Source organism: Embleya sp. NPDC050154 (genome assembly GCF_044460165.1).
GTDB lineage: Bacteria > Actinomycetota > Actinomycetes > Streptomycetales > Streptomycetaceae > Embleya.
Map to the genome: position 1 here is coordinate 1 of NZ_JBITJP010000010.1, position 54,765 is coordinate 54,765.

The window sequence follows — 54,765 nt, forward strand, 5'->3', positions numbered from 1 at the left end:
CGCTTTTTCTTTCCCCCGCTTCGCTCCTCCAAGAAAAAGCGGTGCCTCGCTCGGGACGGTGTGTCCCTCCGCTTCGCTCCGGGCCACACCGTCCATACCTGCGGCTCCGCCGCTCTCCGCGCTTCGCGCGTCGATCACGGGGGTGGGGCGGGGTCGGGGGCGCTGACGCGCCGGGGGGTGAGGCGGTCCGGCAGCCGAAGGACGCGGCGCGGGCCTGCTTCGGGGTGGTGCCGGGGCGTGTTTTCGATCTCTCGTCGGGCTTCGTGGCGTGAGCGGCGAGGGGTCCGAGGCGCGGTACCAGGCGGCGCGGACCCACCATGATCCGCCGGAGACGTCCTAGCCCGCCTCCGCGACGCCGGTGATGCGGTGCAGTGGGTAGGTGTGGATCTCGCCGGTGCCCTGTTCGTGGGCGGTGACGTAGCCGCCCTCCAGACGCAGCGGGACCACGATGTGCTGGGTGGCCCGGCCCTCCCGGGTGACGTGTCCGATCCACACCGCGCGCCGCTCGGCGTGTGCGGCCTGGAGCGCGAGCAGCGTCTCGGCGGCCGAGGTGCGCGGCAGTTCGACCGGCTCGCCGTCGCGCTCCGCGCCGTCGTCGGCGGCCCGGCCGGTGGCGGCCGCGTCGCCCGCGCGGATCGCGGTGACGGCCGCGCCGAGCAGCGCCTCGCTCGGGGCCGGCGGCTCGCCGGCGACCCTGGGCGGCGCCGAACGGGGCGGGGTGCGCTTGGTGTCCGGGCGGGTGAGCACCAGATCACCGGTGGCCGACTCGGCGACCGGCGCGAAGCCCATCGCGCGCAGCTTCTCCAGCACGCCGTCCGGTGCCGACTCGGCGGCCAGGACGGTCGGCGCCAACCGGCGCAGGCGCAACCCGGCGGCCCGGCGGTCGGCGAGCAGTTCGCCCAGCAGCGCGTCGTCGTCGCAGCGCAGGAAGGCCGCCGCGGTGCCGACCCGAATCCGGCCGTGCCGGCGGGCCACGTCGTCCACGAGGTAGCTGAGCGGCTGCGGCACCGGGGTCCGCGAGTGGGTGGCGAGCAGGTGGTGCAGGTCGCCGGCGGTGCGGCCGGCGTCCAGCGCGCGGCGTACCGACTCCTCGGTGAAGCGGTACACGGTGGCGCCGCCGGTGGACTCCACGTCGGCGGCCAGGTGCAGTTCGTGCGCGAGGTCCAGGACCAGCGGGCCCGGCGCCACCGCGGTGAGGTCGGCCTGGAGGAGTACGTGGTTCAACGGCTCCGGGAGCAGCGGGGTCAGCGCGTCGCCCGCCTCGTAGACCCGGCCCTCGACCAGTGTGCGGGCGTATCCGGCGAGCGCGCCCCGGCCGGTGATGCCCAGCAGTTCGGCCTCGACCAGCATCGCCCGGAACAACTCCCGCGGCAGTCGCGCCGCCCGGATCGGCTGATGCCAGGTCAGGTGCGCGAGCAGCGAGTCGGCGTCGGTGGCCGAGCCCGGCGGCAACGCGGCGAGGGTGGCCAGGATCCGGCGGCGCACCTCGGGGGCGGCGGTACGGTCCACCTGCAGCCCCAGCGCGCCGATCGGCCGGTCCTTGTCGTCGCGCGAGCCGACCAGGGCGGGCACCCGGGTGGTCTCGAGCCAGGTGCCGGCGAGTGCGGCCCAGCGGGTGCCCACCGGCGTCCGGCGCCAGGTGTCGTAGGCGGGCGTGGGCAGCCACTGCTCGTCCGGTTCGCCGTCGCCGGCGACCAGACCCATCGCGTAGGCCAGTTCCAGCCACAACGCGACCTCGGCCTCGGGCGCGTCCAACTGCACCGCCGCGCGCTTGAACTCGCGCATGCCCAGGCCGCCGGCCCGCAGCACCGAGGGACCGCCGGTGCTCCACGCCTCCAGCAGGTCCTCGACCCGGCGGACGGCGGTGAACGCGGATCCCGCCGCCAGGTTGTCCACAGCCTGTGGATCGTGCCCGCGCACCGGCAGCTCGGGAGGGGTCGGTTCCAACGTGCGATGCACCCGGCCGCCGCGCAGATGCAGCGCGATCTCGCGGGGCAGCACCACCGCGTCCGGGCCGGCCGGCACCAGCAGTGCCCTGGCCAGCAGCCACTCCACCGGGGTTCGGGCCGCGTCGGCGCGCACCGGCCGGTCGGCGCCGCGCACGCTGCCCGTGGGCGGGCCCCAGACCAGCTTGTCCAGCACCTCGCGGGCCGCCTCGGGCGCCTGCGCGAGCAGCGATTCCAGGCGGACCGGGTCGGTGCACAGGTCGGTGACGGCCGCGATCGCGGAGACCGCGTCGTGGGTGGAGCCCAGGTCCAGGTCGGCGAGCAGCTCCTGGAGCCGGGAGGGCGCGGTCGCGGCCAGCGCGCCGGCCAGCGTCGGGCCCAGTCCGGCCGGACTCGCGCCGACCAGGTCGCGCACCGTCCGCACCACCCGCAGCGCGCCGTCGGGCCCCCACAGCAGGGCCTGCTCGCGCAGGTTGGCCACCGCCCGCGCGAGCGCCTCGGGGGCCGCGCCCACCAGCGGGGACAATCGCGCCGCGGCGAACCCGTCCGGGAGCACCACCGCGGCGTCCACCACCTGGAGGGTGAACCGGTCCAGCCGCTCCAGGGCGCGGGCGATCGAGGCCCGCGTGGTGGCCCGGGTGGCGAGCTGGGTCAGGTCCACCGGGACCGGCGTGGTCAGGTCCGGCCGAGCCCGCAGCAAAGCGCCGAGGGCCGCGTCGGTACGTCCGCGCAGATCCTCGGCGAGCGTCCGGGGGCCGGAGTCGGCGGGCCGATCCGCCTCGGCACGGGTGGGCGACGCAGCTGTGGTCATCCCATCAACGTTAGACGGTTCGCCCGTCGACGATCACCGCTCCCGGGATCCCGATGCCCTCGAAGATCCGCGGAAGCTCCCGAAAGGACCCCGAGGAGCCTCGGCGGAAGCCGTCCGGAAGTCGCGGATCCGGGCCGCCGGCACCCGATTCACGCGATCGGGGCGATCACCATTTCGGTCAACCCCTCGCTCCGCCTCGCCCGCGCCCCTACGCTGAGTTGTCGCTTTACCGACGCAGGCGTTGTGCCGATTCGACGATCCCTCGGCGGGGGTGGGGTGGGGGCGTGAACTTCGAGAGCGATCACCTGGTTCTGCAGTACCTGGGCGAGGTCGGCGACGCCGCCCAGCGCAGGCTTCGTCCCGCCGATCGGGCCCGACTGGTGGAGCGCCTGCGCAGCCAGATCAACAGCGAACGCGAGCGGTTGAACGCGCACACCCCCGGCACCGTGCAGGTCGTCCTGGATCGGCTCGGCACCCCCGAGGCGGTGGTGGGCCACGAGTTGTACCGGCTCGGCGATCTGCGCAGCGTCGGGGCCGACGACGGTGTCGGCGCGATGTCGATGCGCGGTTCGCGCTACGCGACGGTGGCCCGGCAGATGGGCTTTCGCGCGGACGCGACGCCGATTCCCGCGGTGGTGGATCCGTCCCGACCGCAGCCGAGCACGCCCCCGCCCCGGACCTCGCCCGAGGCCGCGGCACCGGCCGGTCCGCCCACGCTCGCCGAGACCGCCGCCGGCGGCACCGCCGCGACCAAGCCGGTGCCGCTCGCGGATCCCGAGGAGGAGCCGCTGTGGTGGCGGACCCCGCCGGAGGGCGGGACGCCGGAGCGGCCCGGCCCCGACATGTACGGCGACGGTTCACTGCACGCGCCGGCGTACCCGATCGGCGTGGTCTCCGACACGTCGGCGACCTGGGACGACGAGGAGTCGCTGACCGAACCCACGCCGGCACTGGGCATGTTCGGGCCGGGCGCGCTGCGCACACAGGTCCGCGAGGTGTTCGCGATCGCGATGATGGCGATCGGCGCGATCGTCGCCTCGACCGTGGTGGTGGTGCTCGGCCTCCTGGTGGTCTTCACGGCGGGCGCGTGGTCGCTCAAGGAGCGGCGCTTCGCCGCGTTCTACGTCCCCGGCGCGACCGCGCTGGCGTTCGCGATCGGGATGTGGATGCGGGCCACCGGTCACATGGGCGTGGACCTGACCAGTGATCAGGCGTGGGACCGGTACGGCGAACTGCTCCCCGCGATGGTGCGGATCGCCGCGATCGCCGCGTCGCTGTATCTGCTGTGGCGGCTGAATCGGCGTCAGCTCGCGGCGTAGGCAGCCGAATTGCCGTATCGGATCACCGCGTAGGCGAGGGAACACCACGGGTACCCGGGCCCCGTCCGGGTGTGACGCACTCCGCTGTGGGAGCGCCGCACCCGCTCTTTACGATCCCATTAATTAGGTTAGCCTTACCTCCTCTGCGCAGGGCGGCGCCCGGACCTACCGCTAATAGGTCCGGGCGTCGCCCTGTGCACACTGCCAGATGGAGGAGCCAAGGATGACGAACGGAGCGCGGCCCCAGCCCGCGAACCGCTTGATCCGCTTCGGTGCGATAGGCGCGACCGCCGCGCTGGCGATGGCCGGCGTGAGCCTGGCCTCGCCCGCGCAGGCCGCCACAACCCCGTCCGTGACCGTGTCGCCCAACGTCGACGTCAACCCCGACGGCGCCACGATCACGGTCGACGGCACGGGCTTCGACAAGGTGCGCAACTCCGGCAACGGGGTCTACGTCCTGTTCGGTCCCAAGATCGACGACTACTTCACCAACGCGGGTGCCTACAGCGCCCAGGCGTGGGTCGCGGGCAGCAAGATGACCGCGGACGGGGCCTTCACGACCACGCTCGAGGTCAAGGCCAAGTACACCGACGGCAACGGCAAGGAGGTGGACTGCCTCAAGCAGGAGTGTCGGGTCGTCACCTTCGCCGCCCACGGCGCCAGCATGACCGACCGCAGCCAGGACACCTTCACGCCGGTCGCGTTCAAGAACAACACGCCGGTGCAGACGCCCAAGCTCGCGGTGACCCCGGCCGTCGGGGCCGACCCGGCCGGGCAGACGTTCACCGTCACCGGCACCGGGTTCGACCCGGTTCGCGACGGCGGCAACGGCATCTACGTCGCGTTCGGTCCCAAGGGCGCCGACTGGAACACCAACCCGGCGCCGTACCAGGCGACCAAGTGGGTGCGCACCAACCCGTCCGGGTCGTCGAGCCAGGCCAAGCTGAACGCCGACGGCAGCTTCTCGCTGACGCTGGACAACATGAAGGCCAAGTACAAGAACGCGAGCGGCGTCGAGTACGACTGCTCCGTCACCACGTGCAACGTGGTCACCTTCGCCGCGCACGGCTCGCCCGACCGCACCCAGGACACCTTCCTCCCGGTCGCGTTCAAGCCCGTGACGGTCCCGCCGGGTCCCGGCACCGGCTACCAGGTGATCACCACCGACGTGCAGGGCGGCCCGCTGACCCTGGGCGTCGGCGGCACCGACGTCGCGCTCCCGGGCGTCACCCTCAACGGCAAGGACGCCTTCACCGGCGGTGCGCTCAACCCGCTCACCGTCTCCGACGCGCGCGGCACCAACGCGGGCTGGACGCTGACCGGTCAGGCCAGTGACCTGACCGCCACCGGCGGCCGGATCGTCGGCGACAACCTCGGCTGGACGCCCACCGCGAAGTCGGTCACCGGTTCGCTGCCCACCGGCGGCGCCACGCCGCAGGTCACCGCGGGCGGCAAGGCCGAGCCCGGCGCCGGTCTGGGCCGGCCGCGCACGCTGTGCTCGTCGGCGGCCGGCGCCAGTGCCGGTTCGTTCGAGTGCGGCGGCGACCTCAAGCTCGGCGTCCCGGGCATCACCGTGCCCGGCACCTACACCGGCACCTTGACGCTGACGCTCATCTGACGCCGTTCCGAACCGGGGCTCCCCCACCCGCCGACGACGGCCGTCCCCCGACGCCGACGCGTCGGGGGATGGCCCCGGGCTCGCCACCCCGGGGGCCCGCAATCCCCCGCCGAGCCCCACAACGCCCGGCACCCGCCCCTCCCCGGCCACGCTCACCTCCCCGCCCCGGAGAACCACCCGCCCGAACCCAACGTGCGAGTGGTCCTCCGGCAAATCGGCGCCCGGCATCCGCCCATAGAACTCCCCACCACCCACCCGCCACAAAGCCCGACACGGGATCGAAGCCCCGCCCCGGCACCACCCCGAAGCAGGCCCGCATCGCTTCGACAGGCCGCCCCCCGGCGCGTCAGCGCCCCCGACCCCGCCCCACCCCCGTGATCGACGCGCGAAGCGCGGAGAGCGGCGGAGCCGCAGGTGTGGACGGTGTGGCCCGGAGCGAAGCGGAGGGACACACCGTCCCGAGCGAGGCGCCGCTTTTTCTTGGAGGAGCGAAGCGGGGGAAAGAAAAAGCGGTGCCTCGCGAGCCGGCGACGAAGTCGCCCAACAAACAGCAACGCCTCCCCCACGACTCCGGCCCGCCACCCCACGCCCTACCCACGACCCAGCCCCTCCCGAGCCGGCGACAAAGTCGCCCAACAAACAGCACCACCCCACCCACGACCCCGGCCCCCACCCCACACCCCCACCCACGACCCACCCCCTCCCGAGCCGGCGACGAAGTCGCCCAACAGGCCGAGTGTTTTTTGCCGGACGGCGCGTGGCATTGTTCGGGAATGCTTCCCCTGGTCCATGCCATTCGTTACGTCACGCCGATGCGGGAGGGCGGTTCGCTGCCCGGCCTCGTAGAGGCCGACGATCTGGGCACCTATGTCGTGAAGTTCCGCAGCGCCGGACAGGGCGTCAAGGTGCTGGTCGCCGAGGTCGTGGTGGGCGAGCTCGCCCGCCGGCTCGGGCTGCCGGTGCCGGCGCTGGTGCGGGTCGAGGTGGACCCGGTGATCGTGCGCGGCGAGCCGGACCAGGAGGTCCAGGAACTGGTCCAGGCGAGTGCCGGGCTGAACCTGGGGATGGACTTCCTGCCGGGCTCGGCCGACTTCACCCCGGCCACCTGGGAGCCGGACGCCGAACTGGCCGCGCGGGTGTTGTGGCTGGACGCGCTGACCTCGAACGTGGACCGTTCCTGGCGCAATCCGAACCTGCTCGTGTGGCACGGCCGGTTGTGGCTGATCGACCACGGCGCCGCGTTGTGGTTCCACCACGCGTGGCAGGCCGCCAAGGCGGCCGCGACGCGGCCGTTCGACGCCGCCGACCACGTGCTGGCCGCCCTCGGCGGTCCGGGCCTGCTCAAGGCGGACGCCGAGCTGGCCCCTCGGATCACCCGCGAGTTGCTCACCGAGGTGTTGGCCCTGGTCCCGGACGAGTGGCTGGATCCCGGTGACGCCGAGCGCGCGCTGGGCCTGGACAGCCCCGACGCGCTGCGTGAGGCGTACATCGGGCACCTGCTCGCCCGCGCCGCCGGTCCGCGCGCGTGGCTGCCGGAGATCGCGCCGGACGTGGTCGCGCGGCAGGGCGCGGCGCAGTCGTCGAACCGCCCGGATTGGCTCAAGTGATGACGATGAACGCGCAGCGGCAGTTCTTCGAGTACTCGATCATCCGCCTGGTGCCGCGCGTGGAGCGCGGGGAGTGTCTGAACGTCGGGGTCGCGCTGTACAGCCAGGCGTTCGGCTTCCTGGGCGCGCGCACCCATGTGGAGCAGTCCAGGTTGTGCGCCTTGGACCCGGACGCCGACGTGACCCAGGCGCGCGCGGTGCTCGCCGCGTGGGAGCTGGTGTGCGCGGGCAGCGAGGCGGCCGGCGCTCCGGGGGCCGAGCCGGTGGGTCGACGGTTCCGCTGGCTGACCGCCCCGCGCAGCACGATCGTCCAGCCCGGTCCGGTACACGGCGGCTTGACCGCGAATCCGGCGGCGGACCTGGACCGGCTCTTCGACCTGCTGGTGTTGTAGTGCGGCCGGCCGCCGCGCGCCGATCCGACGCGACGCGCGGTTGCCGGCGGCCGTTCTCTGTCCGTGCCGTGACCTGCTGCGCTACCGTGCCAAGCACCGGTTCGTTCCCGGGCTCCGAGGGTGGAGGCGACGATGATCAGTACGTACGGTCCACAAAGTCGGGGCATGGTGGTCTGCACACTCGTGCTGCTGACCATCCTGGGTTTGTACAGCGCTCTCTACGAAGCGGTCGCCTGGATGTGGCTGGTGTGGTCACTGATGGCGATCGTCACCGGTCTGCTGGTGGCCACCGACCGGGACGGGTGAAGCCCGGATCCGAACACTCGGGCGCCGGGTGCTCCGCGGCACCCGTGCCCGGCCGGCCCCTCAGGCAACCGTGAAGCCGTATTTCGCCCCCAGCCGCGTCAATGATCGCCGCCCCGGGATCCCGTCCGCGTCCGACCCGTTGTAGCCGAGCCGGCGCTGCCACTCCGCGTAGGCCCGCAGGGTCGCCGTCCCGTAGTGCCCGTCGGCCAGGTTCCGGGCGAGCAGCCCCTCCGCGACCAGGGCGTTCTCGACCATCCGGGTGCCCACGTAGGTGACCGGGGTGCCCTCGCGGCTCGGGTCGGACCGTGCCGCGGCGACCAGTTCGGCCAGGTCGACGGCCGGTCGCGGGGCGGGGATGTCGGGGACGGGGGTTCCGCCCGTGCCGGCCACGATGCCGGGGAAGACCCGGTCGTGGAACTGCCGCACGCGTGCGTCGCCGGGGCACGCGGTGCCGCTGATCGACCACTTGGCGAACAGCCGGTGATACCCGTAGCCCGGGTCGTCCCAGGCGCGGCAGATCCGCAGCGGCAGGTCGTGCCGCTCGTGCAGCCACACGCCCAGCCGGATCAGGCTGTCCATCTGGGCGTCGGTCCACGGGTCGGTGTGTTCCAGGTTGCTCGCGGTCTCCACGCTGACCGCGCCGGTGCCGTCGGATCGGCGGTTAGCCGACGCGTTGGCGTCCGCGCGGGTCTCGGTGCCGATGTACTGCCACAGGCCGCCGTCGTAGGCGCAGCCGAAGTGCGATTCGAGGTTGGTGGAATCGCGCCAGTACTCGTACATGCGCTGTCCCGACCACGGCGCGGCGATCGAGTGCAGGATGAACTGGGTGGGACGGATGGCGGGTTGCGCGTCGGATTCCGGCTGCAGCTCGCGCTTGGTGGCTCCGGGGTACCAGGCCATGGCGGTCTCCCTAAGTCGAGGTCGGGGGACGAAGTCGCGAATGACCATGGTCACGATGATTCGCCGGATTTTCCGTGATCTTCGGCAAACCCGGGCCAATCGCACCCAAGTCGGTGATAATGCCGCCCGACAACCCGCCGAACGTCACGGCGTCGGCCCGGCCCGGCCCACCCTCACGGCGCCACTCCGCCCATCGCCCGTCGGGCCGGTAGCACGCTCGCCGCGAGCGCGATCGCCAGGCATGTCACGATCGCGCAGGTCACCGGCGCCCACGGCACCACCAGGCGCACCGGCGTACCGAGCGCGCCCGCCAGTCCCGCCCGGATCCCGAGCAGCGACGGCACCGCGACCAGGCCGCCGAGCAGCACGCCCAGCACGACCACGAACGTGGTCTCCCCCGCGACCGTCCACAACACTTGGCGGCGGGTAGCCCCGGACAGGCGCAACACCCGGAAGTCGGCGACCCGGCCGGCGCCGGCCATGAGCAGCGTGTTGCCGACGGCCAGGGCGGTGTAGCCGGCGGTCGTCGCAACCAGCAGCAGGGTGAACACGTCGATCAGTCGGTCCTCTTCGGCATCGGCCCGCCGCGCGTACGCGGCGACCCCGATCTCCCGGACGCCCAGCGCGGTCGCCGCGGGGTCGCCGGGCACGATCGCCGGCCCGCCGGTGCGATGGACCACCTCGGTCAGCGCGTCCGGGTCGTGTGCGCGCAGCGTGTCCCGGGCGAGTAGCACGCCGTGCGAATCCGCGCGGTCGTCGAGCACCGCGACGATCCGCAACACCCGCGTACGCCCGTCCGCGAAGGTGAACTCCGCTTCTTGAGACGGGGGTTGCCCCAGTGCCGCCAGCGTCGAGGCGGTCACCGCGACGGTGTCGGGGCCGACCAGGTCGGCGAGTGTGCCCCGGACGGGGTCGAGCCGGTCGTGTGTGCGGGCGAAGGCGTGCGGGTCGATGCCGGCCGCGTCGACGGCAAGCCGGGCCGGGCCCGCGTACACGGTGCTCGCGAGCAGCGCGCTGCCGGTCACCCCCGCCACCGCGGCGTCGGACAGACCCGGCGTACCGCTCGCGACCACCGCGCCGCTCGCCCGCGTCGTCGCGCTCGCGTGGTCGGCGAACGCCTCGGCGCCGGTACGGGTGTTGCCGGTGATCAGCACCACGAAGGCGATCGTGGCCAGCACCGGCGCGACGGTGGAGGCGGTGCGGCCCACGGCGGCGCAGGCGCTCTCCCGCACCAGCAGCGCGCCCGCGCCCACTCGGCGGGCGAACGGGCGGGTGAGCGCGCGGGCCAGCGGGGCCACGAACACCGGGGCGAGCAGGGTCGCGCCGCTGATCGAGGCGACCGCGGTGGCCAAGGCCCAGGTGATCATCTCGGTCGGCGCCGCGAACGCGCTCGCGAGCGCGCAACCGCCGCCCAGGGCCACGCTCGCGATGCCCGCGATCCGGCGGACCCTGCCGATCGGCCGTTCGTCGACGACCGCCTCGCGCAGCGCCTCCAGCGGATCGATCCGCGCGGCCCGTCGGGACGCGGACCACACGGCGACCAGCGCCGTGCCCACTCCCACCGCGAACACCGCGGCCGGGATCCAGGTCCGGACCCGGATCGTGAACCCGGCCGGTTCGAAGCCGGTGTCCACCAGCATCCCGGTCACCGCGGGTGCGCCGAGCACACCGATCAGCACGCCGGTGGCCGAACCGAGCGCGCCGAGCAGGAGCGCCTCGGCGTACAGCGCGCGTCGCACCTGTCCGGGGTCGGCGCCGATGACCCGCAGCAGGGCGAGTTCGCGACGCCGCGTGTTCACGCCGAAGGCGAACGTGCCCGCGACCACCAGGATCGTGACGAAGCCCGCGAGCCCGGCCATCGTGATGATCACCTGGGCACCGATCCACGACGTGCGGCGGGCCGAGGCCGGCGCCAGGTCGCGCCGATCCGCGCCGGTGAGCACGCGCGCGTCGGTGCGCGCCAGGGCCCGCGCGGCGGCGGCCACCGCCCGCGGGTCGGCGCCGTCGGTCAGTTGCACGCCCAGCACCCGCACACCGGGGGCCAACTCCCGGGCGCGCTCGTCGGTGACGTAGTAGCCGGGCCCGCGCACCGTGCCGCTGACGGTGTACGCGGCGGGCCCGCTCGCGGTCAACACCGTGATCGACTCGCCCGGGCGCGGCCCCAGTTCGGCGTCCACGGCGATCTCGTCGGCGCGGCGCGGGGCGTGTCCGGCGACCAGCGGAGCCGGCGCGAGCGTCGTGCTCGACCATCCCCGGCCCATGCGTTCGTCCCCGTCCCGCCCGCCCACCGGTCGGCCGCCCGACACGGCCTGCGCGTAGAAGGGCCGGTCCGCGACCACCTCCCGCACACCCGGGATCGCGGCCAGTTCGCGCACGAGTTGCCCGGTGCGCTCGGGCGACCAGGGCACCGGTTCGGCGAACTCGCCGTCGCGGTCCGTGCCGTGCGCGCTGTGCAGGAGCACGGGTGTGCCGGCGTAGCGCTCGGGCACCGGTGTGCCGCCGGTGAGTTGGATCAGCGCGCTCGCGGTGAGGATCGCGATGCCCAGGACCAGCGCGAGCAGCGAGCCCAGGAGCGCGGTGCCGCGTTCGCGCAGTGTGGCCAGGGTGTTCACGCCCGCACCTCCGCCGCGGCCGCGCGGGCGGCGATCGTCTCCGGGTCGGTGCGCCGCGTGAGTTCGTCGACCACCCGACCGTCGGCCAGGAGCACCACCCGGTCCGCCCAGGACGCGGCGGCCGGGTCGTGGGTGACCATGACCACGCTGTGGCCGTGCTCGTCGACCAGCGAGCGCAGCAGGCCCAGCACGGTGCGCGACGCGCTGCTGTCCAGCGCCCCGGTGGGTTCGTCGGCGAACAGCACGGCGGGCCTGGTGATCAGGGCGCGGGCGATCGCCACGCGTTGCTGCTGGCCGCCGGAGAGTCGATCGGGCCGGTGGCGGGCCCGATCGGCCAGCCCCACGGCGGCCAGGGCGCGGGCCACCGCGTCCGGGTCGGCCCGGCGCCCGGCCAGTCGCAGCGGGAGCGCGACGTTCTGCTCCGCGGTGAGCGCGGAGACCAGGTTCAGCGCTTGGAAGACGAAGCCGATGTGCTCGCGGCGCAGGTGGGCCAGCGCTCGCTCGTCCAGGTCGCGGGTGATCGTGCCGGCGATGGTGACCAGGCCGGAGGTGGGCCGGTCCAGGCCCGAGGCGCAGTGCAGCAGCGTGGACTTGCCGGAGCCGGAGGCGCCCATCACGGCGGTCATCGTGCCCGCGGCGATGTCCAGGTCGATCCCGTCGAGCGCGGCGACCGGGTGTCCGCCGGTGTGGAACACCCGGGTGACGTCGCGAAGCCGCACCACGACGGCGTCCGCGCGCGCCGCGGAAGGGCGTTCGACGGACGGGCGTTCGACGGACGGGCCATCGGCGGGCGTGCGGTCGGCAGTCGCGCGATCGGCGGGATCCGGGCGATCGCCCGGCGCGGCGCCGGCGGGCTGTGCGGAGGGGTCCGGAAAGTGGCGCGGCACGGCGCCGGGTCGGTTCGTCACGACGTCGAGTCAAGGCGCCGGGTGGGGGTCGGCGCATTGGTGCCGGCACTGGTTCGAACACTCCACCTGGCACTACCGACAGCGGCCCGGGTGCCGGCTACGGTCGAGCGGTGATTCCTCGCAATGTGTTGGAGGCGCTGACCGCGCGCCCGGTGGGCTTCCTGTCCTCGGCCTGGCCGTGGCGTTCGATCGGGTACCTGCTGGCGGGCGGGGTGCCCGGGGTCGCGGGCGGCGTCGCGGCGGGTGGGATCGCCGCGTCCTGGAACCGGATCGGGCCGGTCGCGGCGGTGGTCTGCGCGGGTCTGGTGCTCACGGTGCTGGTCGCGCTGGCGGGGCCGTTCGAACGGCGCCGGTTGCGCCTGGTGGCGCCGGACGCGCGGCCGGCCCGGTCCTCGCTGCGGGAGCCGGCCGGGTGGCGCGAGCTGGGGTGGGGGGCGTTGTCGGTGCTCACCCTGGGGTGGGTGGATCTGGCGGTGTTGTTCGTCGCGGTGGGGATTCCCGGTGTGCTGCTCAGCGCGCCGTGGCAACCCTCCGCGACGCCCTGGGCGTCGGTGGGCGGGGTGCTCGCGGGGCTGGTGCTGCTGCCCGTGGCGGCGTATCCGATCGCGGCGTGGGCGGGGGCGCGTTCGGCGGTCGCGATCGCGGTGCTGGGCTCGCGGGACGCCGAGTTGACCGAGGTACGCCGCTCCCGGGCCCGCCTGGTGGACGCGTTCGAGGCCGAGCAGCGGCGGATCGAGCGGGACCTGCACGACGGCGCGCAGCAGCGCCTGGTGGCGTTGACGATGAAGCTCGGGCTGGCCGCGTTGGACCTGCCGCCCGACTCGCGGGCGGCCCGGGAGGTGGCCGAGGCGCACACCATGGCCCGCGAGGCGCTGGCGGAGTTGCGCGAGTTGATCCGGGGAGTGCATCCGCAGGTGCTGACCGAGCGCGGGTTGCCCGCCGCGATTCGCGATGTCGCGGGGCGCTCGCCGGTGCCGGTGGACACCGACGTCCAGGTGTCGCGGCTGCCCGCCTCGGTGGAGGTGGCCGCGTACTTCGCGGTGTGCGAGGCGCTCGCGAACGCGGCAAGGCACAGCGGCGCCGAGCGCTGCCGGGTGCACGGGCGGATCCAGGACGAGGTGCTGGTCCTGGAGGTCGCGGACGACGGGCGCGGCGGCGCGGACCCGGCCGCGGGTTCGGGTCTGACGGGGCTGGCCGACCGGGTCGCGGCGGTGGATGGTCGGATGTTGTTGTCGAGTCCGATCGGCGGGCCGACCCTGGTGCGAGTGGAGATACCGTGCGGCGTTTGCGAGTGGTGATCGCGGAGGACGCGGTATTGCTGCGCGAGGGCCTGGTGGGCCTGTTGGAGCGGTTCGGACACGAGGTGCCGGCGGCCGTGGGCGATGGTCCCTCGCTGGTGGCTGCGGTGCGCGCGCACGCCCCGGACGTGGTGATCGCCGATGTCCGGATGCCGCCGGACTTCACCGACGAGGGCCTGCGAGCCATCCGCGAGCTCCAGCGGGTGCGGCCGGACCTGGCGGTGCTGGTGCTGAGCCAGTACGTCGAACAAACGTTCGCCGACGAGCTCCTCGACGCGCGCGACGGGGTGGGTACGGGCTATCTGCTCAAGGATCGCATCGGCGATGTGACCGAATTCATGGCCGCCCTGGAGCGGGTCGCCGACGGCGGAATGGTGGTGGATCCCGAGGTGATCCGCCAACTGTTGGCCCGGCGGCGCGATCCGCTCGCCAAGGTCACGCCGCGCGAGCGCGAGGTGCTTGCGCTGATGGCCGAAGGACGCTCCAATGCGGCTGTGGCCCGGGCCCTGGTGGTCAGCGAGGCGGCGGTGTCCAAGCACATCGCGAGCATCCTGACCAAGCTGAATCTGCCGCCGGCGGCCGACGATCATCGACGGGTATTGGCCGTTCTGGCGTATTTGCGGGGCTGAGCCGGTTACCGGTCGGTTGTCGGGTCTCCACAAGTAATAGGACGTCCTCTTTATCGGTGTCGATACCCCCGGACCGGCCTTTCCCTGACAGCGTTGCGGATCAAGTGGCCCGCACGCGAGCGCGAGTGGGTCACCCGTGTCGTGTTTCCACAATTCTTCGACAGAGCTGGGGTGCGTTCTATGACGCTCGGCAAGACCGATGTGGTGGTCACCGGGATGGGTGCGACCACGCCTTTGGGCGGGGACGTGCCGTCCACGTGGGCGGCCCTCCTCGCGGGCGAGTCGGGAATCGAAGCCCTGGCCGATCCGTGGGCGGCCGACCTGCCGGTGCGGATCGCCGGACGGATGCGGGTCTGCCCCGAGACGGTACTGGACCGGGTCCGCGCCCGGCGCCTGGACCGATGTCAGCAGGCCGCGCTCGTGGCGGCACGCGAGGCGTGGGCGGACGCGGGTGCGCCGACGGTCGAGCCGGAACGGTTCGCCGTGGTGGTGGGCACCGGCATGGGCGGTGCGATGACGATGCTCGCGCAGCACGACGTACTGGCCGCGTCCGGCGTGCGCCGGGTGTCCCCGCATACCGTGCCGATGTTGATGCCCAACGGGCCGGCCGCGCAGGTAAGCATGGAACTGGGTGCCCGGGCGGGCGCGTACACCCCGGTCAGCGCGTGCGCGTCGGGCTCGGAGGCGATCGCGTACGGCCTGGACCTGATCCGGCTCGGTCGCGCCGACGTGGTGGTCGCCGGCGGCGCCGAGGCGACGATAGGCGCGCTGCCGATCGCGGGCTTCGCGCAGGCCCGCGCGCTGTCCACCTACGAGGGCGACCCCGCCGCCGCGTCGCGTCCGTTCGACGCCGGGCGGAACGGGTTCGTGATGAGCGAGGGCGCCGCGCTGGTGGTCCTGGAGCGGGCCGACTTCGCGGCGGCGCGCGGCGCGTTCGTGCACGCGTACCTGGCCGGCGCGGGGGTCACCTCGGACGCCAACCACATCACCGCCGGGTACGGGCCGGGCCAGGTCCGCGCGTTGCGGATGGCGATGGCCGAGGCGGGCGTCACCGGCGCGGACGTGGACCACATCCAGGCGCACGCCACCTCGACGCCGGGCGGCGACGCGCTGGAGGCCGCCTCGATCACCGAGGCGATCGGTACGCACGCGGCGGTCACCGCGATCAAGTCGATGCTCGGTCACCTGTGCGGCGGGGCCGGCGCGATCGCCGCGGTCGCCGCGGTGGCGTCGCTGCGCGACGGGGTCGTCCCGGCCACCATCAACCTCGACTCCCAGGATCCCGACATCGACCTCGACGTGGTCGCCAAGGAACCCCGGGTGGGCCCCCTGAACGTGGCCGTCGCCAACGCCTTCGGCTTCGGCGGCCACAACGCGGCCCTGGTCTTCACCTCGGCCAACTAGGACCCGCCCGACACCGGCGCCACGCGCCGCACCGACCCCGGTCCCCCGCCTCGCGGGCCGACCGGGGTCGGTGCGTGTTCGGGCCTTCGGCGGGGTCCGCTCCGGCGATCCCCGCGCCGCCGCCAACCCTTCGGTGCGGACACCCGGCGGGCGGAAAAATCGGGTGCGTCGAGGGGCGCTCGTGCATCAGGGTGGAGGGGTCACAGCCGTCCCGGATCAGCGGGCGGAGGTGCCCGAAGGCCATATGGGAGAGGGGTTCCGGCAAGCCGTCAGGTTTTTGCCGAGCACCTCGCGCGCACCTGGTGAATCAGGAACGTCCCTGGCCTCATTCGTTTCTAGGCTGAAGGACATGAAGACCACGGGGAACACCAGCAACGCAGCCGGCGGCAGGGCCGGGAAGTCCGGTTCGATCGCCGCGTTCGCGCGGTTCGTGGTCTTCGGCGGCGGCACCGGGATCGCCTCCTCGGGCGCACTGGTCGTGCTCTCCGACACGATGCCGATCGCGGTCGCCAACGCGTTCGTGACCGTGGTCTCCACGGTGGCGGCCACCGAGCTGCACAGCCGGTTCACCTTCGGCGGCGGGCGCGCCGGGCTGCGCGCGCACGGGCAGTCGGCGCTCAGCGCGCTGGTCGCCTACCTGTTCACCACCGCCGCGGTGCTCGGGCTGCACGCGGCCGCCCCGGGCGCGGGCGTCCTGGTCGAGCAGGGCGTCTACCTGGGCGCGTCCGGCCTGGCCGGGATCGGCCGGTTCGTGGTGCTGCGGCTGTTCGTCTTCGCCCGCCCCGGCGCTCGCCCGCGGATCACCGCCCCGGCACTCGCGCGCACCCACGTGGTGGCCGCCGCGTAGCCACGGCGACGCCGGGGCGGCACGCGGCGGCCGGCCGCGGGCTCAGCGTGCTTCGAGCACCCACCACTGTGAGGGGCGGTCGGTGTCCTCCCACTGCCGCACGTTGCCACCGGGCTCGGTGCTGTCGTCGGCCACCTCGAGGAGCAGCCCGCTGACGTAGTTGATCAGCGTGACCCGCCCCGGCGCGTCCGCGTGCTGCTCCAGGATCCACTCCTGCGCGCCGAAGTTGTTCGCCCGCCAGAGCTGCACGTTGGCCCCGTTCTCCTCCGAGGCACCGGTCACGTCCAGCCGCTTCCCGCTGACCACGTGCTCCAGGTGGTACACCGCACCGCCCGCGTGTACGGCGGTGATCCGCCAGTGCTGCGCGGTGGAGCCGTCCTCGGCGCCCTGCCACACGTTGGCCCCGCTGTTCGTACGCCCGCCCTCGACCTCGAGGACCAGCCCACTGTGCACGTTGCGCACCACGTACACACCCTCGTCAACGCCGCCCACGTCGCTCCCCTGGTCCCGGTCCATCGATCTTGAACCAGTCACCTTCGCACGCCGCTCCCACACTCCGCGCGCCGGCCGCCGGGCCCGCCCCGTTCGGGACATCCGAGTGGGTGACCGCGTCGCGCACACCGCCCCGGCCGCGCCGTCCCCGGTGCGTCCCGCCGCCTGCGCCCCCTACTTGCTACTTGCGGCCTCCCGCCGGGCAGTACACCGCCATCGCCGCGTTCGTGATGGCGGCGGCCTCCTCGCGGGTGAAGGTGACGCCCATGATGCGGCCCGCGATCTCGTCGCGCTCCTTGCCCATCGCGACCCACCCGCAGGACACGTTGGCCATGCTCAGCAATACGCTGAAGTCGGCCTTGGCGCCCACCAGTTGTGGCGCCACGCGACCCAGTTCGGCGATGAAGCGGGCATCGTTCGGCGAGCGACTGTCGCCGGCCGAGGCGGAGTTCGCCCCGGCTCCGGCGGCCGGCGTCGCCGTGTCGCCGTCCCCCTTGCCCCGCACCAGGGTCGACACGAACACGGCGGCGCCGATCACCAGGACGATGGCAACGCATGCCCCTACGACGCGGTTGCCGATACGTCGACGCGGCTGCGACGACTGACTGCTCACGAGACCCCCCACGGTCGGATGCGGCGGAGGCTATGCCCCCGGACCACCCGATCGGACCTCGTTCACCGAGTCGTGACCTTCTCCGACACCGAAGTCCCACCCCGGAAACCGCGAAGGCACCGCCCGCTGCTCCCGTAGCGGACGGCGCCTGTCACGTTCGGCCGGGTCGCGGGTCGTCGACCGGCGCTCCTGCCGAGATCCGGTGGGCTACTTGCCCGTGTAGTGCACCTGGAGTTCCTTGATGCCGTTGATCCACGCGTGGCGAAGCCGGCGAGGGTCGGCCGCCTTGGTGATGTCCGGCATCGCGTCGGCGATCGCGTTGAACATCAGGTTGATCTCCATCCGGGCCAGCGAGGCACCCAGGCAGAAGTGCGGACCGCCACCGCCGAAGCCCAGGTGCGGGTTCGGGTTGCGGGTGATGTCGAACTTCATCGGGTTCTCGAACACGTCGGCGTCGTAGTTGGCCGAGCTGTAGAAGATGCCGACCCGCTGCCCCGCCTTGATCTCCTGGCCGCCGAGCACGGTGTCCTGGGTCGCGGTGCGCTGGAAGGACATCACCGGCGACGAATACCGCACGATCTCGTCCGCCGTGGTCTCCGGGCGCTCCGCCTTGTACAGCTCCCACTGGTCGGGGTTGTCGAAGAACGCGAGCATCCCGTGCGTGATCGCGTTGCGCGTGGTCTCGTTGCCCGCGACCGCCAACAGCAGTACGAAGAAACCGAATTCGTCCGAGGACAGGCTGCCGTCGGATTCCGCGGTGATCAGCCGGGTGACGATGTCCTGCGCCGGGCACGCCTTGCGCTCCTCGGCCATGCCCATCGAGTACAGCATCAGCTCGGCGGCGGCCTGCGCGCCGACCTCGGTGGACTCCGCGTACTCCGGGTCGTCGTACCCGAGCATCTTGTTCGACCACTCGAAGATCTTCTTGCGATCCTCCTGCGGTACGCCGATCAACTCCGCGATCGCCTGCAACGGCAGCTCGCACGCGACCTCGGTGACGAAGTCGCCGGAGCCCTTGAGCTTGGCGTCCGCCACGATCTGCGCGGCCCGCTCGGTCAACGCGGCCTGGAGCGCGTTGATCGCCCGGGGCGTGAAACCGCGCTGGACGATGCTGCGCAGCCGGGTGTGCTCCGGCGGGTCGATGTTGATCATGATGAGCTTCTGCGCGTCGATGTTGGACATGTCCATGCCCTCGGCGAACCGGATGATCGCCGTGTTCTTGTTCGTCGAGTAGATCTCCGGCTTGGTGGAGACCTCCTTGACATCCGCGTGCCGGGTGACCAGCCAGTAGCCGTCGTCGCCGAAGTTGGACACCTCGGGCGTCTGCGGGACCCACACGACCGGGGACGTCTTGCGCAACTGGGCGAACTCGTCCAGCGGGATGCGCGTGGTGTACAGGTCGGGGTCGGTGGGGTCGAAGCCGTGGTCGAGGACCGGACACGTCATGGTGGAACTCCCGTTGCCGGAGGGTGTGCGAGGTCGCCGCGGAAACCGGCCGGGGACGGGTGCCGGAAAGCGCGGTGGTGCGGTGGTGCGTGCGAGATGGTGTGCCTGTGCGGGTGGTCTGGCTGGGCGTCGTGCCTGGGTGGTGCGGTGCGGTGGTGCGGGTCAGACCCCGGCGACCGGGCCCGACGCCCTGCGGCGTGGGCCCAGGAGCTTGCGGACCACACCGCGCAGGATGCGACCGAGCTCGTCGTCGGGCAGTTCCGGGAAGGCGGCGACGGCGGAGTAGATGCCGCCCATCGCCACGGCCGTGGACACGCGGTACTCGATCGAGCCGTCGACGTCGTCGAGGACTTCGCGCACCCGCGCGGTGATCGAGGCGAGTCGGGGCTTGATGGCGCGGTGGCGTCCGATCGCGACGTCCCGATCGAGGATGACGGCGAGGGTGCGGTACCGGATCAGGAACTCTACGTAGCCCTCGAACAGCAGGCGCTGGCGAGCGGTGCTGCCGCGCCTGCTCTCGGCGACCTCCAACACCCGGTCCAGGTCGTTCAGGGCCGGGCGCAGGAGGGCGTCGAGCAGTTCGTCCTTGGTGCGGAAGTGGTAGTACAGGGCGGCCTTGGTCACCCCGACCCGATCGGCGATGGCCTGCAGCGAGGTGCCGGCGAAACCGTGTTCGCCGAACAGTTCCTCTGCCGCCTGGAGCACCTTGTCATAGGTGTCCTCCGGTGCCGGAATCGCCACGGGTCCCCCTTCCTGTTGGGCATGAACATACGTCGACCTCTGCCAATCGACAAGGCTGATGGGGCGTCAATTTTCATCTTGGCACCGCTGTTCGCACGGAAAGCGGCTTGCCGTTCGGCCAGGGACGGGGTCGGGCGCACTGACGGTCGGGCAGGTCGACCCGACCGGCCCGGGATCGCTCCCGATCCACCCCGCACGGCCGCGTCCGACCGCAGCACGTCGAGCGCCGGTAGGTTGCCGGCATGAGCGACTTCGACGCCGTCATCGAGGCGGAGCGACAGCGGTCGGCGGACCCGGCCACGGCGGCCGGCCGGGCGGCGGCGGGACGTCGGGAGGACTGGGTCCGGACCCTCGCACGCATCGAGCGTCTCCTGACCGCGACGGCGACGGAGTTGGCGAACCGGGGCGCCGTGGCGCTGCCGGTGGTCGGGTTCCCGTCGAGGAGAGGCCCGGCGCGCTTGACCCGCCGCCCGACCGCCGCCGTCGTCGACCGGCGTCGACCGGTCCTGGACCTGTTCTCGCTGGACGCGCGCGGTGGGCCGTTCCTGGAGCGGGGCGCCCTGGCGACCGAGGAGGTCTGGCTGCGCGTCTCGCACCCCGGTCGGGCCAAGGCGCTGCGCGCGGCCCTGCTGGGCGCGGGCCTGACAGCGGAGACCGTCATCCTCCGCGAGGGCCCGCCGATCGTGCTCGATGCCGACCGGGCCGCACGCGAGGGTCGCGCCGGCGGCTGCTTCGGCGTCGCGGACGACGGCACGCTGGTGGTGTATCCGCCGGCCGACGCCAAACCGGTCCCGCTCGTCGAGGCGCTGACGGCGGCCGTGGCGAACGCCGCCCCGCAGGTCTGAGCCGCGCCGCGCGGGTCAGCCGAGCCGGCGCCCCGGCAGGCACCCCGCACGCCGGCCGCGGCCCGCCGTACGCGTCAGCGCGCGGTCTCGACGTCTTCGGTCTCGACGCTCCCGGTGTCGACGTCTTCGATCCCGGCGCCCGCCGTGCCGACGTCCGCCGTATCGAACTCCCCGACCTCGACGTACATCGCCCGTCCGCTCTCCCGCGCCCGCAGCGCCGCTCGCAGCCGTGCGGCCCGCCCCGCCGGCATCGCGGCCGCGCCCCGATCCGGTGTCAGCAGGTGCCAGGCCCGCAACTCGTCGGCCTGGAGCCGGATCCCGGCGAGTCGATCCGGAGTCAGCACGCCACCGTCGAACAACCAGCGCATACCGCCACGATGCCCGTCCACCGGCGCCACCCACTGCGCCACGAGCAGGTTCGGCGGCCCGTCCAGGGTGATGCCCAGTTCCTCGCGAACCTCGCGGACGCAACCCGCCCACGGCGATTCCCCCGGCTCCAGGATGCCGCCCGGAAACTCCAACCCCGGCTTGTAGTCGGGCTCGACGAGCAGCACGCGGCCCCGGTCGTCGAAGAACAACGCCCCCGCCGCGACGGTCCACGCGCTCCGCGCCGGATCGTCCGCACGGCCCTCACCCGGGCCGCCCGCACCGCTCTCCGAAAGGCCGTTCGCATGCTCGTCCATGACACCGAAGTCTGTCCCAGCCCGCGGCACACCGGCCGACAGGGTCCCGGCCGGCGACGTGTGCCGCGTTCGGGCCCGCGACGCCGGTCACCCTCGGCCTCGGATCGAGGGCGCCGGATCAGGGGCGCGTGGCGAGGCCGAGGACGACCACGTCGACGAGCTTCGGCAACCGCTCCGGGTCGTCGACGCCGCGCTGTTCGTGGGCCCAGGCGATGCCGTGGGCGAGGGTGAAGAGTTCGTCGGTGTCGATGTCGGCGCGGACCTGGCCGGCCGCCTGGGCGCGCGCGAGCAGGTCGGCGCCGGCCGCGCGCATCGCGTGGCAGGAGGCGTACAACTCGGAGGTCTCGTCGGCGAGCGTGGCCATCAACGTCGCGCTCATCCCCCGGAACGTGCCCGCGCCCTCGATCAGCAGCCGCAGCCAGGTGGCCAGCGCGTCGCGCGCGGCCGCGGTGTCGCCCAGCGCCCGAGCCCGCGCGGTCAGGCCGTCGTAGCGGTCCCGCACCACCGCCTCGACGAGCGCGTCCCGGGAGGGGAAGTGCCGGTACAGCGTGCCGATGCCGACCCCGGCCCGACGGGCGAGCTCCTCCAGCGACGCGTCGATGCCCTGTTCGGCGAACACCACCCGGGCTTGGGCGAGCAGGCGCTCGTAGTTGCGGCGGGCGTCGGCGCGCATCGGTCGGGTCATCGGCGTTCCCTCTCGGACGTTGTCAAACGGAGCCTGCCTCCATATGGTGGTCGAGGCAAACCGGAGGCAGCCTCCGGAATGTCCCGGTCACAGCCATGCCCGGTACCGCGGCAACCCCGCCTCCCGGGGCGCGGCCGTGCCCCGGCGCCATCCCGGCCTCGGCACCGTGCGATGCCGCGCGCGGAAAACCCGTCGCGGCATCGGCGGCCGACGACCGGCGCCCGATGACCCGCATCCCATGACCTGTGACCTGTGACCGCCCACCAACGGAACGGAACCACCGATGACGCACGACAAGGCCGCCCTCGGGCGGCTCGGCCTGTGGACCTTCGCGTTCGACGGCCAACCCGCCGGCGCGGTGCGCGAGGCGGCGGCCGAGATCGAGGAACTCGGCTACGGCGGCCTGTGGGTCGGCGAGGGCATCGGCCGCGAGGCCGGCACGCACGCCCAACTCCTGCTCGCCGCGACCCGTACGCTCCCGGTCGCCACCGGCATCGCGATCATGTCCGAGCGCACCCCGCGCCTGATGGCCGCGACCGAGCGCACCCTCAACGAGGCCTACCCGGACCGCTTCGTGCTGGGCCTGGGCGGCCACCGCGCCGCCGGCCAGGCGGACATCCCGGGCATGCCCAAGGCGAACACCGCTCCCGCCGTCGCCGGCGTCGGCGCCTACCTGGACGAGATGGACGCCGCCGTGCTGATCGGCACGCCGCCCGAACGCCCCGGCCGCCGGGTGCTCGCCGCGCTCGGCCCGAAGATGCTGGCGCTGGCCGGCGCACGCACCTGGGGCGCGCACACCTATCTGGTGACGGTGGACCACACCGCGCTGGCCCGGAAGACGATGGGCCCGGACCCGTACCTGTCGGTGTCCCTGACCACGGTGCTGTCCCCGGACCGGGCCCGGGCCGTGGAGGTCGCGCGCGGCTTCACATCCGGCTACCGGGTCGCCCGGCACCAGATGAACAACCTGCGCCGAATGGGCTTCTCCGAGGCCGAACTCGACGGCGAGGGCACCCGCCTGGTCGACGCGCTGTGCGCGCTGGGCGATCTCGACGCGATCGCCGAGCGGATCCGCGAACACCTGGACGCGGGCGCCGACCACGTCTGCCTCCAGGTCCTCACCCCGGACCAGGGCCGCATCCCGCTGACCGAATGGCGCGAACTGGCTTCACTAGTCGGCGAGTTCACATAAAACCCCGGCCACCCGGTCGAAGCGCCCCACCCCCTCGACGGCGACGGCGACGGTACGACCGGGCTCCCGCCCGGCGGCCGACGCACGCACACCGGCACCCGCCGCCGGATAGCGCCACGCGGCCGAGACCGGGCCCGACCTCCGAGCCCGACCCCGACCCCGGAGCACGGCGCCCGAGTCCGACACCCGAGCCCGGCGCCCGGCCGCGCCACCGCACCGGATCCGCCAAGGCACCGGCTCCCGCTCCCGCTCCACACGGGACGCGTCCGCCCTCCGCCGACCACACACCCACCTCGCGCCACACCCGCCCGGCGCGTCACTCCCACCGCTCCCGTCCACCGGCGTAAGCTCCCGACATGTCCGAACGCACCTTCGTCCCCGACGAGTTCGTCGTCCCCGCGCCGCCGGTCACGCCGTCCTTCCGGTTGGAACCGCTGGCCGCCCGGCACAACCGGGCCGATCTGACCGCGTGGTCGTCGAGCATCGAGCACATCCGGGCCACGCCCGGCTTCGCGGACCGGCACTGGCCGCCGCTCGACGGCATGACCGCCGACGAGAACCTGCGGGATCTGGTCCGGCACGCCGACGACTTCACCAAGCGCACCGGCTTCACGTACACCGTGCTCGACAACGGTGGCAACGCCGGTGACTACGACGTGATCGGCTGTGTGTACATCTACCCCGACCGCGAGGACCCCGCCGTCACCTCGGTGCGTTCCTGGGTACGGGCGGATCGGGCCGAACTCGACGCGCCGCTGTACCGCGAGGTCTCCGCGTGGTTGGCGAAACACTGGCCGTTCGAGCAAATCCGCTACGCCGCGCGGTAGCCGGTGCCCGCGGGCCTGCGCGGCGGGCCCGCCGGGTCGTCGGTCACCCCGGTCGGGCCGCCGCCCACCAGACACCCTCGTCCCGGTCCGGGTCCGTGATCGCATCCGCCAACGACGCGAAGGCGTAGGTGCGTTCCGGGTCCCAGTCGGTGCTGCGCAGCAGTCGCTCGCGCATGCCGGCCCACCCCGGTGCCGAGCCCGCCACCACCCACGCGTCCGGTGCGTGCGCGGTCAACCGCTGTGCCGGGCGCAGCCAGGACGCGGCCTGTTCGGGCCAGGAGACCACCGCGACCACCTCCCCGGGCCAGACCGCCGCGAGCGCGTGCGCGGCGGCGGTCGAGGCGCGGTCCCGGCCGTGCCCGATCGCCAGCGTCCGCCGACCGGCCAACCTGCGGAGCAGGTCGGCCAGTTCGGCCTCGGTGTGCGGCGCCGGCGGGCGGCCCTTCCAACGGGCGTAGGCAGCCGGCAGGCACACCGCGCACGGCCGGAACCCGGCCTTGATCGCGGTCGCCTCGTCGGCGAAGAAGACCCGGCCGGCGACGTAGCCGCCGCGCTCGATCGCCCGCAGCGCGCTGCGGCAGTCCAGCCGCCCGTACAGCCGACCGCCCGTGGTGCCGCCGAGCGTGCCCGGCGTCGCACTGCGGTAGGGCCGCCCGTCCGGCCCGATCAGCGTGTACATCGCGTCACGCCGCGTCGTGGAAGACGAGGCCCAGGGTGCGGCGCAGCCCGGAGTGCACCGTGCTGACGCCGTGCCGCATCGGCGCCGCCGACCAGCCTCGGGCCGAGCGGATCGGCCGGTCCCGGGTGGTGAAGACCAGCCCGTGCCCCTGGGGCAGGCTGATCGCGGTGCCGCGCGACTGGGCCCGGAAGCGCTGCTCGGCCATCAGGAATTCGCCGCCGGTGTAGTCGATGCCGGGCTCGTCCAGGCCGATCACCACCTGGAGTGGGAAGACCAGGTCGCCGTACAGGTCCCGGTGCAGCGCGTTCCAGTCTCCCGGTCCGTAGCGCAGCAGGATCGGCGTCGGCCTGGTCTGGCCCGCCGCGTGACACATCGTCAGCCACTCGTCCAGGGTGTCCGGCCAGGGTGCGGGCCTACCCAGGCGGGCGGCCCACGCGCGGGCGATCGGCAGCAGGTGCGGGTAGCAGGACGTGCGCAGCGCGGCGATCGGCTCGGGCACGGGCGCGGCGAAGTAGCGGTACTGCCCGGCGCCGAAGCGATGCCGGGCCATGTCGATGGTGGCGCGGAAGAGCTCGGGGCGGTCGTACAGTTCGGCGATCTCGCGGCACGTGTCCGGGTCCAGGATCCGGTGGGTCAGCGCGTGTCCGTGCTCGTCCACCCGTGCGGCCAAATCCGTGGTGGTCGCGGGCGTGCCGGCGAACAGCGTGTCCACGGCGCTCACCCCAGGCGCGCCGGCAGCGCGCCCTCGTGGTCGAGCAGGTACTCCTTGCGGTCCAGGCCGCCCGCGTACCCGCGCAGCGCGCCGTCCGCGCCGATCACCCGGTGGCAGGGCCGGATCAGCAGCAGCGGGTTGGCCCCGATCGCGGTGCCCACCGCGCGCACCCCCGCCCGCGAGGTGCCCACCCGTTCGGCGATCGCGCCGTACGTGGTCGTGGTGCCGTACGGGATCTCGTCGATCGCGGTCCAGATGCGTTCCTGGAAGGCCGAGCCGCGCGGCGCCAGGGGCAGGTCGAAGTCGCGCAGGTCGCCCGCGAAGTAGGCGCCGAGTTGGCGCACCACCTCGGCGAACGGTGCCGCGTCGGGGCGCGAGTCGGCGGGCACGGCGGCGCCGCCCTTCTGCCCGGGCACGGACAGCGAGGACAGCGCGAGCGTGCCGTCGGGGCGCTCGTCGCCGATCAGCAGCAGTTCGCCCAGTGGGCTGTCGAGGGTGGTGTGGACGGTCATGGTCGCTTCCTTCGTCGAGATCGCGATGGCCGTGTGCATCGGTCGGGGACCGGCCTTGCGCACTGGTCATAGGTGCTTCCGGATCCCACTGTGCGCGATCGCGAGCGCGTCGTCCGGCGGGAATCGGACATCGCGTTGTGCCCCGATCCGGGGTGCGGGCGGGGTGGGTGGCCCGCGGGGTCGTCGGTCGGATGGCGCCCGCGATCGAGCCCTCGTGCGGTCGGGTCGACGGGCCGATCGGCGATCCGGTCGCGGTCCGCCCCTCGTCTGTTTCGCGGGCCGGTCACCCGTCCGGTTCGCGGTCCGGTTCCGCTCGGGCAGGATGGTCCGATGATCGAGACCGACCGACTCCTGCTCCGCCGCTGGCGCGACGACGACCTGCCCGCGCTCACCGCGCTGAACGCCGACCCCGAGGTGATGCGCTACGTGGGCGACGGCCTGCCGCGCACCCCCGAGCAGAGCGCCGCCGCCCTGGTCCAGTACGAACAGGCCTGGCAGGCACGCGGCTTCGGCCTGTTCGCGATCGAACTGCGCACCGCCGAACCGGGCCCGGTCGGCGCGTTCGCGGGCTGGGCGGGCCTGGCCGTACCGGAGTTCCTGCCGGAGGTGATGCCCGCGGTCGAGATCGGGTGGCGGCTGGCCCGACCGTACTGGGGCCACGGCATCGCCACCGAGGCCGCCGTCGAGGTGTTGCGCTTCGCCTTCGAGTACGCCCGCGTGCCGCGCCTGGTCAGCATCTGCCATGTGGACAACACCGCGTCCGCCAAGGTGATGGCCAAGCTGGGCATGACCGAGGAACGCCGCACCACGGTGCCCGCCTACGGGAAGAAGCCGGTCCTGGTCACCGAACTCGCCAGGGGGCGCTACCTGCGCACCCGCACCTGACCCGAACCGGCCCCGGCCGCACGGAGCGCGGCGCCGACACCGCAGGGGTCCCGGTCGGGCCTCCCTCCGGCGTCGGCAGCCGTGCGTTCGCTCAGCCCGAGACGCAGAACTCGTTGCCCGCGGGGTCCTGCATGGTGGTCCACTTCAGTCCGGGCGCGTCGCGCTCGGCCACCACCGTCGCGCCCAGTCCCACCAACCGCTCGACCGCGTCCGCCCGGTCCGGGGCCGAGAAGTCCACATGCACCCTGTTCTTGCCGACCCGCTCCTCGGGCACCCGCTGGAAGCCCAGGACCAAGGGCTCGGCGCCGACGATGACGAACTCGCCGAAGTCCTCGGCGATCTCCACTCCCAGTGCGTTCGCCCACCAGGCGGCGAGGCTGCGCGGATCGGCGCAGTCGATCGTGATCATCTGTGGTGTCAGCTCCATGCACGCACGATACGAGCCGCGACCGACACGTCGGTGCAGCCGAGCCCTTCGGGGCCCGGAGTGTCGCAGGCCGCGCCGACAGCCGAACCGTGCCTACGGCATGGCTCGCAGCCGCGTATGGCCCACCGCGCCCCGCAACGCATCACCGGGCACCCACCCCACAACGCACCACCCGGGCACGCACCACGCACCACGGCACCGGGCCGACTCGACGCGTTCGCCGGTCACGGTCGCGCGATGCCTCGCATCAGCGTCCCGGCCGCGCTCGCGGCGAACTCGGCCACCGTCGGGCCGTCCTCGATGCCCATGAAGTGCCGCAGGAAAGCGCGTTGGTAACACGCGCCGAGCAACATCGCGGCGGCGGCCTCCGGGTCGGCATCCGGGGCGATCCGGCCGTGGTCGCGCTCGACCGTGAGGTAGGCGGCGAGCAGGCGCAGCGGGACGTGCGGACCGGCGCCGATGCCGCGCAGCGCCTCGCGGTGCCGGCGCAGCAGCGCGGGTTCGGCGAACAGCGACGAGGCGATCGGCATGCTCTGCTCGTAGAACTCCGCGGCCCGGGTCGCGATCGCCGTCAGTCGCCGCTCCACCCCGCCGGGCTCGTCCGGTCCGTCGGGCCCGTCCGACTCGACGGCCAGTTGCGCGAGCAACGGGCCCAGGGGCGGCAGCCGCTCCTGGAGTACCGCCACGAACAGTTCCTCCTTGCCGGTGAAGTGCTTGTACAGCCCGGCCTCCGAGCAACCGGCGGCGCGCGCGATCTCCTTGGTCGTGGTGCGCGCGAGTCCGAGCGTGCGCATCAGGTGCTCGGCGGCGTCCAGGATCCGCTGCCGGGTGGGTACGACCTGCTGCCGGCGCCCGGGGGTCGGCGCCGGTTGCGGCTCCCGCCGCTGGGGTTCGGGGCGGGTCGAGTGCGGCATCGCGGCGGTCGTCCGTTCTTCGTGGGCAGTCCGGTCCGGGGGATTTCGGGCCGGTCCGGTGGGGTTCGGCGCGGTCCGGTCCCGGACTTGACGCAGGGGTGAGCAAGTATTCACCATGTGCAGGTGAGTGAACACTCACCCACCTCGGGAGGCAACACATGAGGCTCACCGTTCTCGGAGCGACCGGTGGCACCGGCGAACACGTCCTGCGCCATGCCGTCGCCGCCGGACACAAGGTCACCGCCGTGGTCCGGGCGCCGTCCCGGCCCGCCTTCGAACACCCGAACATCGAGGTCGTACGGGCGGACGTGACGGACCCGGCCGAACTGCGCGAGGCGATCGAGGGCCGCGACGCGGTGATATCCGGGATAGGGCCGCGCAACCGCAGGGCCGCCGGCATCGCGGCGGCGGCCACCGCCGCGATCCTGAGCGCGATGGCCGACACCGGCGTACGGCGCCTGGTGACCATCAGCGCCGCCCCGGTGGGCCCGACGCCGACCGAGGACTCGGTGTTCGTACGCGGCGCGCTGATCCCGATCCTGCGCGCGATCCTCAAGGACGTGTACGCGGACCTGGACGCCATGGAGGGCGAGTTGGCCCGCAGCGACAGCGACTGGACCTCGATGCGACCGCCGAGGCTGACCAACGGGTCCGGCACCGGCACCTACCGCACCCACATCGGCGGCAGCGTCCCACGCGGCGGCACCATCGCCCGGGCCGACCTCGCCCACGGCATGCTCGCGGTCCTGGACGACCCGGCCACCTACCGCCGGCCGGTGGGCATCGCGTACTGACGCCTGGCCCGGAGATGGGCGCAAGCGGCACGCGTGTGCCGCGACCGGCGCGACCGGCGCGGGCGACACCCACGATCGCCGGCGGTGAACGGCCCCTGCGATCACGTCGATCGACGCGCCCGGTGAGATCGACCCGAGCCGGGTACACGCCGGCACCGATCCCCACGGGAGGCACGATGAGCCGGCGCGGCACCGCCGACGGACCCACCATCAGCGTCCGTCGGGTGTACGAACCCGCCGAACCCGACGACGGCCTGCGCGTCCTGGTCGACCGGTTGTGGCCGCGCGGCCTCGCCAAGGCGGACGCGCGGCTGGACGACTGGCCCAAGGAGTTGACCCCGTCCACCGAGCTGCGCCGGGCCTGGCACGCCGGCGGTCTGGCGGAGGACGTGTTCCGCGCCCGCTACCGCGACGAGCTCGAATCCGCGCCGGCGCACGCGGCCCGCGCCGCCCTGCTCACCCGGGTGGGCGACGGCCGACTCACACTGCTCACCGCCGTCCGCGACCCGGAGCACAGCCATGTCCCGGTCCTGATCGCCTACCTCGACGAGCACCGGCGCGAAGACGACCGGTAGGAACCCGCGTCGACCGGCCGGACGGACCACCCGCCCGCCGTCCGGCCGTTCGCGACCGCGGCCCGTCGCCGCGCCGGCCGCCCGCTACCCGTGCGCGTGCTCCGCCGCCGGCAACATCGTCCGCGGGTCCTGATCGGCGAACCACATCCCGATCACGATCGCCGCGGTCGCCTCCAGATAGCCCGCCCGCTCCAGCCCGCCGACCGCCAGTGGTACCGAGCCCACATCCGCGACCAGGGTGTGCGCCACGGCGAGCGCGTCCGCGTCGTCGCCGCACAGCGGTACCCCGAGCCCGTTCGCGTGCTCGCCCGCCCACACCCCGGCCGCGCCCAGGTGGAACGCCTTGACCACGTGCGCCCCCGGCGCCGCGTCCGCGAGCGTGCGCGCCGCCGACGGGCCGCCGTCGGTGGTCAGGACCAGCCCGCTCGGGCCCGGCACCATCGGGTTCGAGCAGTCGAGCAGCGCCTTGCCGGCCAGCAACTCCGCCAACGGCGGGATCACCTCGCCGGTCGCCGCGTGCCCGACCGCCGACAACACCGCCTCGCCGTGCCCGGCGGCCTCGGCGAACGTACCAGCCCGGGCCCCGATCGACTTCGCCGACACCTCGGCCCGTTCCGCCGACCGCGCACCGATCAGCACGTCGTGTCCGGCCCGCGCCCACTTGCCGCCCAACGCGACCGCCATGTTGCCCGCACCCAGAATTCCGATTCGCACAGCCACTACCCCGCTCGCTCGAAAGGTCGTCTCCGACTCCTCGAAGCTAGGCAAGCCGACAGGCACCATTCGGTAAGTCTCACCGGGGCGAGAATGAAGCCATGACCGAACACAAGGGCGAGTACGTCGCCGACTGCCGCGCTCGCATCGGCTTCGACCTGCTCACCAACCGCTGGAACAGCGTGGTCGTCTACGCGCTGGCCGCCGGCCCCATGCGACCGGGCGCCATGGCCGCGCGGATCGGCGGGATCAGCGCGAAGGTTCTCAACGAGACGCTGCGCCGACTCGAGTACCACGGTCTGGTGTCCCGTCACGCCTATGCCGAGGCGCCACCGCGCGTCGAGTACGCGCTGACCGACCTGGGCGAGTCCCTCCTGGTCGCGTTCCAGGCCATCGGCGCGTGGTCCATCGAACACGGCGACCGCGTCCTGGCCGCCCAGGACGCGGCCGACGCCGCACGCACCGCGTGAGCGCGCGCTACCTGCGCAACCGGGCCGCCGGCACGGCGGTCGCCAGCGCCGTCGCGGCGATCGTCAGCGAGGTCACCTCGCCCGCGTGGTGGAAGTCGCCGCCCACCGACAGGTAGAGCGTGCCGAACGCGGCCACCCCGAGCACCTGACCGAGCTGGATCATCGTCACCATCAGCCCGGACGCGTCCGAGGCCAGCGGCAACGGGACCCGGCGCAGCGCGAGCATCATCACCGGGCTGTACGCGACACCCAGCCCGAAACTGCCCAGGATCATCGTGGCGAGCAGCACCGGCAACGACTGTCCGTCGCCGAACGCCCAAGCGGTGGCCGTGAATCCGAGCGCGCCGATCGGCATCCCGATCATCGGCAGCCGCGGATGCCATGCCGCGGGCAGCCGCTGCCAGCGCAGCGAGACCGTCGCGAAGACGACCGAGGACGGGATGAAGGTCAGCCCCGCCTCCAGCGCGCTGTAGCCCAGGCCGTTCTGCACGTACAGCGCGGTGGAGAACATCAGCCCGCCGAACGCGGTCATCGCCAGCAACAGCGTGACCGCGCCCGCCACCACGCCCGGCACCCGCAGCAGCGCGGCCGGGATCAGCGGTGCGGACACCCGCCGTTCGACGAGCGCGAACAGTGCGAACAGCACCACGCAGCCACCCAGGCTCAGCCAACCCCAGGTCGGCCAGTCCAACTCGTGCCCCATCACCAACGGGACGACCAGCGCGAGCAGCGCGGGGGCGAGCAGGGTCAGGCCCGGGATGTCCAGGCCGCGCGCCGAGGGGATGCCACCGGGCGGCAGCACCCGCCTCGCGAGCACGTACAGCACGATCCCGACCGGGATGTTGATCAGGAACACCGGCCGCCACGACAGCCCGAACAGATCGGCGCTGACCAGGAGTCCGCCCACCACCTGTCCGGCCACCAGGCCGCCGGCGATGGTCGCCGCGTACCGACCCATCGCCCGGGCCCGGTCGGCGCCGGCGTAGGTGGCCTGGATCAGGTTGAGCACCTGAGGCACCATCAGCGCCGCGCCGCCGCCCTGGATCGCGCGGGCCACGATCAGCGAGGTGTCGTCCCAGGCCAGGCCGCACAGCAGCGACGCGAGGGTGAAGACGACCAGGCCGGCGCCGAACACCCGGCGGAAGCCGAGCCGGCCACCGAGCCGCGAACCGGTGATGATCAGCATCGCGTAGACGACGGTGTAACCGGAGACGATCGATTGCAGGCCCGCACCGCTGGTGTCCAGGTCGGTTCGGATCGTGGGACCGGCGACGTTGACGACCGAGGTGTCCAGCAGTGCCATGAACTGTGCGGTGAGCAGCGCCGTCAGCAGCAGCGGATGGGCGCGTCGCGCCGTGTCCGGCGCCGCGGTTGTGGTGGTCATGCCAGGAGCGTGCGGGCGGCACGATCCTGTTGCCGAGAGCCTGTCGATCCTGGTACCCGGAGCACCTGGCACCGGATCGAGACAGCGGCGAGGATGGCCGCATGAGCACCAACACCGCGAGCCGACGTACCGAACTGGGCGCGTTCCTGCGCAGCCGGCGCGAACGCCGAACCCCGGCGGACGTCGGCCTGCCGCCCGGTCTGCGCCGGCGCACACCGGGGCTGCGCCGCGAGGAGGTCGCGCTGCTCGCCGGCGTGGGGGTGACCTGGTACACGTGGCTGGAGCAGGGCCGTCCGATCAACGCGAGTGTCCAGGTGCTGGACGCGGTCGCCCGCACGCTGGGGCTCGACCCGGCCGAGCGCACCCACCTGTACCGACTCGCGCAGGTGCCCTGGGAGATCGAGACGCAGCCCGGGGCGGGACTGCCGGCGGAGATGCAGGAGATCCTGGACGGCCTGGTCCCCAATCCGGCCGCGGTCTACAACTCCCGCTACGACGTGCTGGCCTGGAACGAGGCGTACGCCAAGCTGTTTCCCAGCATGACCGAGGAGCCGATCGAGGAACGCAACGTGATCTGGGCCATGTTCACCTCTCCGGACGGCTGCAATCCGTTCCTCGATCAGGACTTCGAGGAGTTGCGGATGGTCGCCGAGCTCCAGGCCGCGTTCGCGCGGCACGTGGGCGAGCCGGAGTGGGAGGCGTTCGTACGTCGACTGGCGGGTTCGAGCCCGAAGTTCGCCCGACTGTGGGCGCGCCGCGAGGTCGGCTCGGGCAATCGGCACGTGAAGCGGATCCTGCACAGCGCGGTGGGCCGGATGGACTTCGCGGCCACCCGACTGCTGCCGACCGTGCCGGAGACCCGGATGATGGTGTACACCCCGGTCGACGACCTGACGCGCGAGCGCATGGCCGACCTGATGAGCCGGCCGGAGGCTCCGTGGTGCTGCGAGCACTGCCGGACGAAGCGACGGCGGGCGCAGCAGGCCGGGGCCTCGCTCTCGGCCCCGGCCTCCGCTTCGATCCCTACCGCCGTTCCGGCTTGTGCTTCGGCTCAGATGTCGTAGGCGACGGTCACCGGCGCGTGGTCCGACCAGCGCTCGGCGTACGTGTCCGCGCGCTCGACGACGGCGGTGGTGGCCGCGTTCGCCAGGGCCGGGGTCGCCACGTGGTAGTCGATCCGCCACCCCGCGTCGGTGTCGAACGCCTTGCCCCGGTAGGACCACCACGAGTACGGCCCGGGGCCTTCGGGGTGGATCCGGCGCACCACGTCGTGCCAGTCGGCCGCGCCGAACAGTTCGGTGAGCCAGGCCCGCTCCTCCGGCAGGAAGCCGGACTTCTTGATGTTGCCCTTCCAGTTCTTGATGTCGTGCTCGGTGTGCGCGATGTTCCAGTCCCCGCACACCAGCGACTCGCGTCCGCCGATCGCCGCCGTCGCGCGCATCACCTTGAGGTGCGCGACCAGGTCGGCCATGAACCGGTTCTTCTCGTCCTGCTTGGGCGTCTCCGCCTCGCCGGTGGGCAGGTACAGACTGGCCACGGTCACCTTGGGCAGGTCGATCTCGATCCACCGCCCGGCCGTGTCGAACTCGGCCGACCCGAACCCGATCCGCACCGCCGACGGCTCGACCCTGCTGTACACGGCCACCCCGGCCCGCCCCTTGGCCACCGCCGGCGCGTAGTAGGCGTGCCACCCCTTGGGGTCGCGCACCTCGTCGCTGAGCTGCTCGGGAGTGGCCCGAACCTCCTGGAGGCACACGACGTCGGCCTCGGTCGCGTTGAGCCATGCGGTGAAGCCCTTGCCGGCGGCCGCGCGCAGGCCGTTCACGTTGGCGGTGGAGACGGTGATCATCGGTGCAGATTAGCCCGTTTCGGGGTGGCGCGAGGCCGGGGGTCGGGGGTTGGGGCACCGGGGGCCGATGGGATCCATGGGGCCGATGGGCCGCGGTGATCGCAGCGGTCGGGCGGGTGCGCGCCGCGGCGCGGAGGTCTCGCGTGCTCGGCGTCGATGCGCTCGGCGTCGAGGGTGTGCGCCGCGGCGCGGGGGTCTCACCCGTACAGCGTGGCGTGCAGCGGCAGCCAGGCCGCGCCCGCGCAGCGGACGGCCACCTCGGCCGGGTCGACCCACTCGGCCGCGTCGCACTCGGAGTCGGGGTCCGGGTGGGTCGGCGCGCCCGGATCCGGCAGGCGCACGGTGTAGAAGGCCTGGAACGCCCGAGTCGGATAGCGGTATTCGGCCGGCGGCGTGGCCAGGAGGGTGATCCGCTGGCCGCCGAGCAGGGTGAGCCGGTCGGCGTTCAGCCGCAGCCCCGCCTCCTCCGCGAGTTCGCGCGCCGCCGCGCGCTCCGGGGTCTCCCCCGGATCCAGGTGCCCGCCGGGCACCTCCCAGCCCCGGCCCGGCCGGGCCACCCGGGTCAGCAGCGTGCGCCCGAGGCCGTCCAGCGCGAAGACGAACGCGGTGGTCACGGTGTAACCCTCGGGCAGGTCGGCACAGCGCAGGATGTCCATCCGGTGCGTGGTGGGGATCCAGGGCACGGTCAGCGATTCGAGCACGGTTGACGCCATGGGGCCATCCTTGCGGGCCGATCGGCGATCACACCGGTCGGGTCGACGCCGGCGCACGACGTGCCGGCCCGTGCCACCGTCGCCCGATGAGGGGCGATGGCACACGCGGGTCTGGATCGAAGGCGCGATCGGGTTCTACGATCGGCTCGGCGCCGCCGGCCGCGAAAAGCTTCGCCACACGCTTCCCATGGGCCCCACGAACAGGGCACCTTAGGGTGTGCCACAGGTCGTCTTGGCCTACCTTAGACCGCCTTACCTCGCCTTAGGTCCGCCGGCCGCGGCTTAGGTATGGGATCGGGTCCGGGTGCCCGAATAGATGCGGCATCCGCCTCATGCCCGGACCCCCACTGGGGCGCGAAGCTGTTACCACGAGCCGGGGAGACCGGGTCGAAGTAACAGAAGGTGGACACAGTGATCGAGTACGAGCTGTACAAGAGCCGTCAGCAGGAGCTTCTCGCCGGTGCCGCCAACGACCGCATGGTCATGGCAGCCCTGCGCACCCGCCGCGCCGCGGCCAAGGCCCGTCGCGCCGAGCGGCGGCTGGAGCACGAGGTGGTGCAGAGCGCCGCCGCGACCGAGTCGGTACGCATGCGTCGGAACCTGCAGCTCCTCGCCCGGTGAGGACGGCGGTGACCCCCGACAGGCGGTCCGAACCGGCCGGGCGATGTAACCACCGGCCGCACGAACCGCGACAGTGCGAAGAGGCGACACCGAAACACCCCAGGCGACCCCGAGTGGACCTTGTCCCTCGGGGTCGCTGCACGTTCGGGTCCGCCGGCCCCGCCACACGTGGCACCCGACGAAACGTGTCGCCCGGCGATCACGCGCTCGATGGCGGACCGCTACCTTGGCGGCGTTCGCCGCACCACGGAACGCGATGACCCACCGAAGCCACGATCCACCGCATCAACGACCCACCGAATCCATGAATGGGGAGACTCGGCCGATGAGCGTCGCGTTGTTCACCCTCGGCGGCACGATCGCGATGGCCGGGGCCGTCGGCTCGGGCGCCGGCACCGTCGTGGCCCGTCTCGACGGCGCGCAACTGACCGCCGCCGTGCCTGCCCTGGCGGACCTGGGTGTGCCGCTCGACGTGCGGGACGTACAGGCCGTGCCCAGTGGGAATCTGACGTTCACGCAGGTTCTCGACGTGGTCGCCGCCGCGTCGCGCGCCGTCGCCGAGGGCGCGCTCGGCGTCGTGGTCACCCAGGGCACGGACACGCTCGAGGAGACCGCCTACCTCGTCGACCTGGTCTGGCCGCACCCGGAGCCGTTCGTCCTCACCGGCGCGATGCGCAATCCGACGCTGGCCGGCCCCGACGGCCCCGCGAACCTGCTCGCCTCGGCCCGGGTGGCGGTCGCCGAATCGGCCCGCGGCCTGGGCGCGTTGGTGGTCCTCGGCGACGAGATCCACGCCGCGCGCCGGGTCCGCAAGACGCACAGTACGAGTACCGCCACGTTCCGCTCGCCCGACACCGGACCGCTGGGACACGTGATCGAGGGCACCGTACGGATCCTCAGCACGCCGCCGCGGCACGAGCCGCTGCCGATCCCGGAACCCGCCGCGCTCACCGCGGCCAAAGTGGCGCTGTACACGGTCACCCTCGACGACGACGGCGCGCTGCTCGTCGACCTCCCGGCCGACCAACGCGGCCTGGTGGTCGCCGCGTTCGGTGTCGGCCACGTCCCGGCCTCGCTCGCGCCCGTACTCGGCGCGCTGGCCGAACGCATCCCCGTCGTGCTGACCTCGCGCACCGGCGCCGGTTCCGTGTTGCGGCACACGTACGGTGCGATCGGCTCGGAGACCGACCTGCAACGCCGCGGCCTGATCAACGCGGGCCTGCTCGACCCGTACAAGGCTCGGGTGTTGCTGCGCCTGCTCCTCGCGTCGGGCGCGGATCGCGCCGCCGTGGTCGCGGGGTTCGCCGCCCACGGCTGAGTGTCGCCGCCCCCGTCCGCGGCGCCGGTCCGGTCCCGCCCGCCCACAGCCGCGGATCGACCCACCCGTCCAACGCCTGGGCCCACGCGTCCCGTTGCTCGCCCGACCGGCTCTCCCCCTCGATACGCCGCCGGCCGAGCCGGGTCGCCCGCGTGCGGATCGCGCCCGTCAGCCGTCGGCGGCGGACAGGAAGTGCCGGACGTCCGCCGCCAGCGCCGCCAACTGCTCCCCCGCCTCCAGCACGGTGGTCACGGACGCCGCCCACCCGCACGCGCCTATGCGCCGCGGTCGCAACTCCCAGGTCAGCGCGATCCGCCCGCCGGACCGGAAGACCGCCGTGACGGTGAGATCGCGATCGTCGGTGTGCCAGCGGCGCTCACCGTCCCAACCACCGAAGTCGCGGGCGAGGTCGGTCAGGAAGCCGTCTATCTCGGTTGCCTCGCCGGTCCAGCCGACCACGCGGTCCAACCGGGCGGCCATCCCGGGCGCGTGGATCTCGACCGTGTAGTGCACGAGCCGCGACGCGGTGTAGTGCGCGACGACCTCGTCGTCCGGACTGACCGCGCCCCGAAGGCGAATCCCGGTGTTCGGATCGTCGTTGCACCGCACGATCACGTCGTTCGGGCCGGACGATTCGGTCGGCTCGTTCGATTCGTTCGCCGCGTCGAAGTGGGGATGCATCCGCCGAACCGTAGGGCAGAGCACCCGTCGGCGTCATTCCGGTTACGAGTACTCGCGTGCGACCGCCCGAAGACCGGCACCGCGCGGCCGATTGGACGCCGGGTGACCCGAGGACTTCGGGCCCACCCGGGTGGGCCCGCTCAGCCGCGAACGCGCTCGACGCGGCCCTCGTCCCATACCGGGCCGTCCGTCTCGCGGACCCGGCCGTCCTGGCCGAAGACCATGAAGCGGTCGAAGGACGCCGCGAACCAGCGGTCGTGGGTGACCGCCAGCACGGTGCCGTCGAATGCCTCCAGGGCGTCCTGGAGCGCCTCGGCCGAGACCAGGTCGAGGTTGTCCGTCGGCTCGTCGAGCAGCAGCAGATTGGCGCCGGAGAGTTCGAGCAACAACACCTGGAACCGGGCCTGTTGGCCGCCCGAGAGGGTGTCGAAGGGCTGCTCGGCGCCGTAGGCCAACTCGTATCGGTCCAGAACCTTCGCGGCCCCCTCGCGGCCCAACCCGCTGCGGTGCTCGTCGCCCCGGCCCAGGATGTCGACCAGGGTCTTGCCCGCGAACTCGGGGTGGTCGTGCGTCTGCGCGAACCACCCGGGCCGTACCCGCGCGCCCAGCCGAGCCCGGCCGGTGTGCGCCACCGGCGCGATCACCGTGTCGCCGACCGGCTCGTGCTCGGCCTCGGGATCGGTGCCGCCGGCCGCGAGCAGGCGCAGGAAATGCGACTTGCCCGAGCCGTTCGAGCCGAGCACCGCGACCCGGTCGCCGTACCAGACCTCGGTGTCGAACGGCTGCATCAGGCCGGTGAGTTCGAGCCCCTCGGCGATCACCGCGCGTTTGCCGGTGCGGGAGCCGCGCAGCCGCATCTTGACGTCCTGTTCGCGCGGGATGTTCTGCGGCGGGCCGGCCTCCTCGAACTTGCGCAGCCGGGTCCGGGCGGCCTGCAACCGGGAGGCGAGGCCGTCGTTGTAGGCCGCCTTGTTCTTGTACATCAGGACCAACGCCTTGAGCTTGGCGTGTTCCTCGTCCCAGCGGCGGCCCAACTCCTCGAACCGCTCGAAGCGGGCGCGCCGTGCCTCGTGGTAGGTGGAGAACGAACCACCGTGGATCCACACGGTGTTGCCCGCCGCGCCGAGTTCGATCGTGACGATCCGGTCGGCGGCCCGAGCGAGCAGTTCGCGGTCGTGCGAGACCAACAGGACCGACTTCTGGGTCTCGCGCAGGGACTGTTCGAGCCAGCGCTTGCCGGGGACGTCGAGGTAGTTGTCCGGCTCGTCGAGGATCAGCACCTCGTCCGGACCACGCAACAGGGCCTCCAGCGCGAGCCGCTTCTGCTCGCCGCCGGAGAGCGTTCGCACCTCGCGCCACTTGGCGCCGTCGTAGGTGGTGCCCAGCGCCGCCTGACAACACTGGTCCCACGCGGGCTCGATGTCGTAGCCGCCCGCGTCGCCGAACTCGGCCAGCGCGGTGGCGTAGCGCATCTGGTGCTTCTCGTCGTCGTTCTCCATCAGCGCCAGCTCGGCCTCGTCGACCGCGCGCATCGCGTCCCGGATCCGCGGCGGGGCGAGCGAGACGAGCAGGTCACGCACGGTGGACGCGTCCCGGATCCGGCCGACGAACTGCGGCATGATGCCGAGCCCGCCGGTACGGGCGACCGCGCCGGTATCCGGTTTCAGCTCGCCCGTGATGATCCGCAGCAGTGTGGTCTTGCCGGCGCCGTTCGCGCCGATCAACGCGACGGTGGTGCCGTCGCCGACCCGGAAGGAGACCTCGTCCAGCAGGACACGCCCGTCGGGAAGGGTGAAGCCGACGGTGTTGACATCGATGTAGCCCATGGCGTGCGCGCGTCCTTCGTCCTGCGTTCGTCGGTGGTGGGTCCGAGGCTGCGTTCGGTGGTGGGTCCCACGGTCACTCCGAGGATGACACCCCTTCCTACCCGCTCGACCCCACCCGAGCCAACGCATTTCACCCTCCCGGGCCCTCCCGGGTCCGCCGAGACGGCACGCGACGATCACCGAAGGCGCACGCGCCATCACCCGACGGTTGCGACGAGTCCCCGTCGACCGGGAACGCGGCGGGAATCCTTTCGCATAGTGCGTCTCTTGCTTCGCGCATCGCGAGCTGGAACGGTGACGGCTCATCAGTTTCGGGGTTATCCAAGGAGTCGCGGTGGCGCACACGGAACCGCAGCAGATCGCCGGGCAGGTCGCCCGGGGCGAACGCAGTCCGCTCGAGTTCGGGGTGTTCCTGGCCCCCTTCCATCAAGCCGGGCGCAACCCGACCCTGATGCTGGAACAGGACCTGGCCCTGATCGAGCACCTGGACCGACTCGGCTACGCGGAGGCGTGGATCGGCGAGCATCACTCGGGCGGCTGGGAGATCGTCGCCTCGCCCGAACTGTTCATCGCGAGTGCCGCCGCGCGGACCCGGCACATCCGGTTCGGCACGGGTGTCGTCTCACTGCCGTACCACCACCCGTTGCACGTCGCGGATCGCATGGTGCTGCTCGACCACCTCACCCGAGGCCGGGTCATGCTCGGCGTCGGCCCCGGCCAACTCGCCTCCGACGCCCACATGTTGGGCATCGACACGGCGCGCCAGCGGGCCATGATGGAAGAGTCGCTGGAGGCGATCGTCGCCCTGCTGGCCGGTCGCGAGCCGGTGACCCGGGAGAGCGACTGGTTCACGCTGCGCGACGCCCGGTTGCAACTGCGGCCGTACACACACCCGTCGTTCGAGCTGGCGGTCGCCGCCACGTTCTCGCCCGCCGGCCCGCGCACGGCCGGACGGTTCGGCGCGGGCATGCTCTCGATCGCCGCGAGCCAGGAGGGCGGCTTCGACGCGCTCGGCACCCACTGGGGCATCGCGAACGAGGTCGCGCAGCGGTACGGGCAGAGCATGGATCGGTCCAAGTGGCGACTGATGGGCATGATGCACATCGCCGAGACCGAGGAGCAGGCGCGCCGCGAGGTCGCCTACGGCCTCGAAGGCATCCAGAACTACCAGGCCAAGGTGCTGCCGATCCCGCTGGACACCGCGACGCCCCTCGCCGAGCGGATCGAACACGGCAACGCCACCGGGTCGTTCATCTGCGGCACGCCCGAGATGGCGATCCGTCAGATCGAGCGGTTGTGGCAGAAGTCCGGTGGCTTCGGCACCTACCTGTTCATGGGCGCCGACTTCGCGGACCCCGAGGCGACGAAGCGCTCCTACGAGTTGATCGCGCGCGAGGTGATCCCGTACTTCACCGGCGCCGCGTACGCCCCGCTCGCGTCCCAGGACTGGCAGGTGGGCCTCTCCGAGACCTGGCGCGACCGGACCGCGCAGGCGGTCGGCGGTGCGTTGAAGGACTACGAGAACACGAAGGGGAGCACGGCGTGAGCGAGCGGATCGAGGAAAGCGCGGCGGATCGGGGTATCGGGGTGGGGCGCGTCGCCGACAAGGTCGCACTGGTGACCGGGGCGGCGGCGGGCATCGGCCTGGCCGTCGCACGACGCTTCGCGGCCGAGGGCGCGTACGTGGTCGCGGGCGACATCGACGCGGCCGGACTCGCGGCGCTGGCCGAGGAGTTGGGCCCGGAGCGGTGCGCCACCCGGCTGTGCGACGTGACCGTCGAGGACGACGTGGCCGCGCTGGTACAGGTCGCCGTGGACGGCTTCGGCGGCCTGGACATCGCGGTGGCCAACGCGGGCGGCGGGACGGCAGCGGAATTGGCCGACCACGACTACGCGGCCTGGCGCCGCATCGTCGACCTGTGCCTGAACGGCGCGTTCCTGACCGTCAAGCACGCGGGCCGCGCGATGCGCGCCCGGGACGGCGGGGCCGGCTCGATCATCACCTTGGCCTCGCTCAACGCCGTCCAGCCCGGTCGGGGCATGGGCGCGTACTGCGCGGCCAAGGCCGGCGTGGTCGCGTTGACCGAGGTCGCCGCCCTCGAACTGGGACCGGCCGGCATCCGCGTCAACGCCGTGGCCCCGGGCCTGATCCGCACCCGGGCCACCGCCGGCATGTGGCATGTCCCGGGCGTGGTCGAGGAGTACGTCGAGAACGCCCCACTGGGCCGTTTCGCGGAACCCGAAGAGGTGGCCGCCGTGGTGCTGTTCCTCGCCTCCGATGAGGCGTCCTTCGTCTCGGGCAGCGTGTACGGAGTCGACGGCGGCGCCCGAACCCGACGCTATCCGGACTTGATCGGAGCCCTGGAGCGGTTGTCGAACGGATGACGCCGGCCGACGAGTGACGCCGGGCGGAGCGGGTGACGCCGGGCGCCCGCGGGACCGGCTCGGCCGCGGGTCGCCGTAGCGGTGACTGCGCCCGATCGGGTCGGTTCCGACGGGCGCGCCGGATCGGTGATCAAGCGGCTGATCAGGGCCGAAAAGGGGCGCGGGGGTTCCTCTTCCGGTTACTGACGATGCGTCATGTTTCTGATCGGTAATGGCGCTATCGCCTCCGAACGGTCGTGTCCGCGATCGGTTGGCAGCCTGCTACGGCCGGGTTCGACCTCTTCGATCCGAGACGGTTTTCCGGCCCCGGAGACGGGAAACCAAAGGGCACCGAACGGGACGGGAGGGGACCTGACACCCCCGGATGCGCGACGGCGCACCCCCCACCCCGTGGGTATCAAGGCGCCGGCGGTCGGGCCCACTCCCCCGTGCCCGACCGCCGGCCGCCGCCCCCAACCCGTCGCGACCGGCAAGCCGTCCACCGTGTCGGTCGGCCCTGCCTGCCGGCAGGATCGGGGTCGTGACCGGACGTCGAGCCTTCGAATCGCACCACCGGTGGATCAAGGGGTCGGTGATCCCCCTTGCGTGCGCTGCCGGATTCTGCGCGGCAGCCTTTCTGCCCGGGACCCCTCTCCCCTTGGCGATCTTCTGCTGGGTCTTCTTCGGCGGCCTCCCACTGCTCGCCGCCGCCGCGAATTTCGCGACACGCAACACCGCGGTTTTTCGGGCCGATATCCAGGGCATCACGTTCGCCCGGCCGCCGCTTCACCGACACGGAACGCCCCGACGAATCCCGTGGGGCAACGTCGAGTACGTGGTCCTGTGGAACCCCTCGGCGTCGAGTCGCCTGGTCACGATCGGCGCCGCCGTCACACGCGGGGGCAAGAGCGACGTCTTCCCCGCATGGATGCGCCGATGGCGTCTCGTCCCCGGCGTTCCCACCATCCATGTCATGACCTCGTGGCAGGGGGCCGGCCCCGAGGATCGGGCGGGCCTGGCCGCCGCCTTCGCCCGTCTCGCGCCGGACACGCCTCTCCTCGACCTGTGCATCGATCCCGTGCCGCCGATGGAGCGCTTCCGCAAGCGGCTCCCGTGGGCCCGGCCGCGCCACTCGAACTGAACCCGGCGGCCCGTCGGAACCCTGGGGGCACGACGAGCCGATCAGCACCAGTACCCGAGGAGCCATCAGGGCCCCGCCGCCGCACCCTGTGCGACCCGGCAGCCGACCGATTGCGGCGCGTCCGCGGCGAGCCCGCAACCGGCCGACGCGATCGTGAACGACGCCACGCCGATCACGACGCACGCGACGGGACGGTGGCGGCGCCGACGACCAGCACGCCGCTCACCCCGATGCAATCGATCAAGATCGCGCCGTGTGGGCGCATTTCGGCCGTCCGGTTGCCCGAACCCGCTCCGCGCCGCCGCCCGCGCTCAATGCACGTCGATACCGCGCAGATGCCGCGTGTCGTTGTAGCGGATCGCGCGCGGACGCCCGTCGCGGACGCGCCAGCGCGAGATCGAGGCGTTGCCCACGGGATCGGTCCGCACCAGGCGATCGACGTCGGTCTCGGTGAGGCCCTCCAGGATGTACCGCAGCATCAGCACGGTCGCGTCGTGGCCGACGATCAGGACGTGCGCGCCCGGCGCCTCGTGCCGCAGGTCGGCCAGCAGCGTGCGCAGCCGCAGCGCCACGTCGGCGAGCGATTCGCCGCCGGGCGGGCGGTAGTACAGGTCGCCGACGCGGCGCCGACGCTCGGCCTCGTCCGGGTAGAGCTTCTCGATCGCGGCGGCCGTCCGCAGTTCCAGCACGCCCATCTCGCGGTCGCGCAGCCGTTCGTCGCGGCGCGGCGGGGGTAGCAACAGGCCCACCCGGGCGGCCTCGCGGGCGATGATGCGCATCGTCGAGCGGGCCCGGCGGTACGGCGAGACCAGCACCACGTCCGGCGTCTCGCCCTTGAGCGCGAGCCGACGCCCGACCGCGGCGGCCTGATCCTCGCCACGCGCGGTGAGCGAGATGTCGGCGTCGCGACCGGTCATCGCCGCGGCGAATTCGCCGAACTCCGCGTCCTCTTCCGATCCCCGACCGGCCCGGAAGGACCCGCCGGGGGCGTCGCCCGCGCCGGCGGCGGCAGCGGCGGTGGCCATGGCCGCGTTGGCGGTGCTCTCGCCGTGCCGCACGGCAACGATCTCGGCCGGCCCGAAGGGCGCGTTGTCCAACGTGCTGCCCACGGTGCCCCCAAGCTTCGTTCCCTCTCATGGTTCTCACCCCCGGGACCGGGCCGAAACGCGCCACCGGGCCACACCCCACATCCTCCGGCCGGTCGGCTCCGAACCCGGCCGCGCGAGGCGACGGGTCCGCACCGACCATCCGGTCGGCCCATCACACGAGACACGGCCGGACTTGTGTGATCATCCATCCGTGTGTCCGGATAATCTGACCGCATGATCGAACCTCGCGTCGCCCTCGTCACCTGCGCCGAGCTGCCCGACCTCGACCCGGACGATCGCCTGCTCGTCGAACCGCTGGCCGCTCGCGGTATCCGCGCCGAGGCCGCCGTGTGGAACGACCCGACGGTGGACTGGGCCGCGTACGACCTGGTGATCCTGCGCTCGGTCTGGGACTACCCGGCGCACCGCAAGGAGTTCGTCGAGTGGGCCGCGAGCGTGCCGCGCCTGGCCAACCCGGCGGTCGTGGTGGCCTGGAACACCGACAAGACCTACCTGCGCGACCTGACCAAGGCGGCCCTGCCCGTCGTCGAGACGATGTGGCTCGAGCCCGACTCCACCGTCACGCTGCCCACGTCCGGCGTGCACGTGGTCAAGCCCGCGGTCGGCGCCGGATCCATGGACACAGAGCGCTACGACCTGGCCGTCCCCGAGGAACGCGCGCTCGCCGCCGGGCACGCCACCAGCCTGCTCGCGGCCGGCCGGACCGTGATGGTGCAGCCGTACCTGGCGGCCGTCGACACGGTCGGCGAGTCCGCGCTCGTCTACTTCGACGGCGTCTTCAGCCACGCCGTCCGCAAGGGCCCGATGCTCGACGGCACCGCCGAAGAGGTCGACGGCCTGTACAAGTCCGAGCGGATCGACGCCCGCGAACCATCCGCCGCCGAACTCGCGGTCGCGGCCCGGGTGCTGACCGAGATCCCGGTCGGCCCACTGCTGTACGCGCGCGTCGACCTGATTCCCGACGCCGACGGCACGCCCACCCTGCTGGAACTGGAGCTGACCGAACCGTCGCTGTTCCTCGCCCACTCCGAGGGCGCCGCCGAGCGCTTCGCCGACACGATCGTCGCCGCGCTGCACCCGTAGCCGGCGCCGCACCCGGGCCTTCGGCCCACCGCCGGCCGGGCACCCGTCGCGCGGGGCCCGACCACCCCGGTCGGGCCTCGCACGCGCTCGGGCGGCCGGAAATCGCGTCGCCGCGCGAGTGCCGGCCGCGTACCGTGACAGCCGCGCATCCCACCGAAAGGCGAGCGACGTCATGACCGGCCGGAATCCGCAGGACCGCAAGCGCCTGAGCTACCTCAAGGACCGACGCAACGGTTACGGCGAGAACGACAAGAGCTCGCGCCGGAACATCCGTCGGAACAAGCGCGCGGTGCACAGCGCCAATCGCCGCCGCGAGCACCTGGTCCTCACCGCGCTGACCGGCGTCCGGGACGGCACCGGGGCCGACGCCGTAGAGGAAGGCCTGTTCGCGAAGCGCCCCAAGTCGTGGCGCAAGGCTCCCGACGAGCCGCTGGCCGAGGCGCTCATCCGCGGCTTCGAACGCCGCGTCCGCATGGGCATCGAGGACGGCACCATCGCCGACCGCCGCATCCACCACATCCGACGCCGCCTCGCCCGCCCCACCGCCGACTGACCGACACCGCGGCGATCGCGACAAGCGGCCCGACACCGCGAGTCGTCCACCCGCTTCGTCGCGCCCCTCCCCTGGCCCGATCCGGCTCGGCCGGACGGCGGTATCCGATCTGTACGGCCTCCCGGTCCGGGAGACGATGGACCGATGAAGCACGACATTTCCCTCGAGTGGGACGGCGATCCCGCGGCCGAGGACCGGCGGGCCACGGAGGTGTACGCCTCGGTCGGCCTCCCGGCACCGGCACCGGTGGGCACCGACGCCGGCCCCGACGCCGGTGGGTCCGGTGATCGCATCGGCACCGTCGGCGCGCGCCGCGCCGGCCGACTGCTCGGCTGGGTGAGCATCTACGGCGACGGCGAGTCCGGCGTCGCCACCCAGGGTGAGCGAGCCGACCGGCTCGCCCGCCGGCTGGTCCGGGGGTCCTATGCCGGGGATCCTCCCGCGACCGCCGAGGAACGCGCCGCGTTCGTGTCGATGTACCGGCGCGCCGCCGAACAGGCCCGCGCGGTCGGCGCCCGGGTGTTGCACTGGAGCGGTACCGACACCGGGCCGGAGGGCGACGCGGCCCGCGCGCTCGCGGCCCGGGTCACCGGGGAGATCGCCCGGATCTGGACGGTCGACCCACACGGCTGGTGGCCTCCGGGCGGGCTACCCGCGATCCGCGTACGCGCCCTGCCGCCGCCCCGCGTGGGCCTGATCGGCGAGGGCGCCGAACTCACCGTCGACATCGCGGACGGCCGGGCGTACCTCAACGCGGGCGAGGCGATCACCGCCCCCGGCGTCGCGGCCGACATCCTCGGGGCCGTGGTCGCCGAACTGGTCGACTCGCTCCGCCGCGAGCACCCGGACGTACACGAGCTCGCCGTGTTCGAATTCGACGGCGACACCGAAGGCACCGTCCGCCAAGCCCTCCCGCTCGCCGGCCTGCGCATCGAACACCGCGTCCTCGACTTCGAACTCCCCCTCGCCTGAACCCCGAAGCCCCGCCCCCGCCCCCGGCTCCACATCCCGCAGGCGTGAACCCCCCGCCGCGGTACCCGAATCCGGCGCCCCCACGTCGACGGGCCGCCGCGCCGAAACACGACGTGACGCGGCGGATCGAACCACATCGATCCGCCGCGTCACGAGCGCACTCGCCTGCTCACCGGCCACGCCGCGACCGCACGCACGATCGCGACCGCCACCGCGTCACGTCCTTCGGTAGGTCGCGACGGACGCCCCGTGCTCGAGCACCGTGCCACCGGTACGGGTGAACGCGGTGACCTCGAACCCGCCGGACAACATCGGGATCCCGGTGCCCATCAGGATCGGGTAGGTCTTGATCACCAGTTCGTCGATCTCGGCCATCAGGCTCCCCGCCAGGCACCCGCCGCCCGCGAGCCAGATGCCCTTGCCGGTCGACTCTGCCTTCAACTCGCGGACCTTGGCGACCGGGTCGCCGGCGATCAGCGTCACCTCGGGGTCGGGGCTTTCGGTGATGCTGTTGGTGACCACGTACGTGCGCAGGTGGCTGTACGGGTTGGTGATGCCCTCCCGGAGCGCCGGATCGTACGTCGCGCGACCCATCACGATCGTGTCGAAGTGCCGGAACTCGGCGTCCGGCGCAACCCCCACGTGCGGAGCCACATGCCCCGGGAGCGTCTCCGGATACTCGGAGACCAGGTGTGCCAGGACGTCTTCGCCGACCGGGAAGAAGTCGACGCTTCCGTCCTTGCCGGCGATGAAGCCGTCGAGCGAGGTGCCGACGAAGTACGTGAGCTTTCGCATGCGAACTCTTTCCGTAGTGATGCCGAGCGGGCCGAAACGGCTCGGCCGCCCGATGATGACTACAGTTATAGTACTTCAGATGTAGTGGTTGCAAGCTCTCGCTCGAAACTCGTCCGCCTCATCCGTCTCGCCCTGGAAAGCCCGCCCGACCCAAGCCCCCGTCCCGTCACCACGGCCGCGTGTCCGTCCCCGGCAACGGACGCAGACCCGGCCAGGCCGCCGCCATTCGCCCGCGCAGCCGCCGCGCCAGCTCACCCAACTCGCGCAACGGCTCGGTCGCCGTGTCGGCGACCACACCGAGGCGGTGTACCAGGCGCTCGCGTGCCGAGACCGGACCCCACGTGAAGTCCTGCACCGGCACCCGGGCCAACTGGTCGACCCGTTCCCGATGGGCCCGTTCGACCAGCGCGTCGCCGCGGATCAACCAGCCCGCGCACGCGTCGGCGATGTCCGTCCCCGGGTCGATGGCCCGTCCGGTCCGCGCCCGCCACGTCGACGCGTACACCGCCTCCACCTCGGCCAACGGTGTGCCGGTGACCGACATCGCGCACCAGCAGGTGGGGAACCCGATCCGGAAGTAAGCGAGTTCCACCAGCCCGTCACCGAGCGCGGCCTGCTCGAAGTCGACGAACCGCACCCCGTCCGCGGTCCGCAGATCGTTACCCGGACACGGGTCACCGTGCAGCAGGGCATACCGACCGACCGGCTCCAGCCGGGTGAGCAGCGCGGCCAACTCGGCCGGTACGCCCGCCGGGATCGCCACCTCCAGCGTCGTGGCCAGCGCCAGGAACGACTCGGCGTCCGCGGCGGTGGGCGGGCGCCACGCGGGCAGCGCCTCGGCGTCCGCCACGCCGGTGAGCGCGTGCAGTCGGGCCAACGCGTCGGCGTACCCGGGCATCCAGTCGTCGATGCGGCCCAGGTCGTCGAGATGTTCGAGCACCATGACGCACGCGTCGGGATCGGTGGCGAGCACCTCGGGACCCACCGGCCCCCGCGCGGCCAGCCGCAGCCCCGCGACCTCCCGCGCGAACCGCTCGGACGCGCCGTAGCGGTGGTCACCCGCCCCGATGATCTGCTTGACGATCGCCCGCTCGCCGCCGAACTCCACCCGCCACACCCGCGAACGCGGGCTGCTGTCCAGGAGTTCCGCCCTCTTCGGCGGGCCCAGCGCGGCCCGCAACGTGTCACCGATCGGCACTAGTTGGATTCCCATGGATCCGACACCCTACCCAGGCGCCACCACACCGCCCCGACCGTCGCGCCGCCCGACCGAGCCCCCGGGACGGCTCCGCGCACCCTGCCGAGAGCATGAACTCCCGGCCGAGCCGCGCGGGCCGGCAGACTTGCCGGGTGGAGATCAACGGCACACCCGCGCATCCCGACGACCTCGCCGCGCTGGCTCTGTCGAACATCGGGCATTTCACGTCCATGCGGGTCGAGAACGGCCGGGTGCGCGGCCTGGACCTACATCTGGCCCGGCTGGTCCGGGACTGCCGCATCGTGTTCGACGCCGACCTGGACCCGGACCGCGTCCGGACCCTGGTCCGTCGGTTCACCGCCGGTCGAAACGAGGCGTTCGTGATCCGGGTGACCGTCTTCGATCCGGCGATCGGCCTGGCCGACCCGGCCGCTCCGGCCACGCCGCACATCCTGGTCGGCACCCGGCCGGCCGGGCCCCTGACGATGCCGCCGCTGCGGGTGTTGCCGCTGACGTATCGACGCGATCTGCCGGAGGTCAAGCACGTGGGCCTGTTCGGCCAACTGCGCCAACGCCGCCGGGCGATGCTGGCCGGCTACGACGACGCGCTGTTCGTCGAGCCGGACGGTCGGATCTCGGAAGGCGGCACCTGGAACATCGGCTTCGTGGTCGCCGACCGCCTGATCCGCCCCGACGCCCCGTGCCTGCGCGGCGTCACCGCCGACCTGCTCCAGGCCCACCGGCCCGCTCCTACCCGGCCCGTTCACATCGGCGAACTCGCGCCGATCCAGGCCGCGTTCGCGACCAACACGGCCATCGGCGTGCGCCCGATCAGCGCCATCGGCACACACGTACTGCCCACCGACCACCCGCTCCTGGCCACCCTGGCCGACACCTATCGCGCCATCCCCGGCGACCTCGTGTAGACCCGCTCGGCCCGCCGGCACGCCCGGCCCGGTCGCCCCCGGTCACGGAAAGTCGAAGAACCTGATCCACCAGGTCGGCCCATCCTCGACGGTGTAGTGGTCCGCGAGCCGGCTCACCCCGTCGTACGTGCACCGCAGCAGATCCTCCGGGACCACCGTGTAGCCGAGGTCGTCCAGCGCGGCGGCGACGCGGTCCGCATCCGCCGGCGACACGTACGCGGGCGCCGCGCCGACCGGGTTGTCGTCCGGCGCACCGACGCTCGTGGCGACCAGGTCGCCGAAGTTGCTGACCACGAGGGTGATCCGCCCGCTCCCCGCCAACGCGCTCGCGGGCACCACGATCGCGCCGTGCCGACTCGCCGCCCGCGCCTCCCCCTCCACCGCACAGTGGCACGCGAAGTCCGTCTCCAGCCGCTCCACGAGCCGATCGAAGCGCTCGCGCGTGGCGACCGGGTCGTAGTCCGGCGGGACGGTCAGGTGCTCCGGATGGTCCAGGGCACGCAACAGCGTCCAGGCCTCGTCCTCGTCAAGCGTCATGTGCGTGTCCACCGATCCATGCGGCGCGCGGCGCCTGCCCATACCCGGGTGCGCACTCGGGCACACCCCCAACCGCACACACCCGGAACGCCCTCACCCATCCGTCGTGCCCCCTCACGTCACCCCGCCTCACCTCACCGATCCAACGCATGCCCCCTGATCCGCTCGGCTCACCCACCCCGCATCAACTCCGCCGCCACACTCGCCGCCCGACCCCACCCACCTCGGCGACGAACATGTCCGCTCCCACGATGTCGAATCATCCCGCCGCAACCGCCCGCGTCCTCGCAGATGCCCCGACGGCCGCTTCGGTGCGAAGATCCTGCCGCCGCGGCACCGGCGTCCCGGCGATCGGCACACGATCGCCCCGGCTTGGGGTGGGGTGGGGGTGTCCGGCACGCTGTGGGTTCGTGTATCCGTTCCAGATCTGGTGGTGAATCCGGCATGACCGCCTTGGACCCGGCCATACCCGAGTCGGTCGACCCCGTGCGGGTGGACCGTTCGGGGCTCCAGCGGCGGACCGTGCGCACGCTGATCGCCGCGCAGGTGGTCGGCGGGGTGGGCATGGGTTCCGCGTTGACCGTCGGCGGGCTGCTCGCCGAGGATCTGTCCGGATCCAAGAGCTGGTCGGGCTTCGCGACCACCGCGATCACGCTGGGCGCGGCCGTGTTCGCGATCCCGATGTCGCGGGCCGCGTCCCGGTACGGGCGGCGGGTCGCGCTGACCGCCGGGTGGGGGCTCGCGGCGCTCGCGGCCGGCGGGGTGATCCTGGCGGCGGTCCTGGAGTGGTTCCCGCTGCTGATCGCCGCGCTGCTCGTGTTCGGCGCCGGTACCGCGGCCAACCTCCAGTCCCGGTACGCCGCGACCGATCTCGCCGACGACGCGGGCCGGGCCAAGGCGTTGTCGATCGTGGTGTGGTCGACCACCGTGGGCGCGGTCCTGGGCCCCAACCTGAACGAGCCGGGCGCGGTGGTCGGCCGCGCGGTCGGCCTGCCGGAGTTGGCCGGGCCGTTCCTGTTCTCGATCGTGTCCTTCGGCGGCGCCGGCGCCATTCTGTGGGTCGCGCTGCGCCCGGATCCGCTGCTGATCGCCCGCGCCGACCTCGGCGACCGGCAGCCGCCCCGGGGCAACCTGCGCGGCGCGCTCGGCGTGATCCGCCGGGCGCCGCGCGCGATGCTCGGGCTGGCAACGGTGGCGTTCGGGCACGTGGTGATGGTGTCGGTGATGGCGATGACACCGGTGCACATGAAGGATCACGGCACCGCGCTGACCCTGGTCGGGCTGACCATCAGCCTGCACATCGCCGGGATGTACGCGCTGTCGCCGGTGGTCGGCTGGGCCGCCGACCGGTTCGGCCGGATCCCGGTGATTCTGGGCGGCCAGCTCGTCCTGCTGCTCGCGGTGTTCGTCGCCGGTACCTCCGGTCACTCGACGTGGCGCACCATGGTCGGGCTGATCCTGCTCGGCTTCGGCTGGTCGTGCTGCCTGGTCGCGGGCTCGGCGCTGCTCGGCGAATCGGTGCCGGCCGGCGAGCGACCGGGCGTGCAGGGCGTTTCGGACCTGCTGATGAACCTGGCCGGCGCGGCGGGCGGCGCGGTCTCGGGTTCGGTCCTGGGCCTGGCCGGCTACGGCGGCCTCAACCTGGTCGCGGGCTTCCTGACCGCGCCGGTGTTGTGCGTCGCGGCGGGCTTCGCACTGGGCCGCTCCCGGCGCCCGACCGCCTGAACCCCGCGCCCCGGGACGAGCACGGGCGCGTGCCGCACCCGACCCGCCCGGACCCCGGTGATCATCCGCCTCGGATGGCCCGCCCGGGTCGTGGCCGATCCGCGATCCCCATATGTTTGGACAAAATGTGCCAAATGGTCGCGGGTTTCCTGCCCCGGCCTTCCCGGAAGGGGCAACCATGGTGCAGCGGGTGGTCGTCGTCGGAGCAGGATTCGCCGGGTTCGAAACGGTGCGAAGGCTGGAACGCTCGCTCGGTCCACGCGAGGCGGAGATCGTCCTCGTGAGTCCGATGGACTACATGGTGTACCGGCCGCTGCTGCCGCAGGTCGCGGCGGGCGTACTGTCCTCGCGCACTACGGCGGTGCCGCTGCACCGGATGTTCAAGCGCACCCATGTGCTGCCCGGCGGCGCGATCGGTGTGGACCTGGCCGCCAAGGTGTGCGTGGTGCGCAAGATCTCCGGCGAGATCACCAACGAGCACTACGACAAGCTCGTCCTGGCACCGGGCAGCGTGACCCGCACCTTCGACATCCCGGGCCTGACCACCTACGGGCACGGCATGAAGAACCTGGCCGAGGCGGTCTATCTGCGCGACCACGTGATCGCCCAACTCGAGATCGCCAACTCCAGCATCGACCCGGCCGAGCGTGCCTCGCGCTGCCAGTTCATCGTGGTCGGCGGCGGCTACGCGGGCGTGGAGACCGCCGCGTGCCTGGAGATGCTCACCACCAACTCGCTCCGGCACTTCCCCCGCCTGGACCCGGCGCAGGTGCGCTGGATGATCGTCGACGTGGCACCGCGCCTGATGCCCGAACTCGGCGAGAACCTGGGCAAGGCCACGCTGCAGATGCTGGCCAAGCGCGGCGTGGACGTGCGGCTCGGGATCAGCGTGCGGGAGATCACCGAGGACTCGGTGACGCTGACCACCGGTGAGAAGCTGCCCTGCCGGACCCTGGTCTGGACGGCGGGGGTCACCGCGAGCCCGCTGATGGGCACGATGGGCGCCGAATTGATCCGCGGCCGGCTCGCGGTCGCCGCCGACCTCGCCGTGCCCGGTCACCCGGACGTGTTCGCGCTCGGCGACGCCGCGGCAGTGCCGGACCTGGCCAAGGGCAACGGCGCGATCTGCCCGCCCACCGCGCAGTACGCGCACCGGCAGGCCAAGGTCGCCGCCGCCAACGTGGTCGCGTCGCTGCGCGGGCAGCCGATGAGCCCGTTCCGGCACAAGGACCTGGGTCTGGTCGTCGACCTCGGCGGCACCCAGGCGGTGGCCCGACCGCTCGGCTACGAGATGCGCGGTCTGCCCGCGCAGGCGATCACCCGCGGCTACCACCTGATGACGGTGCCCTCGATCCGGGCCCGCACCCGGGTGCTCTCCAACTGGATCCAGCACGCGTTCGCGGGCGACGACCTGGTCCGACTGGGCTTCATGTCCGATCAGGACGGCCGGATGGGCAACCTGGAGAAGACCGACGCCTACCTCTCCCCGAACGAGGTCACCGCCCGCACCGGATCGCGCGCCGCACACCCGTAGAAACCCCCTCGGGTAGCGCCCGCACCGCACGCCGGTCACCGTACGGACCTGCCCGACGGAGAACGGCCACCCCGACGAGGACGCGGGTCCGCCCGAGCGGCCCGCGCGGGTGCGCACCGGCGCCGGGACGCCGTGCGGGGTGCCGGATCCCGCCCTGGCGGGTACACGTGGGCCATGAGCGACGAGCGCACGGCGGCCCGCCTGCGGATGGCGCTGGTGGAGCGGCTGCGCCTGACCGGGAGCATACGCACCGAGGCGGTCGCGGACGCGATGTCCCAGGTGCCGCGCGAGGTGTTCACCCCCGGGGTGTCCTCGCTGGAGCGCGCCTACGAGGACCGGGTCGTGGTGTTGTCCACCGACGACCGGGGACTGCCGGACAGCACGGTCAGCCAGCCGGCGATGGTCGCGCTGATGCTCGAACAGCTCGCGATCCGGCCGGGGATGCGTGTGCTGGAGATCGGCACCGGAAGCGGGTACAACGCGGCGCTGCTGGCCCGGTTGACCGGGGTCGAGGGCGAAGTGGTCAGCATCGAGGTGTCCGCCGATCTGGCGGGCGCGGCCGCGCGACGCCTGGCCGGGCTCGGGGTGCACGTGGACGTGCGGGCCGGGGACGGCTGGGAGGGGGTCGCGGATCGCGCGCCTTTCGACCGGATCGAGGCCACGGTGGGGGTCCCGGACCTGCCGCCGGCCTGGGTGGCGCAGCTCGCGCCGGACGGGGTGCTGGTCGCCCCGATGTGGCTGCGGCCGGGCCTGGAGTTGGCCGTCGCGTGGGAGCGCGCCGCGGACGGGACGCTGACCAGCGTGTCGGTCTCCCGTTGCGGATTCCTCCAGTTGCGTGGCCCGCACGCGGGGCCGGGGCGCACCCACGCGCTGACCGGCGATCTCGCGGTGATCGGCGAGGATCTGCCGCCGGCCGCGCTGGACGTGTTGCGCGTTCTGCTCGACCACGGCGCGGTGGACGCGGGCCCGGTACTGGGTCCGGTGGACATGCGGCTGACCGGATTCGCGTTGGCCGAACCGCGCTCGGTGTTGTTCCTGGGGCATCCGGGCGACGGGCTGACGTGGGGCCTGTTCGACCCGGAGCGGCCCGCACTCGCGGTGCTCATGCGCGACCGCATCCTGGTCTACGGCGACCGCGACGCGGCGGTCGACCTGTACTACGGCGTGGCCGGCGCACCGGTGGTGAACGCCGACCGGCTGCGGCTGGAGGCGGTCCCGGTGGGCACCGACTTCCAGCACGCGCCGGACGCGGGTGGCCGGGCGTGGACGGTGGAGCGGGAGCACTACCGGTATCGGCTGACCGAGATGTGAGCCGAACGCCGCCCGCCCACACCGGAACCCGGCCGGGCGGGCGCCTCGGCCGCCCGGCCCTACCTGGGGGTGCGCAACAGGCAGAACTCGTTGCCCTCGGGGTCGGTCAGCACATGCCAACCGCACTCGCCCTGGCCGATGTCGGCGGGCTTGGCGCCGAGCGCGAGCAACCGGGCCAGTTCGCTCTCCTGGTCCGAGCCGATCGCCGGGCTGACGTCCATGTGCAGCCGGTTCTTGACCGTCTTGCCCTCGGGAACCGGCTGGAACAGGATCGTGGGCAACGACCCGTCGGGCGCGCTCAGCTCGATGTCCTCGCCATCGA

At 72.9% G+C, this 54,765-nt stretch carries 55 protein-coding genes (1 of these 55 only partly in view); 29 read left to right on the top strand and 26 right to left on the bottom strand.

Translation table 11 applies throughout. The annotated features are described in order from the left end of the window. Nucleotides 1-336: 336 nt before the first annotated feature. On the bottom strand, nucleotides 337-2,757 hold the full coding sequence (locus tag ACIBSV_RS21470; RefSeq protein WP_395865294.1) for a helicase-associated domain-containing protein: 2,421 nt from the start codon (nucleotides 2,755-2,757) through the stop codon (nucleotides 337-339). Between the two features lie 284 nt (nucleotides 2,758-3,041). On the opposite strand from ACIBSV_RS21470, the gene ACIBSV_RS21475 reads away from it, so the two are divergent. The 5 genes from ACIBSV_RS21475 to ACIBSV_RS21495 all read left to right on the top strand — a co-directional run bounded on the left by ACIBSV_RS21475 (nucleotide 3,042) and on the right by ACIBSV_RS21495 (nucleotide 7,999). Next, nucleotides 3,042-4,076 carry a hypothetical protein gene (locus ACIBSV_RS21475; protein ID WP_395865296.1) on the top strand — a complete coding sequence of 345 codons (1,035 nt, stop codon included), beginning with the start codon at nucleotides 3,042-3,044 and terminating at the stop codon, nucleotides 4,074-4,076. Between the two features lie 223 nt (nucleotides 4,077-4,299). Next, entirely contained in the window at nucleotides 4,300-5,694 is a 1,395-nt protein-coding gene (locus tag ACIBSV_RS21480) for a hypothetical protein (protein ID WP_395865297.1), read from the top strand. A 773-nt stretch (nucleotides 5,695-6,467) separates the two neighbouring features. After that, the gene (locus tag ACIBSV_RS21485) at nucleotides 6,468-7,301 is read left to right on the top strand and encodes a HipA family kinase (protein WP_395865299.1); all 834 of its coding nucleotides are present in this window, start codon (nucleotides 6,468-6,470) and stop codon (nucleotides 7,299-7,301) included. Then, nucleotides 7,301-7,693 (top strand): DUF3037 domain-containing protein, encoded by a 393-nt coding sequence (locus tag ACIBSV_RS21490; protein WP_395865301.1) that lies wholly within the window; start codon nucleotides 7,301-7,303, stop codon nucleotides 7,691-7,693. The genes ACIBSV_RS21485 and ACIBSV_RS21490 overlap by 1 nt, the downstream gene beginning before the upstream one ends. A gap of 132 nt (nucleotides 7,694-7,825) precedes the next feature. Next, a complete protein-coding gene (locus ACIBSV_RS21495; RefSeq protein ID WP_395865303.1) occupies nucleotides 7,826-7,999 on the top strand; it encodes a hypothetical protein in 174 nt (57 codons plus the stop codon). Nucleotides 8,000-8,059: 60 nt separating this feature from the next. On the opposite strand, the gene ACIBSV_RS21500 is transcribed toward ACIBSV_RS21495, so the two are convergent. The 3 genes from ACIBSV_RS21500 to ACIBSV_RS21510 form a co-directional block, all read right to left on the bottom strand. After that, entirely contained in the window at nucleotides 8,060-8,899 is an 840-nt protein-coding gene (locus ACIBSV_RS21500; RefSeq protein ID WP_395865305.1) for an N-acetylmuramoyl-L-alanine amidase, read from the bottom strand. Nucleotides 8,900-9,072: 173 nt separating this feature from the next. Further along, entirely contained in the window at nucleotides 9,073-11,511 is a 2,439-nt protein-coding gene (locus ACIBSV_RS21505; RefSeq protein WP_395865307.1) for an FtsX-like permease family protein, read from the bottom strand. Further along, nucleotides 11,508-12,233, bottom strand: coding sequence for an ABC transporter ATP-binding protein (locus ACIBSV_RS21510; protein WP_395865901.1), 726 nt, complete (start codon nucleotides 12,231-12,233; stop codon nucleotides 11,508-11,510). Before ACIBSV_RS21510 ends, ACIBSV_RS21505 begins: the two co-directional genes overlap by 4 nt. A gap of 296 nt (nucleotides 12,234-12,529) precedes the next feature. Here ACIBSV_RS21510 and ACIBSV_RS21515 point away from each other — a divergent pair, with 296 nt between their 5' ends. The 4 genes from ACIBSV_RS21515 (at nucleotide 12,530) to ACIBSV_RS21530 (ending at nucleotide 16,597) form a co-directional block, all read left to right on the top strand. Then, a complete protein-coding gene (locus ACIBSV_RS21515; protein ID WP_395865309.1) occupies nucleotides 12,530-13,717 on the top strand; it encodes a histidine kinase in 1,188 nt (395 codons plus the stop codon). Next, nucleotides 13,714-14,346, top strand: coding sequence for a response regulator (locus ACIBSV_RS21520; protein WP_395865903.1), 633 nt, complete (start codon nucleotides 13,714-13,716; stop codon nucleotides 14,344-14,346). Before ACIBSV_RS21515 ends, ACIBSV_RS21520 begins: the two co-directional genes overlap by 4 nt. 180 nt (nucleotides 14,347-14,526) lie before the next feature. Beyond that, a complete protein-coding gene (locus ACIBSV_RS21525) occupies nucleotides 14,527-15,750 on the top strand; it encodes a beta-ketoacyl-[acyl-carrier-protein] synthase family protein (RefSeq protein WP_395865311.1) in 1,224 nt (407 codons plus the stop codon). 349 nt (nucleotides 15,751-16,099) lie between these two features. After that, a complete protein-coding gene (locus ACIBSV_RS21530; protein WP_395865313.1) occupies nucleotides 16,100-16,597 on the top strand; it encodes a hypothetical protein in 498 nt (165 codons plus the stop codon). A 42-nt stretch (nucleotides 16,598-16,639) separates the two neighbouring features. On the opposite strand, the gene ACIBSV_RS21535 is transcribed toward ACIBSV_RS21530, so the two are convergent. The 4 genes from ACIBSV_RS21535 to ACIBSV_RS21550 form a co-directional block, all read right to left on the bottom strand. Beyond that, nucleotides 16,640-17,089, bottom strand: a complete 450-nt coding sequence (locus ACIBSV_RS21535; RefSeq protein WP_395865315.1) for an RICIN domain-containing protein — start codon at nucleotides 17,087-17,089, stop codon at nucleotides 16,640-16,642. A gap of 181 nt (nucleotides 17,090-17,270) precedes the next feature. After that, nucleotides 17,271-17,702, bottom strand: a complete 432-nt coding sequence (locus tag ACIBSV_RS21540) for a DUF732 domain-containing protein (protein ID WP_395865317.1) — start codon at nucleotides 17,700-17,702, stop codon at nucleotides 17,271-17,273. A gap of 207 nt (nucleotides 17,703-17,909) precedes the next feature. After that, nucleotides 17,910-19,148 (bottom strand): cytochrome P450, encoded by a 1,239-nt coding sequence (locus ACIBSV_RS21545; protein WP_395865319.1) that lies wholly within the window; start codon nucleotides 19,146-19,148, stop codon nucleotides 17,910-17,912. 162 nt (nucleotides 19,149-19,310) lie between these two features. Then, entirely contained in the window at nucleotides 19,311-19,889 is a 579-nt protein-coding gene (locus ACIBSV_RS21550; RefSeq protein ID WP_395865321.1) for a TetR/AcrR family transcriptional regulator, read from the bottom strand. Between the two features lie 242 nt (nucleotides 19,890-20,131). Here ACIBSV_RS21550 and ACIBSV_RS21555 point away from each other — a divergent pair, with 242 nt between their 5' ends. Beyond that, nucleotides 20,132-20,734, top strand: a complete 603-nt coding sequence (locus ACIBSV_RS21555) for a hypothetical protein (RefSeq protein WP_395865323.1) — start codon at nucleotides 20,132-20,134, stop codon at nucleotides 20,732-20,734. A gap of 74 nt (nucleotides 20,735-20,808) precedes the next feature. Here ACIBSV_RS21555 and ACIBSV_RS21560 read toward each other — a convergent pair whose 3' ends face one another. Beyond that, a complete protein-coding gene (locus ACIBSV_RS21560) occupies nucleotides 20,809-21,417 on the bottom strand; it encodes an NUDIX domain-containing protein (RefSeq protein ID WP_395865325.1) in 609 nt (202 codons plus the stop codon). A 118-nt stretch (nucleotides 21,418-21,535) separates the two neighbouring features. After that, nucleotides 21,536-22,102 carry a TetR/AcrR family transcriptional regulator gene (locus tag ACIBSV_RS21565; protein ID WP_395865327.1) on the bottom strand — a complete coding sequence of 189 codons (567 nt, stop codon included), beginning with the start codon at nucleotides 22,100-22,102 and terminating at the stop codon, nucleotides 21,536-21,538. A gap of 283 nt (nucleotides 22,103-22,385) precedes the next feature. Between ACIBSV_RS21565 and ACIBSV_RS21570 the strand changes: the two genes are divergently transcribed. Together ACIBSV_RS21570 and ACIBSV_RS21575 are read left to right on the top strand one after the other, a co-directional pair. Next, complete coding sequence (locus tag ACIBSV_RS21570; protein WP_395865329.1) at nucleotides 22,386-23,294, top strand: TIGR03620 family F420-dependent LLM class oxidoreductase; 909 nt, start codon at nucleotides 22,386-22,388, stop codon at nucleotides 23,292-23,294. 356 nt (nucleotides 23,295-23,650) lie between these two features. After that, nucleotides 23,651-24,121, top strand: a complete 471-nt coding sequence (locus ACIBSV_RS21575) for an N-acetyltransferase (protein ID WP_395865331.1) — start codon at nucleotides 23,651-23,653, stop codon at nucleotides 24,119-24,121. Nucleotides 24,122-24,164: 43 nt separating this feature from the next. Here ACIBSV_RS21575 and ACIBSV_RS21580 read toward each other — a convergent pair whose 3' ends face one another. Genes ACIBSV_RS21580 through ACIBSV_RS21590 form a run of 3 tightly spaced genes read right to left on the bottom strand, consistent with a single transcriptional unit; the run spans nucleotide 24,165 to nucleotide 26,024 of the window. After that, nucleotides 24,165-24,800 (bottom strand): hypothetical protein, encoded by a 636-nt coding sequence (locus tag ACIBSV_RS21580; RefSeq protein WP_395865333.1) that lies wholly within the window; start codon nucleotides 24,798-24,800, stop codon nucleotides 24,165-24,167. Between the two features lie 4 nt (nucleotides 24,801-24,804). Next, nucleotides 24,805-25,521: a 2OG-Fe(II) oxygenase gene (locus ACIBSV_RS21585; RefSeq protein ID WP_395865335.1), complete on the bottom strand. Its 717-nt coding sequence runs from the start codon at nucleotides 25,519-25,521 to the stop codon at nucleotides 24,805-24,807. Continuing rightward, nucleotides 25,518-26,024 carry a methylated-DNA--[protein]-cysteine S-methyltransferase gene (locus tag ACIBSV_RS21590; RefSeq protein ID WP_395865337.1) on the bottom strand — a complete coding sequence of 169 codons (507 nt, stop codon included), beginning with the start codon at nucleotides 26,022-26,024 and terminating at the stop codon, nucleotides 25,518-25,520. Before ACIBSV_RS21590 ends, ACIBSV_RS21585 begins: the two co-directional genes overlap by 4 nt. A gap of 330 nt (nucleotides 26,025-26,354) precedes the next feature. Between ACIBSV_RS21590 and ACIBSV_RS21595 the strand changes: the two genes are divergently transcribed. Further along, a complete protein-coding gene (locus ACIBSV_RS21595) occupies nucleotides 26,355-26,909 on the top strand; it encodes a GNAT family N-acetyltransferase (RefSeq protein ID WP_395865339.1) in 555 nt (184 codons plus the stop codon). Between the two features lie 91 nt (nucleotides 26,910-27,000). On the opposite strand, the gene ACIBSV_RS21600 is transcribed toward ACIBSV_RS21595, so the two are convergent. Both ACIBSV_RS21600 and ACIBSV_RS21605 read right to left on the bottom strand, forming a co-directional pair. Beyond that, entirely contained in the window at nucleotides 27,001-27,336 is a 336-nt protein-coding gene (locus ACIBSV_RS21600; protein ID WP_395865341.1) for a VOC family protein, read from the bottom strand. Between the two features lie 224 nt (nucleotides 27,337-27,560). Beyond that, entirely contained in the window at nucleotides 27,561-28,250 is a 690-nt protein-coding gene (locus ACIBSV_RS21605; RefSeq protein WP_395865343.1) for a TetR/AcrR family transcriptional regulator, read from the bottom strand. Nucleotides 28,251-28,408: 158 nt separating this feature from the next. Between ACIBSV_RS21605 and ACIBSV_RS21610 the strand changes: the two genes are divergently transcribed. Then, a complete protein-coding gene (locus ACIBSV_RS21610) occupies nucleotides 28,409-29,044 on the top strand; it encodes an NAD(P)-dependent oxidoreductase (RefSeq protein WP_395865345.1) in 636 nt (211 codons plus the stop codon). A gap of 176 nt (nucleotides 29,045-29,220) precedes the next feature. Further along, nucleotides 29,221-29,619 carry a DUF488 domain-containing protein gene (locus ACIBSV_RS21615; protein WP_395865347.1) on the top strand — a complete coding sequence of 133 codons (399 nt, stop codon included), beginning with the start codon at nucleotides 29,221-29,223 and terminating at the stop codon, nucleotides 29,617-29,619. An 84-nt stretch (nucleotides 29,620-29,703) separates the two neighbouring features. On the opposite strand, the gene ACIBSV_RS21620 is transcribed toward ACIBSV_RS21615, so the two are convergent. Next, entirely contained in the window at nucleotides 29,704-30,333 is a 630-nt protein-coding gene (locus ACIBSV_RS21620; RefSeq protein WP_395865349.1) for an NADPH-dependent F420 reductase, read from the bottom strand. 101 nt (nucleotides 30,334-30,434) lie between these two features. On the opposite strand from ACIBSV_RS21620, the gene ACIBSV_RS21625 reads away from it, so the two are divergent. Beyond that, nucleotides 30,435-30,803 (top strand): winged helix-turn-helix transcriptional regulator, encoded by a 369-nt coding sequence (locus ACIBSV_RS21625; protein WP_395865351.1) that lies wholly within the window; start codon nucleotides 30,435-30,437, stop codon nucleotides 30,801-30,803. Nucleotides 30,804-30,810: 7 nt separating this feature from the next. Here ACIBSV_RS21625 and ACIBSV_RS21630 read toward each other — a convergent pair whose 3' ends face one another. Further along, nucleotides 30,811-32,187 (bottom strand): MFS transporter, encoded by a 1,377-nt coding sequence (locus ACIBSV_RS21630; protein WP_395865353.1) that lies wholly within the window; start codon nucleotides 32,185-32,187, stop codon nucleotides 30,811-30,813. Nucleotides 32,188-32,288: 101 nt separating this feature from the next. Here ACIBSV_RS21630 and ACIBSV_RS21635 point away from each other — a divergent pair, with 101 nt between their 5' ends. Beyond that, the gene (locus ACIBSV_RS21635) at nucleotides 32,289-33,251 is read left to right on the top strand and encodes a helix-turn-helix transcriptional regulator (RefSeq protein WP_395865355.1); all 963 of its coding nucleotides are present in this window, start codon (nucleotides 32,289-32,291) and stop codon (nucleotides 33,249-33,251) included. Here the strand turns inward: ACIBSV_RS21635 and ACIBSV_RS21640 are convergent. Beyond that, nucleotides 33,239-34,036 (bottom strand): exodeoxyribonuclease III, encoded by a 798-nt coding sequence (locus tag ACIBSV_RS21640; protein WP_395865357.1) that lies wholly within the window; start codon nucleotides 34,034-34,036, stop codon nucleotides 33,239-33,241. The two genes, ACIBSV_RS21635 and ACIBSV_RS21640, sit on opposite strands and share 13 nt — an antisense overlap. A gap of 197 nt (nucleotides 34,037-34,233) precedes the next feature. Next, the gene (locus tag ACIBSV_RS21645) at nucleotides 34,234-34,749 is read right to left on the bottom strand and encodes an NUDIX hydrolase (protein WP_395865359.1); all 516 of its coding nucleotides are present in this window, start codon (nucleotides 34,747-34,749) and stop codon (nucleotides 34,234-34,236) included. Nucleotides 34,750-35,160: 411 nt separating this feature from the next. Between ACIBSV_RS21645 and ACIBSV_RS21650 the strand changes: the two genes are divergently transcribed. Together ACIBSV_RS21650 and ACIBSV_RS21655 are read left to right on the top strand one after the other, a co-directional pair. Then, nucleotides 35,161-35,370: a hypothetical protein gene (locus ACIBSV_RS21650; protein WP_395865361.1), complete on the top strand. Its 210-nt coding sequence runs from the start codon at nucleotides 35,161-35,163 to the stop codon at nucleotides 35,368-35,370. Between the two features lie 325 nt (nucleotides 35,371-35,695). Then, nucleotides 35,696-36,688, top strand: coding sequence for an asparaginase (locus ACIBSV_RS21655; RefSeq protein WP_395865363.1), 993 nt, complete (start codon nucleotides 35,696-35,698; stop codon nucleotides 36,686-36,688). A gap of 168 nt (nucleotides 36,689-36,856) precedes the next feature. On the opposite strand, the gene ACIBSV_RS21660 is transcribed toward ACIBSV_RS21655, so the two are convergent. Together ACIBSV_RS21660 and ACIBSV_RS21665 are read right to left on the bottom strand one after the other, a co-directional pair. Then, nucleotides 36,857-37,369, bottom strand: coding sequence for a DUF6228 family protein (locus ACIBSV_RS21660; protein WP_395865365.1), 513 nt, complete (start codon nucleotides 37,367-37,369; stop codon nucleotides 36,857-36,859). Nucleotides 37,370-37,509: 140 nt separating this feature from the next. Then, nucleotides 37,510-39,195, bottom strand: coding sequence for an ABC-F family ATP-binding cassette domain-containing protein (locus ACIBSV_RS21665; RefSeq protein WP_395865367.1), 1,686 nt, complete (start codon nucleotides 39,193-39,195; stop codon nucleotides 37,510-37,512). Nucleotides 39,196-39,529: 334 nt separating this feature from the next. On the opposite strand from ACIBSV_RS21665, the gene ACIBSV_RS21670 reads away from it, so the two are divergent. The 3 genes from ACIBSV_RS21670 (at nucleotide 39,530) to ACIBSV_RS21680 (ending at nucleotide 42,700) form a co-directional block, all read left to right on the top strand. Continuing rightward, on the top strand, nucleotides 39,530-40,741 hold the full coding sequence (locus ACIBSV_RS21670) for an LLM class flavin-dependent oxidoreductase (protein WP_395865369.1): 1,212 nt from the start codon (nucleotides 39,530-39,532) through the stop codon (nucleotides 40,739-40,741). After that, nucleotides 40,738-41,580: an SDR family NAD(P)-dependent oxidoreductase gene (locus ACIBSV_RS21675; protein ID WP_395865371.1), complete on the top strand. Its 843-nt coding sequence runs from the start codon at nucleotides 40,738-40,740 to the stop codon at nucleotides 41,578-41,580. The genes ACIBSV_RS21670 and ACIBSV_RS21675 overlap by 4 nt, the downstream gene beginning before the upstream one ends. Before the next feature lie 520 nt (nucleotides 41,581-42,100). Further along, the gene (locus ACIBSV_RS21680) at nucleotides 42,101-42,700 is read left to right on the top strand and encodes a hypothetical protein (protein ID WP_395865373.1); all 600 of its coding nucleotides are present in this window, start codon (nucleotides 42,101-42,103) and stop codon (nucleotides 42,698-42,700) included. A 311-nt stretch (nucleotides 42,701-43,011) separates the two neighbouring features. Here ACIBSV_RS21680 and ACIBSV_RS21685 read toward each other — a convergent pair whose 3' ends face one another. Further along, the gene (locus tag ACIBSV_RS21685; RefSeq protein ID WP_395865375.1) at nucleotides 43,012-43,809 is read right to left on the bottom strand and encodes a histidine phosphatase family protein; all 798 of its coding nucleotides are present in this window, start codon (nucleotides 43,807-43,809) and stop codon (nucleotides 43,012-43,014) included. Between the two features lie 213 nt (nucleotides 43,810-44,022). On the opposite strand from ACIBSV_RS21685, the gene ACIBSV_RS21690 reads away from it, so the two are divergent. The 3 genes from ACIBSV_RS21690 to ACIBSV_RS21700 all read left to right on the top strand — a co-directional run bounded on the left by ACIBSV_RS21690 (nucleotide 44,023) and on the right by ACIBSV_RS21700 (nucleotide 46,417). Beyond that, a complete protein-coding gene (locus ACIBSV_RS21690; RefSeq protein WP_395865377.1) occupies nucleotides 44,023-44,892 on the top strand; it encodes a RimK family alpha-L-glutamate ligase in 870 nt (289 codons plus the stop codon). Between the two features lie 172 nt (nucleotides 44,893-45,064). Beyond that, a complete protein-coding gene (locus tag ACIBSV_RS21695) occupies nucleotides 45,065-45,445 on the top strand; it encodes a hypothetical protein (protein ID WP_395865379.1) in 381 nt (126 codons plus the stop codon). A gap of 144 nt (nucleotides 45,446-45,589) precedes the next feature. Further along, the gene (locus tag ACIBSV_RS21700; protein ID WP_395865381.1) at nucleotides 45,590-46,417 is read left to right on the top strand and encodes a hypothetical protein; all 828 of its coding nucleotides are present in this window, start codon (nucleotides 45,590-45,592) and stop codon (nucleotides 46,415-46,417) included. 216 nt (nucleotides 46,418-46,633) lie between these two features. On the opposite strand, the gene ACIBSV_RS21705 is transcribed toward ACIBSV_RS21700, so the two are convergent. Further along, nucleotides 46,634-47,212, bottom strand: a complete 579-nt coding sequence (locus ACIBSV_RS21705) for a dihydrofolate reductase family protein (RefSeq protein WP_395865383.1) — start codon at nucleotides 47,210-47,212, stop codon at nucleotides 46,634-46,636. Nucleotides 47,213-47,378: 166 nt separating this feature from the next. After that, a complete protein-coding gene (locus ACIBSV_RS21710) occupies nucleotides 47,379-48,425 on the bottom strand; it encodes a phosphotransferase family protein (RefSeq protein WP_395865386.1) in 1,047 nt (348 codons plus the stop codon). A 137-nt stretch (nucleotides 48,426-48,562) separates the two neighbouring features. Here ACIBSV_RS21710 and ACIBSV_RS21715 point away from each other — a divergent pair, with 137 nt between their 5' ends. After that, entirely contained in the window at nucleotides 48,563-49,336 is a 774-nt protein-coding gene (locus ACIBSV_RS21715) for an aminotransferase class IV family protein (protein WP_395865388.1), read from the top strand. 42 nt (nucleotides 49,337-49,378) lie between these two features. Here ACIBSV_RS21715 and ACIBSV_RS21720 read toward each other — a convergent pair whose 3' ends face one another. After that, complete coding sequence (locus ACIBSV_RS21720) at nucleotides 49,379-49,873, bottom strand: hypothetical protein (protein ID WP_395865390.1); 495 nt, start codon at nucleotides 49,871-49,873, stop codon at nucleotides 49,379-49,381. A 444-nt stretch (nucleotides 49,874-50,317) separates the two neighbouring features. Between ACIBSV_RS21720 and ACIBSV_RS21725 the strand changes: the two genes are divergently transcribed. From ACIBSV_RS21725 to ACIBSV_RS21735, 3 genes are all read left to right on the top strand, one after another. Next, nucleotides 50,318-51,598, top strand: coding sequence for an MFS transporter (locus ACIBSV_RS21725; RefSeq protein WP_395865392.1), 1,281 nt, complete (start codon nucleotides 50,318-50,320; stop codon nucleotides 51,596-51,598). Nucleotides 51,599-51,776: 178 nt separating this feature from the next. After that, complete coding sequence (locus ACIBSV_RS21730) at nucleotides 51,777-53,132, top strand: NAD(P)/FAD-dependent oxidoreductase (RefSeq protein WP_395865394.1); 1,356 nt, start codon at nucleotides 51,777-51,779, stop codon at nucleotides 53,130-53,132. Between the two features lie 174 nt (nucleotides 53,133-53,306). Further along, nucleotides 53,307-54,443, top strand: coding sequence for a methyltransferase domain-containing protein (locus ACIBSV_RS21735; RefSeq protein ID WP_395865396.1), 1,137 nt, complete (start codon nucleotides 53,307-53,309; stop codon nucleotides 54,441-54,443). 59 nt (nucleotides 54,444-54,502) lie between these two features. On the opposite strand, the gene ACIBSV_RS21740 is transcribed toward ACIBSV_RS21735, so the two are convergent. Continuing rightward, nucleotides 54,503-54,765, bottom strand: the 3' portion of a protein-coding gene (locus ACIBSV_RS21740; RefSeq protein ID WP_395865398.1) for a VOC family protein. The gene runs 94 nt beyond the window's last position; the window shows 263 of its 357 coding nt (coding positions 95-357); its start codon lies off the right edge, out of view — the gene reads right to left on this strand; the stop codon is at nucleotides 54,503-54,505.

What these genes read in the sequence shown, in the direction of transcription:
- ACIBSV_RS21470 (WP_395865294.1), bottom strand. Translation starts at nt 2,757, where the DNA reads ATGACCACAGCTGCGTCGCCCACCCGTGCCGAGGCGGATCGGCCCGCC.
- ACIBSV_RS21480 (WP_395865297.1), top strand. Translation starts at nt 4,300, where the DNA reads ATGACGAACGGAGCGCGGCCCCAGCCCGCGAACCGCTTGATCCGCTTC.
- ACIBSV_RS21485 (WP_395865299.1), top strand. Translation starts at nt 6,468, where the DNA reads ATGCTTCCCCTGGTCCATGCCATTCGTTACGTCACGCCGATGCGGGAG.
- ACIBSV_RS21490 (WP_395865301.1), top strand. Translation starts at nt 7,301, where the DNA reads ATGACGATGAACGCGCAGCGGCAGTTCTTCGAGTACTCGATCATCCGC.
- ACIBSV_RS21495 (WP_395865303.1), top strand. Translation starts at nt 7,826, where the DNA reads ATGATCAGTACGTACGGTCCACAAAGTCGGGGCATGGTGGTCTGCACA.
- ACIBSV_RS21500 (WP_395865305.1), bottom strand. Translation starts at nt 8,899, where the DNA reads ATGGCCTGGTACCCCGGAGCCACCAAGCGCGAGCTGCAGCCGGAATCC.
- ACIBSV_RS21525 (WP_395865311.1), top strand. Translation starts at nt 14,527, where the DNA reads ATGACGCTCGGCAAGACCGATGTGGTGGTCACCGGGATGGGTGCGACC.
- ACIBSV_RS21530 (WP_395865313.1), top strand. Translation starts at nt 16,100, where the DNA reads ATGAAGACCACGGGGAACACCAGCAACGCAGCCGGCGGCAGGGCCGGG.
- ACIBSV_RS21545 (WP_395865319.1), bottom strand. Translation starts at nt 19,148, where the DNA reads ATGACGTGTCCGGTCCTCGACCACGGCTTCGACCCCACCGACCCCGAC.
- ACIBSV_RS21555 (WP_395865323.1), top strand. Translation starts at nt 20,132, where the DNA reads ATGAGCGACTTCGACGCCGTCATCGAGGCGGAGCGACAGCGGTCGGCG.
- ACIBSV_RS21560 (WP_395865325.1), bottom strand. Translation starts at nt 21,417, where the DNA reads ATGGACGAGCATGCGAACGGCCTTTCGGAGAGCGGTGCGGGCGGCCCG.
- ACIBSV_RS21565 (WP_395865327.1), bottom strand. Translation starts at nt 22,102, where the DNA reads ATGACCCGACCGATGCGCGCCGACGCCCGCCGCAACTACGAGCGCCTG.
- ACIBSV_RS21570 (WP_395865329.1), top strand. Translation starts at nt 22,386, where the DNA reads ATGACGCACGACAAGGCCGCCCTCGGGCGGCTCGGCCTGTGGACCTTC.
- ACIBSV_RS21575 (WP_395865331.1), top strand. Translation starts at nt 23,651, where the DNA reads ATGTCCGAACGCACCTTCGTCCCCGACGAGTTCGTCGTCCCCGCGCCG.
- ACIBSV_RS21580 (WP_395865333.1), bottom strand. Translation starts at nt 24,800, where the DNA reads ATGTACACGCTGATCGGGCCGGACGGGCGGCCCTACCGCAGTGCGACG.
- ACIBSV_RS21590 (WP_395865337.1), bottom strand. Translation starts at nt 26,024, where the DNA reads ATGACCGTCCACACCACCCTCGACAGCCCACTGGGCGAACTGCTGCTG.
- ACIBSV_RS21595 (WP_395865339.1), top strand. Translation starts at nt 26,355, where the DNA reads ATGATCGAGACCGACCGACTCCTGCTCCGCCGCTGGCGCGACGACGAC.
- ACIBSV_RS21600 (WP_395865341.1), bottom strand. Translation starts at nt 27,336, where the DNA reads ATGGAGCTGACACCACAGATGATCACGATCGACTGCGCCGATCCGCGC.
- ACIBSV_RS21605 (WP_395865343.1), bottom strand. Translation starts at nt 28,250, where the DNA reads ATGCCGCACTCGACCCGCCCCGAACCCCAGCGGCGGGAGCCGCAACCG.
- ACIBSV_RS21610 (WP_395865345.1), top strand. Translation starts at nt 28,409, where the DNA reads ATGAGGCTCACCGTTCTCGGAGCGACCGGTGGCACCGGCGAACACGTC.
- ACIBSV_RS21615 (WP_395865347.1), top strand. Translation starts at nt 29,221, where the DNA reads ATGAGCCGGCGCGGCACCGCCGACGGACCCACCATCAGCGTCCGTCGG.
- ACIBSV_RS21625 (WP_395865351.1), top strand. Translation starts at nt 30,435, where the DNA reads ATGACCGAACACAAGGGCGAGTACGTCGCCGACTGCCGCGCTCGCATC.
- ACIBSV_RS21630 (WP_395865353.1), bottom strand. Translation starts at nt 32,187, where the DNA reads ATGACCACCACAACCGCGGCGCCGGACACGGCGCGACGCGCCCATCCG.
- ACIBSV_RS21635 (WP_395865355.1), top strand. Translation starts at nt 32,289, where the DNA reads ATGAGCACCAACACCGCGAGCCGACGTACCGAACTGGGCGCGTTCCTG.
- ACIBSV_RS21640 (WP_395865357.1), bottom strand. Translation starts at nt 34,036, where the DNA reads ATGATCACCGTCTCCACCGCCAACGTGAACGGCCTGCGCGCGGCCGCC.
- ACIBSV_RS21645 (WP_395865359.1), bottom strand. Translation starts at nt 34,749, where the DNA reads ATGGCGTCAACCGTGCTCGAATCGCTGACCGTGCCCTGGATCCCCACC.
- ACIBSV_RS21655 (WP_395865363.1), top strand. Translation starts at nt 35,696, where the DNA reads ATGAGCGTCGCGTTGTTCACCCTCGGCGGCACGATCGCGATGGCCGGG.
- ACIBSV_RS21660 (WP_395865365.1), bottom strand. Translation starts at nt 37,369, where the DNA reads ATGCATCCCCACTTCGACGCGGCGAACGAATCGAACGAGCCGACCGAA.
- ACIBSV_RS21665 (WP_395865367.1), bottom strand. Translation starts at nt 39,195, where the DNA reads ATGGGCTACATCGATGTCAACACCGTCGGCTTCACCCTTCCCGACGGG.
- ACIBSV_RS21690 (WP_395865377.1), top strand. Translation starts at nt 44,023, where the DNA reads ATGATCGAACCTCGCGTCGCCCTCGTCACCTGCGCCGAGCTGCCCGAC.
- ACIBSV_RS21695 (WP_395865379.1), top strand. Translation starts at nt 45,065, where the DNA reads ATGACCGGCCGGAATCCGCAGGACCGCAAGCGCCTGAGCTACCTCAAG.
- ACIBSV_RS21700 (WP_395865381.1), top strand. Translation starts at nt 45,590, where the DNA reads ATGAAGCACGACATTTCCCTCGAGTGGGACGGCGATCCCGCGGCCGAG.
- ACIBSV_RS21705 (WP_395865383.1), bottom strand. Translation starts at nt 47,212, where the DNA reads ATGCGAAAGCTCACGTACTTCGTCGGCACCTCGCTCGACGGCTTCATC.
- ACIBSV_RS21710 (WP_395865386.1), bottom strand. Translation starts at nt 48,425, where the DNA reads ATGGGAATCCAACTAGTGCCGATCGGTGACACGTTGCGGGCCGCGCTG.
- ACIBSV_RS21720 (WP_395865390.1), bottom strand. Translation starts at nt 49,873, where the DNA reads ATGACGCTTGACGAGGACGAGGCCTGGACGCTGTTGCGTGCCCTGGAC.
- ACIBSV_RS21725 (WP_395865392.1), top strand. Translation starts at nt 50,318, where the DNA reads ATGACCGCCTTGGACCCGGCCATACCCGAGTCGGTCGACCCCGTGCGG.
- ACIBSV_RS21730 (WP_395865394.1), top strand. Translation starts at nt 51,777, where the DNA reads ATGGTGCAGCGGGTGGTCGTCGTCGGAGCAGGATTCGCCGGGTTCGAA.
- ACIBSV_RS21735 (WP_395865396.1), top strand. Translation starts at nt 53,307, where the DNA reads ATGAGCGACGAGCGCACGGCGGCCCGCCTGCGGATGGCGCTGGTGGAG.